Raw genomic sequence first — 48,727 nt, forward strand, 5'->3', positions numbered from 1 at the left:
GCCCCGGCCCGGCTGCCCGCGGCCCGCGCACCGCCGGTGAAGAGCCCGGCGGCGCCGGCGAGGGCGAGCAGCAGCCCGCCCGGGAACCAGGCGCCCTGCAGCAGCGCGCCCGCGACGCCGACCACCGCGCCGAGCAGGAACAGCCCCAGGTAGGCGGCGGCCCGCCCGCCGGAGGGCGGCCTCAGCGGCTGCGCCAGCAGGGGTCCCTCCGCCCGGCCGCGCCCCGACCCGCTCATGAACCCTCCGCCATCCCGCCGGCCGTGCCGGCCTCCTGCGGCCCGTCCGCTTCCTCGACGCCGGCGAACAGGTCGCTCTCCATGCCGTCGGCGTCCGGGACGCCCCGCCCGCGCACCAATTCGTAGTACTCGGTGGTGAAGACCGGCTGGGCGAGCCCGTTGGACAGCGCGAAGTACTCTCCGGCGACCTCGATCTGGGTGGCGTGGGCGCGCATCGCGGCGGCCTTGGCGGCGGCGTACGCGCTCCCGTCGACGGCGGCGGTGACGCGTCCGTCGTCCACCACGCCCGGCACGTCGTCCACGTCGGCCGTCCTGGCGAACGGCAGGCCCGGCAGCTCCTGGCGGAGCCGGGCGAAGGCGGCCCCGGCGACGGAGCGCGGCACGCGGTTCCAGTACACCTTGGCGATCCGCCAGGCCGCGCCCAGGTCGGGCCGTACGGCGGGGTCGGCTGCCAGGTCGGCGGCGCGCATGGCGATGCGGTGGGCCTGGATGTGGTCGGGGTGGCCGTAGCCGCCGTTGTCGTCGTAGGTGACGAGGACCTGGGGGCGCACCTCGCGGATCACGGCGACCAGGTGCCCGGCGGCGTCGTCCACGTCGGCCTGCCACAGACAGCCGGGGTCGTCGTTGTCGGGCAGCCCCATCATCCCGGAGTCCTGGTACCGCCCGGCGCCGCCGAGCAGCCGGTGGTCGGTGACGCCCAGCTCCCGCATGGCGGCGGCGAGCTCCTGCCGCCGGTGGGCGCCGAGCGCGGACCCGCCCAGATACCGCAGCTCCTCGGGGATGACCTCGCCCCGCTCACCGAGCGTGCAGGTCACCAGGGTCACCAGGGCACCCTCGGCCGCGTACCGGGCCATGGTCGCGCCGTTGTTGATCGACTCGTCGTCGGGGTGCGCGTGCACCAGCAGCAGCCGCCGCGCGGGCAGTTCCGTCATGGCTCCACCCTACGAGGCGACGGGGCGCTTCCTCGCCGGCGCACACCGGACGGAACCGGGACCGAGCGAGGCCGAGATGTCGGCGATTTCCCGGTTCACGTCGCTCAGCGTGGCCGATCGGGCCTACCGTGATGGGTGATCGGATGGTTGCGTACGGTGACCGTCCAGGACTTGTCCGGTGCCGTCCGGCCTGTCCGGGCGGTCGGGCACGGAGGGGCGCGCATGTCGGTGGACGGTGAGGCGGTACGGCTGCGGACGGAGGCGGACGAGCCGGGCTGGGAGGTGGACCCGGACGACGACTGGGGCATCGCCGTGGTGGCGACGGTGGGCCGGCAGCTGAAACTGCGGCGCGAGGCGGCGGGCCTGCGGGCCGCGGAGTTCGGGCTCGCGGTGGGGTACGGGGAGGACCTGGTCTACAAGATCGAAAGCGGTCGGCGGATCCCGCGCCCCGAGTACCTGGACAGGGCGGACGAAGTCCTGGGGGCGGGCGGGCTGCTCGCCGCGATGAAGGAGGACGTACGCCGGGTCCGGTACCCGAAGAAGGTACGGGACCTGGCGAAGCTGGAGGCGCGAGCGGTCGAGCTCGGCATGTACGTCTGTCACAGCATCAGCGGCCTGTTGCAGACCCCGGACCACGCCAGGGCGGCCTTCGAGTCACGGCAACCGCCGTACTCCGCGGATGAGGTGGAGCGCATGGTGGCCGCCCGAGTGGCCCGGCAGTCCGTCTTCGACAGGACCCCGGCACCGTCGCTGGGTTTCGTGCTGGAAGAGGCACCCCTGCGACGCCCACTCGGAGGCACAATGGTGTGGCGACAGCAGCTCGAACACCTGCTTGAAGTTGGGCGGTTGCGCCACGTCACTCTGCAGGTGATGCCGACGCACTGCGAGGTGCACCCGGGCCTGGACGGCAAGATCGAGCTGTTGAAGTTCGAGGACGGCACGGCACTGGGCCGCGCCGAAGGCGCCTTCAACAGCCGGCCGACCTCCGACCCGAGGCAGCTCCGAGTCCTCGAGCTGCGCTATGGCACGATCCGGGCGCAGGCGCTCCCGCCGAGGGAGTCGTTGTCCTTCATCGAACAACTGCTGGGAGAGAAATGAACTCCGTCGGAGAGATCTCCGAACTGGCCTGGTTCAAGAGCAGCTACAGCGACGGCAACGAGGGCGACTCCTGCGTCGAGCTCGCCCTCACCCCCGTCACGGTCCACGTCCGCGATTCCAAACACGCGGACGGCCCCCGCCTCGCGCTCGCGCCGGAGGCGTGGGCCGCGTTCGTGCCGTACGCCGCCGCGAACTGACCCGCATTCGGGGCGTGCGACGGCCGGAGCGGGTCCGGGTACCAGCGGCCGTGCGGAACTCGTGGGCGTGCCCGCTCAGAACTTGATGCTGCCGATCATCCCCGCGATGTTGGTCGTCAGCTCGTTGATGGTGGGGGCGACCGTGGACGAGGCGAGGTAGAAGCCGAGCAGCATGCACACGATCGCGTGACCGGCCTTCAGGCCCGACTTCTTGATCAGCAGGAAGACGATGATCGCCAGCAGCACCACCGCCGAAATCGAGAGTGCCACGGCGGCTCACCTCCAAAGATCCCAGGACGCGGGGGTGTCGGGGGTTCGGACTATGGGGGCAGACAAATCCACACGACGGGCAGCAGGTTCATACCCACTATGCGCTAACGATCATAACTATCCGCACGCGCGCATCGGTCGGCGCACAGCCGCACAAGGGGGCGCATGGCCAATATGGTCATGGCATGACGACCGAGCCTGTCTCCTTCCCCCGACGGCATGCGCGCACCCAGCGGTTCACCCTCGGCGCGCCGCGTGCGTTCACCGTGGCTCCCGACGCCTCGCGCGTCGTGTTCCTGCGCTCCTCCTCCGGCACCGACCGGGCCAACTCCCTGTGGGTGCTGGACCTCGCGGACGGCACCGAGCGACCGGCCGCCGACCCGCGCGCCCTTCTCGGGGGCGCCGAGGAGCGCCTCTCGCCCGCGGAGCGGGCGCGCCGTGAGCGCAGTCGCGAGGGCGGTGCCGGAATCGTCGGCTACGCCACCGACACCGCGGTCCAGCTCGCCTCTTTCGCCTTGTCGGGGCGGCTGTTCACGGCGGAGCTGCAGGCCGGCACGGCGCGCGAACTGGCCGTGCCGGGGCCGGTGATCGACCCGCGCCCGGCCCCCGACGGCCGGCACATCGCCTACGTCGCCGGCGGCGCGCTGCGCGTGGTGGGCGCCGAGGGCGACGGCGACCGGGCGCTCGCCGAGCCCGAGTCGGACGACGTCGTCTACGGGCTGGCGGAGTTCGTCGCGGCGGAGGAGATGGACCGCTCACGGGGCTTCTGGTGGGCCCCGGAGTCGAACCGGCTGCTGGTGGCGCGCGTGGACGACACGCCGGTCGGGCGGTGGTGGATCTCCGATCCGGCGCATCCGGGGCGGGAGCCGCAGCGGGTCGCCTATCCGGCGGCGGGCACCCCCAACGCGGACGTACGGCTGTTCGTCCTGGGCCTGGACGGGACCCGCACGGAGGTCGTCTGGGACCGCGCCCGCTACCCGTATCTGGCGCGTGTGCACTGGTCAGCGGCGGGTGCCCCGCTGCTGCTCGTGCAGGCGCGGGACCAGCGCAGCCAGCTGTACCTGGCCGTGGACCCGGACACCGGGGCCACCCGGATGGTCCACGCGGACGAAGATCCAACTTGGCTGGATCTTTTCCCCGGGGTGCCCTGCTGGTCCCCCTCCGGGCAGCTGGTGCGGATCGCCGACGAGGGCGGCGCGCGGGTCCTGGCGGTCGGTGAACGGCCGCTGACCGGGCCGCAGTTGCATGTGCGCGCCGTGCTGGACGTCTCGGCCGACGACGTGCTCGTCTCCGCCTCGGCCGGCGAGGAGGCCGCCGAGCCGGAGACCGGGGAGGTGCACGTCTACCGGGTCAACGAGCTCGGCATGGAGCGGGTGAGCCAGGAGCCCGGCGTGCACTCGGCGGTGCGCGCCGGGGACGTGACCGTGCTCGTCTCCGCGACGCTCGGCCGGCCGGGCGCGCGGGTCCAGGTGCTGCACGGCGGAAAACAGACGGCCACCGTCCCCTCGTACGCCGAAGATCCCGGTTTGTCCCCGCGGGTGACGCTCACCCAGGGGGGCGCACGCCGAATCCCGTGCGCCGTGCTTATGCCTACGGACTACCACGGTGACACTCCCCTCCCCGTGCTCATGGACCCCTACGGCGGCCCGCACGGCCAGCGGGTGGTCGCCGCGCACAACGCGCATCTGACCTCGCAGTGGTTCGCCGACCAGGGCTTCGCCGTGATCGTGGCCGACGGGCGCGGCACGCCGGGACGCTCGCCGGCCTGGGAGAAGGCGATCCGGGACGAGCTGGCGGCCGTGGTACTCCAGGACCAGGTCGACGCGCTGCACGCGCTCGCGCGGGAGTTCCCGCTCGACCTCGGCCGGGTGGCGATCCGGGGCTGGTCCTTCGGCGGCTACCTGGCGGCGCTGGCCGTGCTGCGCCGTCCGGACGTCTTCCACGCGGCCGTGGTCGGCGCGCCGGTCACCGATCTGCGGCTGTACGACACGCACTACCAGGAGCGCTATCTGGGCCTGCCGGACGAGCAGCCGGAGGTCTACCGCCGCAACTCGCTGATCGACGACGCCGGACTGGTCGACCCGGCCGGACCGCACCGCCCCATGATGATCATCCACGGGCTGGCGGACGACAACGTGGTGGTCGCCCACTCCCTGCGGCTGTCCTCCGCGCTGCTGGCCGCGGGCCGGCCCCACGAGGTGCTGCCGCTGTCCGGGGTGACCCATATGACCCCGCAGGAGAACGTCGCGGAGAACCTGCTGCGGCTGCAGCTGGACTTCCTCCGGCGCTCCCTGCCATAACATCGCAAAAGCACGCCAATCGCGTTAACACGCAGGCAACTTCGCGGAAGCGGTTCCGATATACGGACGCGCGACGCTGAACAGCGTACGGCCGTGCGGGTGCCGTGGACGGGCCGGGGTGCGAGTCACCCCGGCCCGTTGCCCTGCTCCCCCGCCGGTACGACCCGCTTCTCCTCCGCGAAGAGGCACGCCGAGGGGTGCGCCGCCGGCCCGGTGGCGTACCGGAACTCCGCGGGCACCGCCAGCGCCGGCACCTCCAGCGCGCAGCGTTCGCGTGCCTTGAAGCAGCGGGTGCGGAAGCGGCACCCGGAGGGGATGTCCGCCGGGGACGGCACGTCGCCGGAGAGGATGATCCGCTCCCGGCGCTCCCGCGCGTCGGGGTCGGGCACCGGCACCGCGGACAGCAGGGCCTGGGTGTAGGGGTGCGTGGGGTGGTCGTAGATCTCGGTGTCGGTGCCGGTCTCCACGATCCGCCCGAGGTACATGACCGCGACCCGGTCGGAGATGTGCCGCACCACCGACAGGTCGTGCGCGATGAAGACGTAGCTCAGCTCGAACTCGGCCTGCAGCCGCTCCATGAGGTTGACGACCTGCGCCTGCACCGACACGTCCAGCGCGGACACCGGCTCGTCGGCGACGATGACCTCCGGGCGCAGCGCCAGCCCGCGGGCGATGCCGATGCGCTGGCGCTGGCCGCCGGAGAACTGGTGCGGGTAGCGGTTGACGTACTCCGGGTTGAGGCCGACCACGTCCAGCAACTCCCGCACCCTGCGCCGCCGGTCGCCCTTCGGGGCCGCCTCCGGGTGGATCTCGAACGGCTCACCCACGATGTCGCCCACCGTCATGCGCGGGTTGAGCGAGGTGTACGGGTCCTGGAACACCATCTGGATGTTGCGCCGCACCGCCTTCAGCGCCCGCCCGGACAGCCGGGTGACGTCCTCGCCCCGGTAACGGATCGTGCCCGCCGTGGGCCGCTCCAGGTGGCACAGCAGCCTGGCCACCGTGGACTTGCCGCAGCCCGACTCGCCCACGATGCCCAGCGTCTCGCCCCGGCCCAGGACGAAGTCGACCCCGTCGACGGCCTTCACCGAGCCGATCTGCTTCCTGAACAGCACTCCCCGGGTGAGGGGGTAGTGCTTGACCAGCCCCTCGACCTCGAGGACCGGCTCCGCCGCCGGCGCCGTCCCGCCGCCGGGCGCCCGCTCAGCCATCCAGGCACTCCCTCCAGAAGTGGCAGGCGGATCCGCGGTGTTCGTCCACCTCGTACAGCGGCGGTTCGTCGGTGCGGCACACGTCGCGCGCCATCGGGCAGCGGGGGTGGAAGGCGCAGCCCGGGGGGATGCGCAGCAGGCTGGGCGGCAGGCCCTTGATGGCGTACAGCTCCCGGCCCTTGAGGTCCAGGCGCGGCACGGAGTCCAGCAGGCCGCGCGTGTAGGGGTGGGCGGGGGCCTTGTAGAGGTCGTGGACCGGCGCCGACTCCACGATCCGGCCGGCGTACATCACCGCGATCCGGTCGGCGACGTCGGCGACCACGCCCAGGTCGTGGGTGATGAGCACGAGCCCCATGCGGTACTCGCGGCGCAGCTCGGCCAGCAGGTCCATCACCTGGGCCTGCACGGTGACGTCGAGCGCGGTGGTCGGCTCGTCGGCGATGATCAGCGCCGGTTCCAGCGCCAGCGCCATGGCGATCATGACGCGCTGGCGCATGCCGCCGGAGAACTGGTGGGGGTAGTCGCGCACCCGCTGGGCGGCGGCCGGGATGCGCACCCGGTCCATCAGCTCCACCGCCCTGGCCCGGGCGTCCTTGCGGGACGTTCCGCGGTGCACGGTGAACATCTCGCCGAGCTGGTCGCCCACGCTCAGCACGGGGTTGAGGGCGGACAGCGCGTCCTGGAAGATCATCGCCATCCGGGCGCCGCGGATCCGCCGCCGCTCCTCCTCCTTCAGCGTCAGCAGGTCCTGCCCCTGGAAGAGGACCTGCCCGCCGGTGATCCGGCCGGGCGGGGTGTCGAGGATGCCCATGACCGCCTGCGCGGTGACGGACTTGCCGGAGCCGGACTCCCCCAGCACGGCGAGCGTCTCCGCCTCCTGCACCCGGTAGGAGACCCCGTTGACGGCGCGGGCGGTCCCCTCCCGGGTGCGGAACTCCACGTGCAGGTCGCGCACTTCGAGCAGCATGCCGCCGTCACCTCAGCTTCGGGTCGAGGGCGTCGCGCACCGCGTCGCCGAGCATGATGAAGGCCAGGACCGTGATCGCGAGGGCACCGGCGGGCCACAGCAGGGCGTGCGGGGCGTTGCGGACGTAGGGCGAGGCGGCGGAGATGTCGATGCCCCAGGACACGCTCGGCGGCTTCAGCCCTACGCCGAGGTAGGACAGGGTCGCCTCCAGCGCGATGTAGGTGCCCAGCGCGATGGTCGCCACCACGATGACCGGGGCGACCGCGTTGGGCGCGATGTGCCGCAGCAGGATGCGGGCGGGGGACGCGCCGAGCGCGCGGGCCGCCTGGACGTAGTCGTGCTGTTTGGCGGTGATGACGGAGCCGCGGGCGATGCGGGAGATCTGCGGCCAGCCGAGCAGCACCATGAACCCGACGACCGGCCACACGGTGTTGCTGGTGACCACCGACAGCAGCACCAGCCCGCCGAGGACGACGGGGATGGCGAAGAAGATGTCGGTGGTCCGGGAGAGCACCGCGTCCCAGGCGCCGCCGAAGAACCCGGCCAGCCCGCCGAGCACCGACCCGAGGAGCGCCACCCCGAGCGTGGCGCACACGCCCACCGTGACGGAGGCGCGGGCGCCGTAGACGGTGCGGGTGTAGACGTCGCAGCCCTGGCCGTCGAAGCCGAAGGGGTGGCCGGGCGCCGGGCCGTCCTGGGCGCGGGCGAGATCGCAGGTGAGCGGGTTGCCGGAGGCGATCAGGGACGGCCGTACGGCGATGACCACCAGGAAGAGGATCACCAGGGCCGAGAGCACGAAGACCGGGTTGCGGCGCAGGTCCCGCCAGGCGTCGGACCACAGGCTGCGCGGCCGGCCGGCCCCCGGGCCGGTGTCCTGCGTGCCGCCGGGGGCCCCGGGGCCGCCCGGGGCTCCGGGCGCCCGCTCCAGGGCCGTCGCCTCGCTCGCCGCCAGGTCCATCCCGCCGCCCATGCCGGTGCCCGCGACGGCGCGCTCGGGCTCGTAGGGCTGCTGCTCAGGCATAGCGGATCCTCGGGTCGAGCACGGCGTACAGCAGGTCCACGAGCAGGTTGGCGAGCAGGAAGACCAGGACCAGGACGGTGACGAAACCGACCACCGTCTGTGTGTTCTGGCGCAGGATGCCCTGGTAGAGCTGGTAGCCGACGCCGTGGATGTTGAAGATCCGCTCGGTGACGATGGCCCCGCCCATCAGGGCGCCGATGTCGGTGCCGATGAAGGTGACCACGGGGATGAGCGAGTTGCGCAGCAGGTGCCGGGTGATGACGCGGCGCCGGGGCAGGCCCTTGGCGACGGCGGTGCGCACATAGTCGCTGCGCCGGTTCTCGGCGAGGGAGGTGCGGGTCAGGCGGGTGACGTAGGCGAGGGAGACGGAGGCGAGGACCAGGCCCGGCACGATCAGCTCGCCGAAGGCCGCCGCCGGGGACACCGAGGGCCTGATCCACCCCCACTGGACGCCGAGGAGCAGCTGGAGCAGCAGCCCGGTGACGAAGGTGGGCACGGAGATGACGACCAGGGTGAGCACGAGCACCGCGGTGTCGACGGGCCGGCCGCGGCTGAGCCCGGTCACCACGCCCAGCGCGATCCCGACGACGATCTCGAAGAGCACGGCGACGATCGTCAGCCGGACGGTGACGGGGAAGGCGCTCGCCATCAGCTCGGTGACGGGCTGTCCGTTGAACGCCGTCCCGAAGTCGCCGGTGAAGACGTTGCCCATGTAGGTCAGGTATTGCTGCCAGACCGGCTTGTCGAGGCCGAACTCCCGCTTGAGCTGGGCGGCGGTCGCGGTGTCGCACTGGCGTTCCCCGCACAGTCCCGCCACGGGGTCGCCCATGACGTTCACCATCAGGAAGATCAGCAGGGTCGCCCCGATGAACACCGGGACCATCTGGAGCAGCCGGCGCACGACATAGCGGCCCATGGCGGCTCAGCCCACCCTGATCTCGTCGTAGACCGGGACGCTGAACGGGTTGAGCGCCACATGGGAGAGGCGGGCCGAGTAGCCCGCGCTGCCGTTCTGGTACCACAGCGGGATGGCGGCCATGTGGTCCCTGACCACCTCCTCGGCCCGCTGGAAGAGCGCGACGGCCCTGCGGGGGTCGGTCTCGGCGTTGGCCTGGTCGACGAGGTGGTCGAACCGCGGGTCGGACCACTTGCCGTCGTTGGAGGAGGCGTTCGTGTAGTACAGCGGCTGGAGGAAGTTCTGGATGAGCGGGTAGTCCATCTGCCAGCCGGCCCGGAACGGCCCGGACATCCTGTGCCGGGAGATCCGGTTGCGGAAGTCGGCGAAGGTGCCGACCGGGTCGCCCACGCACGCCTTGTCGTCGCCGAGGGCGTTGTTGATGGAGTTGCACACGGCGTCCACCCACTGCTTGTGCGAACCGGTGTCGGCGTTGTACGTGATCCTGACCTGGCCGCCGGGCAGCCCGCCGCCCTCCTGGATCAGCCGCTTGGCCCGGGCGGGGTCGTAGGAGCAGGCGCTGCCGCACAGCCCGGGCTTGTAGCCGCCGTCCGTGCCGAGCACGGGGGAGGTCCAGTCGGTGGCCGGGGTGCGGGTGCCGCGGAAGATGGTCTCGGTGATCTGCCGCCGGTTGATGGCCATGGACAGCCCGGTGCGGACCTTCTCCGCGCCCGGGGTGTTCCACTTCTTGTCGTAGTACGGGAAGGCGAGGGTCTGCAGGATGCCGGCCGGGGTGTTGATGTAGCGGCCGTTCAGGTCCGTCTCGACGTTCTTCAGCTGGCTCGCGGGGATGTCGTCGACCAGGTCGAGATTGCCGGCCAGCACATCGGTGTAGGCGGTGTTGCTGTCCGTGTAGACCACCAGGCCGACCCCGTCGTTGCGGGCCTTGTCGGGTCCGGGGTAGCCGTCCCATCGGCGCAGGGACATCTGGGAGCCCTTGGTGTACGACTGGACGGCGTACGGGCCGTTGCCGACCGGCTTGGCCACCCAGGCCGCGTGATCGGTGAAGAAGGCGGAGGGCAGGGGGGCGAAGGCGGCGTAGCCGAGGGTGTCGGGGAAGGTGGAGAACTTCTGGTTGAGGCGGACGGTGAAGGTGCGCGGGCCGGTGACCCTCAGCCCGGAGAGGGTGTCGGCGGTCTGCGCGCCGCTCGCGGGGTGGACCTTGTCGTAGCCCTCGATGTAGCCGAAGAAGTACGCGTTCTTCTGGTTGTTGCGCAGGCTCGCGCCGTAGTTCCAGGCGTCCACGAAGGACTTGGCGGTGACCGGCTCGCCGTTGCTGAACGTCCAGCCGTCCTTGACGGTGATGGTGAAGGTGCGCGAGTCGGTGGTCTCGATGCTCTGGGCGAGCATGTTCGTGGCCTTGCCGGTCCTCGGGTCGTACCGCTTCAGCCCCCGGAAGATCATGTCGAGCACCTTGCCGCCCTGCACCTCGTTGGTGTTGGCCGGCTCGAGCGGGTTCTGCGGGTCGCCCCAGGAGGAGCTGAGCACGGCCCCCGACCCGCCGCTGCCCGCGCCGCCCCCGCAGGCGGTGGCCGCGAGCGCCCCCGCCACCGCGCAGGCGGCCCAGGTCGCGCGCGTGGCTGGACGCATGCGGGGGCCTCCTCGGGAGCCGGCGGGACGTGGGGGCGCGACGGCCAAGCTGCCGAGATGTCATCACACCATCCGCTTGTCCCATGGTCGCCGCACCGGGGAGGGCGGGGGCGTCAGCCGGACGGAGGGCACGACGGGCGGGACGACGGGAGGACGGGAAGGGCCCCGAACGGCCGATTCCCGGCCCCCTTGACGGGGAGCCGGGAATCGGTGGTGCGGGCGGGCGCGGGACCGCCGGGGATCGTCACGCCGCGTGGACGACGTCCTTCTCCTCGGCGAAGTGGCACGCCGACTCGTGGGCGGCCGGGGAGTCCGTGCCCTTGAAGCGCTCCGGAATGGCGAGCAGCGGGACCTCCTCGGCGCACTTGTCCTGCGCCTTCCAGCAGCGGGTGCGGAAGCGGCAGCCCGAGGGCGGGTTGGCCGGGGACGGCACATCGCCGGTGAGGATGATCCGCTCGCGGTGCTCGCGGGCGTCCGGGTCCGGCACCGGGACCGCCGACAGCAGCGCCTGGGTGTAGGGATGCGTCGGGTGGTCGTAGATCTGCTCGTCCGAGCCGATCTCGGCCATCTTGCCGAGGTACATCACGCCCACGCGGTCGGAGATGTGCCGGACGATGGACAGGTCGTGCGCGATGAAGATGTAGGACAGGTTGAACTCGTCCTGCAGCCGCTCCATCAGGTTGATGACCTGCGCCTGGACCGACACGTCCAGCGCGGACACCGGCTCGTCGCAGATGATGATCTCCGGGTTGAGCGCGAGGCCGCGGGCGATGCCGATGCGCTGGCGCTGACCGCCGGAGAACTGGTGCGGGTAGCGGTTGATGTACTCGGGGTTGAGACCCACGACGTCCAGCAGCTCCTGGACCTTGCGCCGCCGGTCGCCCTTCGGGGCCGCCTCCGGGTGGATCTCGAAGGGCTCCCCGATGATGTCGCCCACCGTCATACGCGGGTTGAGCGAGGTGTACGGGTCCTGGAACACCATCTGGATGTTCCGGCGGACCGCCTTCAGCGCCCGCCCGGACAGCCGGGTGATGTCCTGGCCCTTGTAGAAGATCTCGCCCGCGGTCGCCCGCTCCAGGTTCATCAGGAGCTTGGCCACCGTGGACTTGCCGCAGCCGGACTCGCCCACGATGCCGAGGGTCTCGCCCTGGTACAGGTCGAAGGACACGCCGTCGACGGCCTTGACCGCGCCGATCTGCTTCTTGAACAGGATGCCCTGGGTCAGCGGGAAGTGCTTCTTCAGGTCACGCACCTGGAGAATCGGCTCGCCCCGCTGGACGGGCGCCTCGATCGCGGCGACCGCCTCCTCCTCGGAGTGGACGTCGGCGACCTCCACCTCGGAGACGTTCGGCGTGGCGTCCTGCGGCTCGTCGTTCTTGCTGAGCTCAGCCATGGATCGTCTCCTTCCAGAAGTGGCACGCCGAGGCGCGGCCCGGCAGCTCGCCGCCGTCGCGCTCGGTGACCGGCAGCAGGTCCGGGACCTGCGTACGGCAGATGTCCTGGGCCTTGGGGCAGCGCGGGTTGAAGGCGCAGCCGGTCGGAACCCGCAGCAGGTTGGGCGGCAGACCCTTGATCGCGTACAGCTCCTGGCCCTTCTGGTCCAGGCGCGGGATGGAGTCCAGCAGACCCCGCGTGTACGGGTGCGCCGGGCGCTTGTACAGCTCGTGCACCGGCGCCTGCTCGACGATCCGGCCCGCGTACATCACCGCGATCTTGTCGGCGACGTCGGCGACCACGCCGAGGTCGTGGGTGATCAGGATCAGGCCCATGTTGTACTCGCGCTGCAGCTCCGCGAGCAGGTCCATGACCTGGGCCTGGACCGTCACGTCGAGGGCCGTGGTCGGCTCGTCGGCGATGATCAGGTCCGGCTCCAGGGCCAGCGCCATGGCGATCATGATGCGCTGGCGCATACCGCCGGAGAACTGGTGCGGGTAGTCGTTGACACGGGCGGCGGCCGCCGGGATCTTGACCTTGTCCATCAGCTCGATGGCCTTGGCCTTGGCGTCCTTCTTGGACAGGCCCTGGTGGACGCGGAACATCTCGCCGAGCTGGTAGCCGACGGTCAGCACGGGGTTCAGCGAGCTGAGCGCGTCCTGGAAGATCATGGCGATGCGCCGGCCGCGGATCTTGCGGCGGTCCTCGCCGGACATGGTGAGCATGTCCTGTCCGCGGAAGCGGATCTCCCCGTGGGGGATCCTCGCCGGCGGCATGTCGAGGATGCCCATGATGGCCTGGGCGGTGACGGACTTGCCGGAGCCGGACTCGCCGAGCACGGCGAGGGTCTCGCCCGCGTTCACGCTGTAGTTGACGCCGTTGACGGCCTTGACGACTCCGTCGCGGGTGTGGAACTCCACGTGCAGGTCACGCACGTCGAGCAGCGGCCCGCCGTCCGCCCCGCCGTCGCGGGGCGACGGCACAGGGACGACTTCTTCGATGGTGGTCACGTACGCCTCCCTCAGCGCGTCTTCGGGTCGAGGGCGTTGCGGACCGCCTCACCGAGCATGATGAACGCCAGCACCGTGATGCTGAGCATGATCGACGGGTAGAGCATGATCCACTTCGCTACCCGGATGGAGTTGCCTCCGTCGGAGATGTCGTTGCCCCACGACGCGCCGTTCAGGCCGAGGCCCAGGAAGGACAGCGTGGCCTCGGCGCCGATGTAGACACCGAGCGAGATGGTGGCGACGACGATCACCGGCGCCACCGCGTTGGGCAGCACATGGCGCATGAGGATGCGCCCGGTTCCGGCGCCCAGCGCCCTGGCGGCCTGCACGTAGTCCGTCGACTTCACGGTGATGACCGCGCCGCGCATCACACGGGCCGTCTGCGTCCAGCCGAGGAAGGCCAGGGCGGCGATGATGACCGGGATGGTGCGGTCGGTGAAGGAGTTCAGCATCACCATCGTGCCGAGCAGGAACGGGATGCCGAAGAACATGTCCGTCACCCGGGACAGGATCGCGTCGAGCCAGCCGCCGAAGTAACCGGCCAGCATGCCGATCAGACCGCCGACGACGGTCACCACGAGGGTGGTTCCGGCACCGACCAGCAGCGAGGCGCGGGTGCCGTAGATGGCACGGGCGTACACGCTGCGGCCCTGGGCGTCGTAGCCCAGCCAGTCGGCCGAGAACACATGGCCGTAGTTCGGGTGCTGCAGGTAGTGGCCGGCCAGGTCCTTGTTGTTCGGGTCCGCGCCCGTGAACAGGCTGGGCCAGAAGGCCATCACCAGCAGCAGCAGGATCAGCACCGCGGAGACGAGGAACACCCAGTTGGTGCGCAGGTCCTGCCAGGCGTCGCCCCACAGGCTGCGGGTCTTCTCCGGCTTGGGTTCGGGCAGTGCGGCGCCCGCGGCGCCGGCGGCGGCGGCCGTCGCCGCCTCGTCGGCGGAGGTGGTCAGCTCAGGCATAACGGATCCTCGGGTCCAGAACCGCGTAGAGCAGGTCGACGATCAGGCTGGCGAAGAGGTACACGAGCACGAGGATGGTGACCAGCCCGACCAGCGTGGTGCCCTCCCGTCGCACGATCGCCTGGTAGATCGTTCCGCCCACGCCGTGGATGTTGAAGATGCCCTCGGTCACGATCGCGCCGCCCATCAGGGCACCGAGGTCGGTGCCGAGGAAGGTGACGACCGGGATGAGGGAGTTGCGCAGCAGGTGCACGCTGATCACCCGGCGGCGGGGCAGGCCCTTGGCGATGGCCGTGCGCATGAAGTCCGCCCGCATGTTCTCCGCCACCGAGGTACGGGTCAGCCGGGCCACGTAGGCGAGTGAGGCGCTGGCCAGCACGATGGCCGGCAACAGCAGCTGGCTGAAGTCGGTGTCGTCGTTGACCGAGGGCTGCAGCAGGTTCAGCTGGAAGGCGAACACCGTCTGGAGGATGTAGCCGAGCACGAAGACCGGCACCGAGATCAGCAGCAGCGTCACGAAGAGGATGATCGTGTCGGCGGCCTTGCCGGCGCGCATGCCGGAGACGACGCCGAGCACGATGCCGAGCACGGCCTCGATGGCGAACGCGAAGCCGGCGAGGCGGAGCGTCACCGGGAAGGCCTCGCCCAGGATGTCGGTGACCGGGCGGCCGCTCGCGATCTGCGTCCCGAAGTCGAGATGCAGGATCATGCCCTTCATGTAGTTCCAGTACTGGACCAGGACGGGCTGGTCGAGGCCGTACTGGTGGCGCAGCGAGCGAAGGACGGCGGGGTCCGCGCCCTTGTCACCGAAGAGCCCGCGCACCGGGTCGCCGGGCAGGGCGTAGACCATCAGGAAAATCAGCAGGGTTGTCCCGATGAAGACCGGGATCATCTGGAGCAGTCGTCGTGCGACATAGCGCCCCATGGTGCCTCCATGTCAGTCACAGCGGCGGGCCCTTTTCGCCGTGTACGAGCGGAATCCGGATGGATTCCGTGCGTACGCGGTGAAAAGGGCCCCCCGGCCGAGCGGCCGACACCGTGCCGCACCTTTCGGTGAAGGTGCGGCACGGCACGCGCTGTTCGTCGTCAGCGGTTACTTCTTGACCTGAACGCCGGTCAGGATCGGGTCGCCGTCCTGGGCGTACTTGACGCCGGTGACCTTCTCCGAGTAGCCCGCGTTGACCTTGTAGTACCAGAGCGGGATGCTCGGCATGTAGTTCGGCAGCTCCTTCTCGACCTGCTGGTAGAGCTTCTCCGACTCCTCCAGCGTCTTGGCGCCGTCCGCCTTGGCGATCAGCTTGTCGATCTCCTTGCTGGAGAAGCCGCCCTGGTTGCCGTCGGACTTGGTGCCGTACAGGTCGCGGATGAAGTTGGAGATGAACGGGTAGTCCAGCACCCAGCCCGAGCGGTACAGCGACTTGACCTGCTTGTTGTCACGGGCGTTGGTGTCCGACTGGAAGTCGGGCTTGGAGTCGCCGGTGCACGCCACGCCGGTGGCCTTGGTGATGGAGCCGCAGACCGCCTCCACCCACTCCTTGTGACCGCCGTCCGCGTTGTACTGGATGGTGATCTTGTTGCCCGGGACGCCGCCGCCGTCCTTGATGAGCTGCTTGGCCTTGGCCGGGTCGTACTTGGTGATGTCACCGACGGCGTTCGGCGTGTAGCCGAGGACGCCCTTGGCGACCCAGCCGGTGGCCGGCTCACGGGTGCCCTGGAGGACGGTCTTGGTGATGGTGTCGCGGTCGATCGCCATCGACAGGCCCTGCAGGACCTTGGGGTCGATGTCCTTCCACTGCTTGGTGTAGAAGGCCACGGCGATGGTCTGGATCGCGGAGTAGGACTGGTCCACCGCGCGGTCGCCCAGGTCCTGCTTGTAGACCGGCAGGTCACGCGGGGCGACCTGGCGCATCACGTCGAGGTTGCCGGACTTCAGGTCCTGGTAGGCCGTCTCGAGCTTGGAGTAGTTCTTGAAGATCACTCCGCCGTTCTTGGCGGCGTTCGGACCCTTGTAGTCGTCGTTCTTGGCGACCTCGATCTGCTTGTCGTGCTGCCAGCTGACGAACTTGTACGGGCCGTTGCCGATCGGGTGCTCGCCGGCGGCCTTCGGGTCCTTGTAGAAGGACTCGGGCAGCGGGTCGAAGACCTCGTAGCCGAGCTTGTACACGAAGTACGGGATCGGCTTGGACAGCGTGATGGTGAAGGTGCTGTCGTCGACGACCTTCAGGCCGGACATCTTGTCGGTCTTGGGCTTGCCCTTGGCCGGGGCGACGTCGTCGTAGCCCTTGATGTCGGAGAACCAGAAGCTGTTGGTCTGCTTGTTCGCCGGGTTCGCGGCCCAGTTCCACGCCTTGACGTAGGACTCGGCGGTGACCGGGGTCCCGTCGTGGAACTTCCAGCCCTGCTTCAGCTTGACCGTGAAGGTCTTGTTGTCGGTGGTGTCGACCGACTCGGCGTTGACGTTGACGATCTTGCCGCTGCTGTCGTAGTCGACGAGCCCGGAGAACAGCGACTTGATGACGATGCTGCCGTTGGACTCCATGGTGTTCGCCGGCTGCAGCGGGTGCTGGGGCTCACCCACCTCGACGGAGAACTTGCCGTTCGGGTCGACCGCGCCCTTGCTGTCGCTGCCCTTGTCCCCGCCACCGCCACAGGCCGTCGCGCCCAGCGCCACTACCGCGGCTATCGCAACCCACTTGGCGCTCTTGGCACCACGCATGGGGCTCCTCCTCATGAGTCCATTGGTTCACCGCATGGAGGGGCACCGGACACATCACCGTCGCCGGTGCCTGAAATGGTCAGGTGCCCCCGCGCTCGTGAGTCGGCGCCGCAGCGCGTGACCCGTTTTCCCGAGCTCTACGCGCCTAACTATCTGCCATACGAACCGGGCCGAACCACACCTGCAAGGTCTCGGTTCGATCACACCTGCCGCATACTTCTTCCAAAATCCGGACAAAGGGTTTGGTGAAAGATCCCTGCGAAACGGACTTGTTACACAACTATCGGGCAGGGGTGTCCGGATAGCGGACAGCGGGCCGCTGAAAAAGGGTTGCGCGAACGGGCGGAATGAGCTCCAGGGAGCTGTGTCGACGCCCCACCCCGGGACAGACCGGTGCGAACGACCCGGTAAGCCGCGGATTTCAGCCACTCTAACAACGGCGCGCTCTCCCGCGACCGGGCGTGAGGGAGCCGATTCCGGTTCTAGGGAAAACCCTGTACGGGGCCGACGCCCGGAAAAGACGGCGGCCCGCCCGGCGCGCGGTGCGCTGCCGGACGGGCCCCCTCGCGCTGTGTCAGGCGTGCTTGGCGCGGCTGGCCGCGCGGGCGCGCTCGCGCTGGTCGAGGACGACCTTGCGGATGCGCACGGCCTCCGGGGTCACCTCCACGCACTCGTCGTCGCGGCAGAACTCCAGGGACTGCTCCAGGGAGAGCTTGCGCGGCGGGACGATCGACTCGGTCACGTCGGCCGTGGACGACCGCATGTTGGTGAGCTTCTTCTCCTTGGTGATGTTGACGTCCATGTCGTCGGAGCGGGAGTTCTCGCCGACGATCATGCCCTCGTACACCTCGGTGCCCGGCTCGACGAACAGCACGCCGCGCTCCTGGAGGTTGGTCATCGCGAAGGCGGTGACGGCGCCGGAGCGGTCGGCGACCAGGGAGCCGTTGTTACGGGTCTGGAGGGTGCCGAACCAGGGCTCGAAGCCCTCGTGGATCGAGTGGCCGATGCCCGTGCCGCGGGTCTGGGTGAGGAACTCGGTGCGGAAGCCGATCAGCCCGCGGGAGGGCACGACGAACTCCATGCGGACCCAGCCGGAGCCGTGGTTGGACATGTTGTCCATCCGGCCCTTGCGCACGCCCATGAGCTGCGTGACGGCGCCCATGTGCTCCTCGGGCACGTCGATGGTCATGCGCTCGACCGGCTCGTAGACCTTGCCGTCGACCTCCTTGGTGACCACCTGCGGCTTGCCGACGGTCAGCTCGTAGCCCTCGCGGCGCATGGTCTCCACGAGGATGGCCAGCGCCAGCTCACCGCGGCCCTGGACCTCCCAGGCGTCCGGGCGCTCGGTGTCCAGCACACGCAGCGAGACGTTGCCGATCAGCTCGCGGTCGAGGCGGTCCTTGACCTGGCGGGCGGTGACCTTGCGGTCCTTGACGGCCGCCTTGGCGTCCGCGCCCTTGCCGGTGCCGCCCCGGCCGACCAGCGGGGAGGTGTTGGTGCCGATGGTCATGGAGATCGCCGGCTCGTCGACGGTGATCAGCGGCAGCGGGATCGGGTTCTCCGGGTCCGCCAGGGTCTCGCCGATCATGATGTCCGGGATGCCGGCGACGGCGCAGATGTCACCGGGGCCGGCCTTCTCGGCGGGCTTGCGGGTGAGCGCCTCGGTCATCATCAGCTCGGAGATGCGCACGTTCTGCACCGTGCCGTCGCGCTTGATCCACGCGACCGTCTGGCCCTTGCGCAGCTCGCCCTGCTCGACGCGCAGCAGCGCGATACGGCCGAGGAAGTTGTCCGCGTCCAGGTTGGTCACGTGCGCCTGGAGCGGGGCCTCCGCGTCGTAGGTGGGGGCCGGGATGTGCTCCAGGATCGTGGAGAAGAACGGCTCCAGGCTGGTGGAGTCGGCCGGGACCGTGCCGTTCTCCGGCTTGGTGAGGGAGGCGATGCCGTCGCGGCCGCAGGCGTAGACGATCGGGAACTCGATCTGCTCCTCGTCGGCGTCCAGGTCGAGGAAGAGGTCGTACGTCTCGTTGACGACCTCGTCGATCCGGGCGTCGGGCCGGTCCGTCTTGTTGATGCACAGGATGACGGGCAGACGCGCCTGCAGCGCCTTGCGCAGCACGAAGCGGGTCTGCGGGAGCGGGCCCTCGGAGGCGTCGACGAGCAGCACCACACCGTCCACCATCGACAGGCCGCGCTCGACCTCGCCGCCGAAGTCGGCGTGGCCGGGGGTGTCGATGATGTTGATCGTGATCGGGTCCCCGCCGTCCTTGGGGTGGTACTTCACCGCCGTGTTCTTGGCGAGGATCGTGATCCCCTTCTCACGCTCCAGGTCGTTGGAGTCCATGACGCGGTCGTCGACCTGGTCGAGCTGGTGGGCGGCGAAGGCGCCGGCCTGCTTGAGCATTCCGTCGACGATGGTCGTCTTGCCGTGGTCGACGTGGGCGACGATGGCGACATTGCGGATGTCGTGACGCGTTGCAGTCACAGCCATATTGAGGCGTACTCCCGGAGTGTGCGGACGGCACGCGCGTACATCGGTGTTACGCGGGCCCTGCCGGGCTGAACACGCCACGGCCTCACCCCATGGTACGGGTGCGCTGCGACTGGGGCTTGCGGGGCTGCGTCGGCGCAGGTCGGGGGCGGTCGGCGCCGGGTCAGGACTTCTTCAGGTAGCCCATGTCCTCGTAGACCGGGGTCTGGAAGCCGAAGGAGCCGACGTTCGCCAGGTTCTTGCGGACGGCGGTCAGCTGGGGCCGCTGGTAGAGGGGGATGGAACCGGCCGTGGCCCAGATCCGGGAGTCCGCCTTGCGGATCAGCCCGCGGGCCTCGTCCTCGTCCAGCGTGGTGAGGGCCTGGTCGAAGAGCTGGTCGATCTGGTCGGTGCCGACGCGGGTGTAGTTCTGCTGGACGTTCAGGGAGCCGTCGGCGGCCGGGACCGGCTTGGCGTAGATGGGGCGGGCGTCGGTGGCCGGGTAGGGCGAGGTGGGCCAGGAGTACAGCGCGAGGTCGTACTGGCCGGAGGCGATGTGGTCGCGGAAGTAGCTCTCGCCGGGGACCGTGCTGATCTCGGTGCCGATGCCGACCGTGTCGAGCATCGCCGTGATCCGGTCGGCCACCTTGCGCAGGGTGTCGGAGCCGGGCCCGGAGGGCAGGACGAAGCGCAGCGTGAGCGGCTTGCCGTCCTTGGCCAGCGGCCCGGCCACGCTGCCGGCCGGCGCGGCGGTGCCCTTGGGCGCGTAGGCGCCGGGGGCGCCGCCCTGGTCGGGGCGGCCCCCGGTGTACTGCCTGCCGTCCTGGGCGAGCTGCCGGGCGCCGTCGTCGGCGGTGCTGCCCTCCGCGCTCTCCTCCCGGCCCGGCAGCTGCCGGTTCTTCTGCTCCTCGTCTTCGCCGCTCTTGTCGTCCTCGCCGCTCTTGTCGTCCTGGCCGCCGGACTCCTTGTTGTCCTCCACGGTGTCGTCCCGGCCGACGATGTAGGTGCCGTCGTCGTCCCCGTCGGCGCCGTCCGGTGTGCGGCCGGCGCCGTCGCCGGGTCCCCGGCCCTCGGCGCCGGCCGCCTTGTCGCCCTTCTTCCGGTCCTTGACCGGGCCGGGCACCCAGCCGGCCTCCGCGAGCAGGGCGCGGGCCTGCGCGGCGTCCTGGCCGCCGAGGGCGTCGCTGCCGTCGGCGTAGGCGTCCTGCCCGGACAGGGCGAGGTGGCTGCCGACCGGGACGGCGGGCAGGCCGAGCGGCTTGAGGACGAGCGCGGCCAGTTCCTTGCGGTCGATGGCGTGCGCCACGGCGTGCCGGACCCGCTCGTCGGCGAGGGGGCCGTCGGCGCCGTTGAGCGCGAGCTGGGTGTAGGCGGGCTCCAGGGACTTGCGCAGGGCGAAGTCGCGCAGCGCCTCCTGCTGCTCGAGGTACGCGGTGATCGACTGCCGGTCCTTCTTCACGGCGCGGCGCTCGCGGCGGGCGGCCTTCTCGTCGGAGCCGTGGATGACGGCCCAGGAGCGCAGCGCCCTGGCGGCGGTGCGGCCGCCGGCCGGGCCCTGGAAGGGCAGACCGCCGGGGGTGCCGGCGGCGAGGGTGATCCGCTCGGCGTCGGAGGGGTCGACGTCGGCCACGTCCACCGTGCCGTCGGCGAGGGCGGCGGCCCGCTTGTCGCGGGGCACCTCGTGCAGCACGATCTCGGACAGCTTGGCCGGATGTCCCCACCAGCGGGGATTGCGGGTGAGGACGACGTCCTTGGCCTTGGTGTCGATCTTCTTCACGGCGAACGGGCCCGCGCTGACCTTGAGCTTCTTGCGGGCCGCGTCGTTGAAGGCGTCGGCGGTGCCGGTGACGTCCTTGGGGTACAGCGGCGAGAACAGCGACCGCCAGTCGGCGTAGGGCCGGGCGAAGGTGACCTTGACCTCGAGGTCGTTGGCGCCGCGCTCGACCTTCTCGATGCGGTCGTAGCCGGCGTTGCGGGCGGTCCAGTAGGCGGAGTCCTTGCCGGACAGGGCGCGCCACTGGGCGGCGAAGTCGGCGGCGCCCACCTCGCGGCCGTCGCTCCAGACGGCCTGCTGGTTGAGCCGGTAGACGACGACCTGCCGGGGCTCGGTCTCCACCACGCGGGCGGACTCCAGGTAGTCGGCGTCACGCTGCGGCCGGCCCCTCGCGTCCAGCCGGAACATGGCGGGCAGCACCGCCTGGGCGATGCGGGTGGTGCCAGGGTCGGCGTCCGCCTGGTAGGCGTTCAGCGTCTGCGGCATGGCGTCCACGGCCCAGCGCAGCGTGCCCCCGTCGGCGATCCGGTCGCGGGCGGCGGGGGCGATGTCCTGGCCGGCCAGCGGCTTGCTGCCCTCGTCGTCGGAGCCGCAGCCGGCGAGGAGCGGCACCGCGAAGACGCCCGCGGTCAGGAAGGCCACCGAGCGCCTGACCGCGCGCGGGCCGACACCGTCGTACGACATCTGTGCTACCTCCGAGGAGCCGCTCCCGCCGAGGACACAAGTGGGGTTTGTCCACCTTTGGCGGTATTTTGGTGCTGATCAGATCTGCAGATCCACGGCCCCACTGAAGAGGAAAGGGTTCGCCGTCCGGGGACGACACGACGGCACGGGCCCGGAAGGTCACCCGTCCGGCGCAATGCGGACCCCGGCGCACACCGAGCGCGTGCGGGCGCGTGCGGGAGGTGCGCGATCCGCCAATCGCTGCACATCCCTTCCCACCGACAGGTGTGACGCGCAACACTCGCAGGCGCATGAACGTTGCCGCCTAGGGCCGCACGGCCCGTGGAAGTGAGGTCACGTCATGTCCGTGCACGACGACCTGACGTCGGTACAGCGCTCCGTCGACGCAGTGCTGCGGTCGGTGGCCCGGCTCGAGCAGCAGCTCGGCAGCCGCCTGGAGGTGCGCCGGGTGCGCGCCGACGCCGACCATCTGCGCGAGAGCGTCGCGCTGCTGCGCGAGGCCTCCGAGGGCCCCGCCGCGGCTCAGCGCCCCGCGCTCGTCACCATCTCCGACGCGCCCTACGACATCTCCCTGTGGACGGACTCGGACGACGAGGGTCTCGGCGCCCGCGACCGCCACGCCCCGTGACCCCCGACCCGACCGGAGCCTTGAGTTGGCCACAGGTACGGAACCTCCCGACACCCAACCCCATCCGCGCGGCGGCGGCGTCCACTCCCCGGCGCGCGCCGCGATCGCCGCACCGCATCTGCGGACCGACCGCTGGTGGCTGGCGCCCGCCGCCACCGCGGCCGGGCTGTTCGCCTTCGTCGTGTACTCGACCTGGCGGGCCTTCGCCAACGCGGACTACTACGCGGCCCCCTACGTCTCGCCGTTCTACTCGCCCTGTCTGGCGGAGAACTGCCGGCCCATGCACGCCGGCCCCAACGCCGCCCTGTTCGGCAGCTGGTGGGCGATCTCCCCGGCGATCATCATCCTGATCTTCCCGCTGGGCTTCCGCCTGACCTGCTACTACTACCGCAAGGCGTACTACCGCGGCTTCTGGGCCTCCCCGCCGGCCTGCGCGGTCGCCGAGCCGCACCGCTCGTACACCGGCGAGACCCGCTTCCCGCTGATCCTGCAGAACATCCACCGGTACTTCTTCTACGCGGCGATCCCGGTGGCCGGCGTGCTGACCTACGACACGGTGCTGTCCTTCCGGGACGAGCACTACCGCTGGGGCCACATGGGCCTGGGCACCCTGGTCTTCCTGGCCAACATCGTGCTGATCTGGGCGTACACCATCTCCTGCCACTCGTGCCGGCACATCGTCGGGGGGCAGCTCAAGCACTTCTCCCGGCACCCCGTGCGCTACCGGGCCTGGCGCCTGGTCAGCCGGCTCAACGCCCGGCACATGCTGCTGGCCTGGTCCTCGCTGGTGAGCGTGGCGCTCGCGGACTTCTACGTCTACCTGGTCGCCTCCGGGGTCTTCGATGATCCGCGCTTCTTCTAGTGACCGTCGTGACCGTTATGACCGTTTGTGACCGTTGTGACTCTTCAGTGAGTGGGGCCGTGTGATGTCCGTGGTGGACCGGCAGGAGTGGGACGTCGTGGTGGTCGGCGCGGGCGGCGCCGGACTGCGGGCCGCGATCGAGGCGCGCGAGCGCGGGGCGCGTACGGCGGTGATCTGCAAGTCGCTGTTCGGCAAGGCGCACACCGTGATGGCCGAGGGCGGCATCGCGGCGGCGATGGGCAACGTCAACGCGCACGACAACTGGCAGGTGCACTTCCGCGACACGCTGCGCGGCGGCAAGTTCCTCAACCAGTGGCGGATGGCCGAGCTGCACGCGCGGGAGGCGCCGGACCGGGTGTGGGAGCTGGAGACCTGGGGCGCGCTGTTCGACCGGACCGCCGACGGGCGGATCTCGCAGCGCAACTTCGGCGGGCACGAGTACCCGCGGCTGGCGCACGTCGGCGACCGCACGGGCCTGGAGCTGATCCGCACCCTCCAGCAGAAGATCGTCTCGCTCCAGCAGGAGGACCACCGCGAGACCGGCGACTACGAGTCGCGGCTGAAGGTCTTCCAGGAGTGCACGGTGACCCGGGTGCTCAAGGACGGCGAGCGGGTCGGCGGGGTCTTCGCCTACGAGCGCGAGTCCGGCCGCTTCTTCGTCCTCCAGGCCCCCGCGGTGGTCATCGCCACCGGCGGCATCGGCAAGTCCTTCAAGGTGACGTCGAACTCCTGGGAGTACACCGGCGACGGGCACGCCCTCGCGCTGCTCGCCGGGGCCCCGCTGCTGAACATGGAGTTCGTGCAGTTCCACCCGACCGGCATGGTCTGGCCGCCGTCGGTGAAGGGCATCCTCGTCACCGAGTCGGTGCGCGGCGACGGCGGGGTGCTGCGCAACTCCGAGGGCAAGCGGTTCATGTTCGACTACGTCCCCGACGTCTTCAAGGAGAAGTACGCCGAGTCGGAGGAGGAGGCGGACCGCTGGTACGAGGACCCGGACCACAACCGGCGCCCGCCCGAGCTGCTCCCCCGCGACGAGGTGGCCCGCGCCATCAACGCGGAGGTGAAGGCGGGCCGCGGCTCCCCGCACGGCGGGGTCTTCCTGGACGTGTCCACCCGGATGCCCGCGGAGACCATCCGGCGCCGGCTGCCCTCGATGTACCACCAGTTCAAGGAACTGGCCGACGTCGACATCACCGCCGAGCCGATGGAGGTCGGCCCGACCTGCCACTACGTGATGGGCGGCATCGCGGTGGACTCCGACACGGCGGCGGCGCGCGGGGTGCCGGGGCTGTACGCGGCCGGAGAGGTGGCCGGCGGCATGCACGGCTCCAACCGGCTCGGCGGCAACTCGCTGTCCGACCTGCTGGTGTTCGGCCGCCGCGCCGGACTGCACGCCGCCGGGTACGCGCAGCAGTCGGCGTACGAGCGGCCCCGCCTCGACGACGCCCAGGTGGACGCGGCGGCGGCGGAGGCGCTGCGGCCGTTCTCGGCGGAGGAGGCGGCGGTGGACGAGGAGGCGGCGGGCCGGCCGCCGGAGAACCCGTACACCCTGCACCAGGAGCTCCAGCAGACCATGAACGACCTGGTCGGCATCATCCGCCGGCAGGGCGAGATGGAGCAGGCGCTGAAGAAGCTCGGCGAGCTGCGGGTACGGGCGCGGCGGGCCGGCGTCGAGGGGCACCGGCAGTTCAACCCGGGCTGGCACCTGGCCCTGGACCTGCGGAACATGCTGCTGGTCAGCGAGTGCGTGGCGCGGGCCGCGCTGGAGCGCACGGAGTCGCGCGGCGGGCACACCCGGGAGGACCACCCGTCGATGGACCGCGCCTGGCGCCCGGTCAACCTGCTGTGCCGGCTCACCGACCCGACCGGCGGCCTGGCCGCCACCGACCCGGTGCGCGGGCAGATCACGCTGACCCGGGAGACCACCGAACCCATCCGCCCGGACCTGCTCTCCCTCTTCGAGAAGGAGGAGCTGGTCAAGTACCTCGCCGAAGAGGAGCTGTACGAGTGAGCAGCTACAAGGCCCGCTTCAAGGTGTGGCGGGGCGACGCGGAAGGCGGCGGCCTGAAGGACTTCGAGGTCGAGGTCAACGACGGCGAGGTGGTCCTCGACATCATCCACCGCCTCCAGGCCACCCAGGCGCCCGATCTCGCCGTGCGCTGGAACTGCAAGGCGGGCAAGTGCGGTTCGTGCTCCGCCGAGATCAACGGGCAGCCGCGGCTGATGTGCATGACGCGGATGTCGGTGTTCGACCGCGAGGAGACGGTCACCGTCACCCCGCTGCGCGCCTTCCCGGTGATCCGGGACCTGGTGACGGACGTCGGCTTCAACTACGCCAAGGCGCGCGAGGTGCCCGCCTTCGTGCCGCCGGCCGGTCTGGGACCGGGCGAGTACCGGATGTTCCAGCAGGACGTGGACCGGCCGCAGGAGTTCCGCAAGTGCATCGAGTGCTTCCTGTGCCAGGACGTGTGCCATGTGGTGCGCGACCACGAGGAGAACAAGGCGGCGTACGCCGGGCCCCGCTTCCTGATGCGCATCGCCGAGCTGGACATGCACCCCCTGGACGGGGCCGAGGAGACCGGCCTGGACCGCAAGCGCACGGCCCAGGACGACCACGGCCTCGGCTACTGCAACATCACCAAGTGCTGCACGGAGGTCTGCCCCGAGGGCATCCGCATCACGGACAACGCGCTGATCCCGCTCAAGGAGCGCGCCGTCGACCGCAAGTACGACCCGCTGGTGTGGCTGGGCTCGAAGATCAGAAGACGGTCCGCGCGATAGTCCGCGACGTCCGTCGACACGGCCGCGCCCGGCCCTCGAGCGGGCCGGGCGCGGGGCGCGTCACTACGCGGGGACACGTACCTCCTCGGCGGGGAGGGAAGCACCGTGCCCCTCGACGCCTCGGGCGATGAGGTAGTAGAGCCCCCCGGAGACGAGGAGTCCGACGATGAACGCGAGGTCGGCGCCGCCGAGGGCCTTCGTCACCGGGCCCGTGTAGAAGCTGAGGGTGACGAAGGGGATCATGGACACGAAGCCGCCGAAGTACGCGGTCAGTCCGCGCCAGGCCCAGTGGCCGTAGCCGCCGTGCGGATCGGTGATGTCGGCGATGGCATAGCGGCCACGCCGGACCACGTAGAAGTCCACGAGATTGACGGCGGTCCACGGCACCAGCAGGTAGCACATGACGGCGATGAAGGTGTGGAAGCTGTTCATGTAGGCGGCGGGCATGCTCAGGGCGATGCCCAGTCCCACCGCGCCCACCGCGCACACGCCGACGACGCGGAGCCACAGGGTGGGGTTCACGCGCTTGATGCCGTCCAGGACCGTGGTGGCGCTGAGCATCGCTCCGTAGGCGTTGACGCCGGAGGTGCCGATCAGTGCGGGCAGGGTGGCCAGGACCGCCACCGCGCCGAAGCCGGGGAAGACGGTGTCGCCGACCAGGTGCAGCTGGCGCAGCGCGTCCGGCGCCGGGACGTAGGAGGCGAGGATCGCGCCGAGGCTGCCGAGCCAGGCGGCACCGGTGAATCCGCCGAGGAACGTCCAGCCGATCAGCTTGCCGTCCGGGATGTTCTCGGGGAGGTAGCGGGAGTAGTCCGAGACGTAGATGCCGTAGCTGATCTGGTAGCCGCCCGCCGCGGCGAACTGGGCGAGGAAGGCGGCGCCGGAGAATCCGGTGGCGACGGGAGCGGCGTCGCCCATCGGGTAGTGCAGGACGGCCGCGACGGTGACGACCGCGAAGACCGTCATGGTGAGGTAGCTGAACCAGCGCTGCACGGTGTGCAGGAGGTCGTGCCCGACGACGGCGATCACGACCGCCACCACCGCGAGGACGACGTACCAGATCTTCTGGCCCGGCAGGAACATCGACAGCGCGTCGCCGGCCAGCACCATCTGGAAGACGTTGTAGCCGATGTAGATGAACACGGCCATGGCCAGCGGGAAGATCGCTCCGCGCGAACCGAACTGGGCGCGCGACTGGATCATCTGGGGGAGGCCGAGGCGGGGGCCCTGGTTGGCGTGCAGCGCCATGAACAGTGTGCCGAACGCCATACCGGAGATGACGGCGAACAGCGACCAGCCCATGCCCAGCCCCATGGACGGGCCGAGGAAACCGATCAGCATGGACGGCAGCATGAAGCCGCCGGTCAGCCAGAACGGGCCCTGGTGCCACGCCTTGCCGTGGCGCTCAGTGGAGGGGACGTGGTCGATCGACCGTCTCTCCACACCGTCCATCAAGGCACCCGAGGGGTTGTGTGCCATAACGGTTTCCTCCTGCTTTGTGCATGATGCTAAAGGGGTCCTTGGTCCAGCGGGGTGTGTGATGCTCCACGGCAGGGGCGCCGCGAGCGGTGCGGCGCCCTGTCGGTTCGAGTGGGTCAGCCGGCCCGGCGGAGGCTCGGGCGGACCGACTCGGCGCCCTGGTGTGCGGCGACGTTGACCCGCTCCTGCCAGCGCTTGGACCGTCCGGCCGCCCAGACCAGGGCGGAGCGGACGTCGGCGACGGGGCGCGGCCAGCGGGTGCCGACGCGGCCGTACAGCCGGGAGTAGCGCTGGGTCGCGTCCGTGACCGGACGCTGGCGCGCCTCCCAGGCGAGCAGCCCGCTGGGCACGTCGGTCCGGCCCTCCAGCATCAGGGCCAGGCCGTAGCCGTTGGTCATGGCCAGGCAGGCGGCCTGTCCGAGGTTGGGCGACATGGCGCTGGCGGCGTCGCCGACGAGGGCGACGTGCCCGTTGACCCAGCGGTGGCAGCGGACGTCGGAGAACGAGGCCCAGCGGGAGACGTCCGGGATGCGGTCGAAGATGCTCCGCAGGTGCGGGAACGACTCGGTCCAGGACTCCTTGTTGAACGGCCGCTCGCGTCCGAGGAGGTCGCTGGAGGGGCAGCAGGTGTAGATGTAGACCTGCTCGGGGGTGACGGGGACGACGCCCACGCGCCGGCCGCCGTTCCAGTACTCCAGGGCGTTGTCGACGGGGTCGTGCGGCAGCCTGGGGATGAGGCTGCGCATGCAGCCGTCCTCCAGGTCGCGGACGACGAGGTTCAGACCGACCGAGTTGCGCACGGGCGAGCCGACGCCGTCCGCGCCGACGACGAGGTCGGCCTTGAGGACCTCGCCGTTCTCCAGGATCAGCTCGCCCTCGGGGTTGGCGCCCGCGACCAGCGAGTCGGTGACGATCTCGACCCCGGCCCTGGTGGCCGCGTTGGCGAGCGCCCGGTGCAGGTCGGGCCGCACCACGGTGAACAGGCGGGTGTCGCCGCCCTTCATCCAGTCGTCCTGGAGACGGCGTTGCCGCTCGTCGTAGAGCCGCCAGCTGTCGATGCGCTCGGCGCGGTGGACGGCTTCGTCGAAGGCGCCGATCTCCTCGAGGACGCGCAGGGCGTTCTCCCACATGAAGATGCCGGCGCCGATCTCGCGCAGCTCACGGCCGCGCTCGTGCAGGCGCACGCTCCAGCCGCGCTGGGCCAGGGCGGTCGCCGTGGTCAGGCCGGCGAGGCCGCCTCCGGCGATTTCGGCGTGACGGGTGGGCGATGACATGGGGCCTCCATGCAGAAGTGACGAGAGCGGGTGTCCAGGCGCGGTGGCCGGTACGGCGGTGCCGTGGGAGATCACCGGGCGAGCGGTGGCGGAAAGGCCGCACATTTCGCGGTGCCCGAACGGAATCAGTCATCGGTTGCCCTGTCAAGGGCTCAATTCGTCTTACGTAGCGGATCTACGGGTCGAATTAGTCATTGACATGCGGCGGAGCGCCCGATTACGTTCCCGCTTCAACGAAAGCCCCCGTCGGGCGGACCATCGAGGAGGCGTACATGAGCGAGGGCACCGCGGACCTCGTCCTGATCTCGGACAAGCTGATCCGGATGGCCGAGGGCGAGCCGGTGGGCCCCGGCTTCGTCGCCGTACGGGACGGGGTCGTCGTCGCCACCGGCCCCAAGGAGGACGCCGGCGCCCACACCGGCCCCGGCACCCGGGTGCACGACGTCGGCAACCGTCCCGTCATGCCGGGCTTCGTCGACGTGCACGCCCATATGGAGGTCGCCGCCCGTACGCACTACCAGACCGTCGACTGCCGGGCACCGCGCTGCGGCTCCGTCGCCGACGTCCTCGCCACCCTCCGCGCACACCTCGACGAGGCGGTCGACGGCTGGCTGGTCGGCCAGGCCAACCTCTTCTTCGACCAGAAGCTCACCGACAAGCGCCTGCCGACCCGCGCCGAGCTCGACTCGGTCAGCACGGAGGTGGCCATCGCCGTACGCGCCGGGGGCCACATCACCGTCCTCAACAGCCGCGGCCTGGAGCTGGCCGGCATCGACCGCGACTACCGCGAGGCCGAATACAGCATCACCGGACTGCCCACGGTCCTGCGGGACGACTCCGGGGAACCCACCGGCGTCGTCAAGGAGATGGACAACCTGCTGCCGCTCCCCCGGCTCTCCGGCGACGCGCTGCACCACGCCATCGAGCGCGGGGTGCGCGAGCTGTTCACGGCCCACGGAGTGACCACCATCGGCGAGATCTCCGAATCGGTGGACGGACTGCGGGCCATGGACCGCCTGCACCAGGACGGCGAGCTGGGCGCCCGATTGCGCATCTATCTCTGGGCCCCCGGCACGGTATCCCTGGACGAGGCGTGCACCCACCGCGAGTGGCTGGACCTCAAGGCTCCCGAGGAGCTGCTGCGCGTCCACGGCGTCAAGATGTTCGCCGACGGCGGCTACTCCGCCGCCAGCGCCGCCGTCAAGCAGCCCTACGTCAACGACGACCACGCCGGCCACCACCACTGCGGCGAAGTGGCCCTGAGCCCCGATCAGATCGGTGAGGCGCTGCGCCGTACCGCGGAGGCCGGCCTCCAGCTCGCCGTCCACGCCAACGGCGACCGCGCCCAGGAAGAGGTCTGCGAGGCCGTCGCCGCCGCGGGCGGCGCCCCCGCCGGAGTCCCCGCTCCCCGCGTCGAGCACGCCGGCAACTTCCTTCCGGACCCGGCGGCGACCGCACTGTGGCGCAAGGCGGGCATCATCCCCGTCCCGCAGCCGGTCTTCCTCTACACCTTCGGCGACTTCTTCCCCGCCTACCTCGGCGACTACGGCCGGCTGGGCCGCTTCCCGTTCCGGCGCCTGCTGGACGAGGGCTGGCCGATCACCGGCAGCTCGGACGTCTGGATCGGCTCCGAGGAGCGCGCGACGAACCCGTTCTTCAGCATCTGGTGCACCCTGCGCCGCCGGTCGTTCCTGGGCGAGATCCTCGACGCCGACCAGGAGATCACCCTCGCCGAGGCGCTGCGCATGCACACCATCAACGCCGCCCGGGCCCTCGGCGAGGGCGACAGCTACGGCTCTCTGGAGGCGGGCAAGCACGCGGACGTCATCGTCCTGGACCGCGACCCCTTCGCCTGCTCGACGGACGAACTGCTCGACGTCCGCGTCGACGAGGTGTATCTCGCCGGGCGCCTCGTCCACGAAGCCGCGCCGATACGATGACTGCCATGCGCGGCCCCTCCCACCTCGTCTCCAGCTTTCTCGACGGCTCGCTGCCGCTGCCCGACCAGGACGAGGTGGACTCGCGGCTCACCGAACTCGACCGCCGGCTCATCCGCCTCCTCCAGGCGGACGGACGCCGGTCCTTCGCCGGCATGGCCCGCGACCTGGGCGTACCGGAGAAGACGGTCCGCCGCAAGGTCAACCAGCTCCTCGACGAGAACGTCATCCAGATCACGGCGGTCGCCGACCCCGGCCTCCTCGGCTTTCCGGTGATGGCCCTGGTCGGCCTCGGCTTCGACGGCGGACAGGCCGTCAAACCGCTGATGAACTCCCTCGCGGAGCTGCCCGCCGTCGACTACGCCGTCATCACCACGGGCCGTTACGACGCGCTCGTGGAGGTGCTGTGCCGTGACACGGCGGAACTGCTGACCGTCGTCCACGACACCCTGACCCGGACACCGGGCGTCGGATCGGCCGAGGTCTTCCCCTACCTCCAGCTCCACTACCAGGAACCGGCCTGGGACGTCGCCCAGGACAAGGCGGCGCCGGAGCGGACGGAGGAAGGCGACAGCACGCAGGCCGCATCGCTCGACGCCACCGACCGGCAGATCATCGGGGAACTCAGCCTGGACGGCCGGCTGCCCTTCCAGGGCATCGCGGAGACGGTGGGCATCTCCGAGTCCCAGGTCCGCAAGCGCGTCACCCGCATGCTCGGCGACCGCGTCCTGCGCATCACCGCCATCGCCAACCCGCGCAGCCTCGGCTTCGAGACGCAGGTCTGGGTGGCCATCCGCAGCCGCCCGGGCCAAGGCGTCGAAGCCCTCGCCCAGCTCCTCACCAAGATCCCGTCCATCACCTATGTCGTGGCCTGCGCCGGCCGCTTCGACATCTTCGCCGAGGCCGTCTGCCGCGACGCCCAGGACGTCATGCGACTGATCGACTCCGAGATCAGAACCCTGCCGGGCGTGGAACGGACCGAACTGCTCATGTGCCTGGACCTGTACTACCGGGCCGTGCGTCCCGCGGAACGGCGGACGTGAGGCGGGGTCACCGCGCGCCCCGTCTCCTTCGCGCCTGAGCGCCGATGGAGGTGCGGGTGGTCACGTCCGTCCTGTCGGTGACGTCGGTCCCGTCGGTCACGTCGGTCACGTCCGTCACGTCCGTCCCATCGGTTCCGTCCCTCCCGCCGGTCCCGTCCGTCAGTCCGTGCGTACCCAGTCCTCCCGGTAGGCCGTCCAGTCGTCCTCCGTCGCGGCGAAGTCGACGTACAGGGCGACGCCGAAGCGGGCGCGGTGCGCGTCGGTGCGGGACAGGCCGAGGCGCACCCCGCGGACGGCGGCGGGGACCGTCTCGGCGTGCGCCCAGTGGCCGAAGCGGTTCTCGTGGTAGAAGGGCAGGCCCATCAGCAGGTGGGTGGTGGGCGGGGTGGTCTCCAGGGCGAGGGAGGTCTGCTGGGCGACGTAGCCGCCGTACAGGCTCCGCAGCGGCTGCATGGTGTCGTACGACATCACGGCGATCTGGTCGACGCGCCGGGCCACCTGGCCGAAGTAGGCCTGCGACCACCACTTGGGGTGGTTGGTGAGGGTGCCCCACACGGTGTGGAAGGCCGGCAGCGGGTCGATCTGGTGGGCGGCGACCGACAGCGGGACGTGGTGTGCGCGGGTGACCTCGCGCAGGTCGTCCAGGAGGGCGAGGTAGTTCCCGTCGCCGGAGTGCAGCGGCTCCAGGTCGAAGTGGGCGCCGTCGAAGCCGGCGGCCAGGATCTCGCGGGTGGACCTCACCACGTTCGCCCGGGTCCGCGCGCGCTCCAGGCGCAGTCCGTCGGGGCTCTCGGTGGCCAGCTTGTCGCCCAGCCAGGCCTGGACGCGGGTGCCGGGCACGGCGCGGTGCACGGCGGCGATCGTCCGGCGGGCGTGCGCGTAGGCCGACGCGGGCAGGGTGCCGTCGTGCTCGAGCGGGCCCGCGTGCACGTACAGGTCGCGGATGCCGGTGCCGCGCAGCCGCCGGGCGAGCGCCGCGACGTCGGCGTCCGTCTTCCGGCCGTCCACCCAGGCGTGGCCGAGCCACATGGCGTCCTGGTTCCTGGTGTGCGTGCCGGCCGCGGGGTCGCCCGTGTAGTTCACCCGCAGGGCGGTCTCGGCGGCGAGGAGCGGCACGAGCAGCGCGAGCACGACGGCCAGCACCCCCCGCCGGACCATCCGAAGCCCCCGCCGCTTCCCCTCCCGGCCCGGGCCGGACCTGCCTCCGGCGGACGGGTCCGGGCGCGGGTCGGGGTCCGGGTCCGGGCGTGGGTCGGGGTCCGGGGCCGGGCGTGGGTCGGGGTCCGGGTTCGAGTCGGGGCGTGCCTCGGGATCCGGGTCCGGGCGTGGGGCCGGCGTGGGGGCCGCGTGGGGTTCCGGGTCGGGCGCCGGGTTCGCCTCCGGGGCCGGGCGCGGGTCCGGATCCACGTCGGCTCCGGGCTCCTCGCGCGGACCGGCGTCCGCCTGCGGCTCCCGGCCCCGGCCCGGGGCCGGCGTGGGGGCCGCGTGGGGTTCCGGGTTCGGGCCGGCGGGCGGAGCCGGCTCGTGGTCGTCCGCGTGCATGTGTGCCCCTTCCGCGTGCGGTCGCTCGGCGGGAGGGACGATCAAGGGCGGTGCCGCGGTTGCGGTCAGAACAGGCTGAGCAGGGCCTCCGCCGGGTCCGTGAGGCCGTTCTGGCCGTCGGGCAGGGGGAGTTCGAACCACACCGTCTTGCCGCGCGGGGTGCGCCGGGAGCCCCAGGCGGCGCTGAGCAGGCCGACGAGCTGGAGCCCGCGCCCGCCCTCGTCCGTGTCGCGGGCGCGCCGGCGGCGCGGCTGGACGAGGCCCGAGTCCCACACCTCGCACACCAGGGTCCGGTCGAGCAGCAGCCGGAGTCTTATCTCGCCCTCGCCGTAGCGCAGGGCGTTGGTGACCAGTTCGCTGACGAGGAGTTCGGAGGTGTCGACCAGCGGCTCCATGTTCCAGGCGAGCAGCTGGGAGCGGGCGTACTCGCGGGCCCGTCCGACGCTGCGCGGCTCGCGCGGCAGGGTCCAGTCGCCGACGGAGTCGGCGGGCAGGCCCTGCACACGGGCCATCAGCAGCGCGATGTCGTCCTCGCCGTGGTGGCTGCCGAGGGTGTTGAGGACGTGGTCGCAGACGTCCTCCAGGGGGCGGCCCGGGTCGGTGAGGGCGCCCACGAACGCCTGCAATCCCTCGTCCAGGGGGTGGTCGCGGGACTCGACCAGGCCGTCGGTGTAGAGCGCGAGCAGGGCGCCCTCGGGGAGCTCGACCTCGACCTCCTCGAAGGGCTCGCCGCCGACGCCGAGCGGCATGCCCGGGGGCACGTCCAGCATGAGGGCGGGCTCACCGGGTTCGACCAGGACCGGCGGCAGATGGCCGGCGTTGGCGAAGGTGCACCGCCGGGTGACCGAGTCGTAGACGGCGTAGACGCAGGTGGCCAGGTACACCTCGGAGAGATCGGCCTCGCGGGGGCGGCGGGCGGCGCGCGTCGCCTGCTGGACGCCCCCGGGCGCGCCGAGGCCGCGGGCGATCTCGTCCAACTGGGAGAGCACTTCCGCCGGTTCCAGGTCCAGCAGGGCCAGGGTGCGTACGGCGGTGCGCAGTTCGCCCATGGCGACGGCGGCGCGCAGGCCGCGGCCCATCACGTCGCCGACGACCAGCGCGGTGCGGTGGCCGGGGAGTTCGATGACGTCGAACCAGTCGCCGCCGACCTCGCTGGGCCGCCCGGTGGCCGCGTTGCCGGGCAGGTAGCGGCAGGCGATGTCGAGTCCGGACGCCTCCGGGTCGCCGGGCGGGAGCAGGGACCGCTGGAGGATCAGGGCGCGTTCGTGCTCGCGCCGGTACAGGCGGGCGTTGTCGATGCACACGGCGGCGCGGGCGGCGAGTTCGACGGCGAGGTCCCGGTCGCGCTCGCCGAACGGCTCGCTGCCCTTGGTCCGCGCGAACTGCGCGAGCCCCACGACCGTGTCGTGGGCGACCATCGGCACGGCCAGCGTGGACTGCACCAGGCCCCCCTCCTCGCCGGCCACGGTCTGCGGGCGGGCGGTGCGCAGGGCGTCCGCGCAGGGCGAGTTGAAGGGGTAGTGGTGGACGGCGCCGAGCCCCACGGGGGCGCCGGCGCCGCTGAACGGCGCGTCGGAGACCGCGCTGGCGAAGGCGACCCGCCGCAGTTCGGCGCTGCCGTCGGCCAGTCCGGGCGGGGTCTCGTCGCCGGCCAGCAGGCCCTGGTAGAGGTCGACGGTGGCGAGGTCGCAGAAGCCGGGCACCACCACGTCGAGGAGTTCGCGGGCGGTGGTCTCCAGGTCCAGCGAGTTGCCGATGCGGGCGCCGGCCTCGTTGAGCAGGGCGAGATTGCGCCGCGCGGCGGCGGCCTCGCGGGCGGCGGCGCGGCGGGCGGTGATGTCGGTGCCGAGCCAGGCGATGCCGATGGGCCGGCCGCTGCCGCTGTTCACCCGGTAGAGGTTGACGGACCAGTGGCGGCGTTCGTCGGAGCCCGGCACGAAGCCGGTGATGTGCATGTCGGTGATCGACTCGCCGGTGTCCAGGACGCGGCGCAGGGTCGCGGCGACCCGTTCCGCCTCGCCGCGCGGCAGATAGTCGTGCACCCCCTTGCCGCGGTGGTCGTCCGGGGTGCCGCCGAAGATGGAGGCGAACCGCTCGTTGGCGCGGCGGATCCTCAGGTCGGTGTCGATGAGCAGGAAACCGAACGGGGATTGTCCGAAAATGGCCTGCGATGCGGCCAGATCGGTTTCGATGCGGCGCAGGGTGCGGACGTCGACGACGGTGCAGACGGCGGCCTTCTCGCCCTCCGCGGTCCGCGTCGGCATGACGTACACCTCGGCGAGTCCCTCGTCGGCGAGCGGCCGTTCGCCCTCCGCGTCCCGCTCGTCGTCGGGGACCCGGAAGGGGACCACGCCGGTCCACTCCCGCCCGTCGAGGATCTCGGCCATCTTGCGCTGGCCGCGCTCGCGCAGGTCGGGGTCGACGAAGGCCTCGATGGGGTCCATGCCGACCGCGCGGGAGGCGGGGATGCCGAACAGCCGCTCGGCGCGCAGGCTCCACTGGTCGACGTGGCCGTCGGCGCCGATGGAGAAGGAGGCGACCTTGATGTAGTCGTACATGGAACCGGGCGGACTGCTCTGCCACATCGCGTCCGTGGGCGCCCCCTGCGCGGCACCGCCGCCCGCGGACCCCGTCCTCGCGCCGTCCGACGGGTCCTCGGACTCCGTGGCCTTCGCTGGTATCTCGCTCACGCGAACCGTCCCCTCCAGCTCACCGCGTCCGGCACCGGTCACCGGGGGCGGCTGCCCGCAGTATCCAGCACTACGGCGCCGCGCAACACGGTGTTCACGATCACAGGACCATCCCGATGCTTTTCGGTCCGGCCTGCGACAACACAACCTGTCTTCTAACCAGGCAACACCCCGTCGAATCCCGCCGGGGGACAACCGTCACCGGCTCGTTCCGGACACTCGACAGCGCACGGGGCCGTGTACAGGCGGATTCAGCGCGGCACCGCGAGTTCGAACCACACCGTCTTGCCGGACGAGTCGGGCCGCGTGCCCCAGCGGCGGGCGGTGGAGGCGACCAGCTGCAGACCCCGGCCGCGCTCGTCGTCGGGGCGGGCGGGGCGTTCGCGGGGCGGGTCCGGGAGCGGGTCGGAGACCTCGACCAGCAGGACCTCGGGCAACGCCGGCGTGCGGATCAGGCGTACGCCGATGGGACCGGTGGCGTATCGCAGGGAGTTGGTGACCAGCTCGCTCACGAGCAGGGCGGCGGTGTCGCCGAGCGCGTCGAGGTTCCACTGGCGCAACTGGTTCCGGACCGCGGAGCGGGCGGCGCGCACCGCCTCGGGGTCCGCGGGAAAACGCCACTCGGCGCAGTCGCCTTCGGTGTCGAACACGCCGATCACTTCCCAGGCCAGCGAGCCCACCCATGTCCGGTTTCATGGGGTTAATGGGCACATACCCGATATCCGGGGGGCGGTACCGCGCCATGGAGCCGGTACATCCCGTGACGGCGCACTGTGGCACGAACGGCGCACGAAGCGCCAGAGAACCGTCGTTCCGCGCACGGCCGCACGCGTCCCGCGCACCGGCCCCCGGCGTCCGCCCCGCCTGCCGCGCGCACTGCGACCCGCGCCGCCGCGCGCGTCCGGCGTGCCCCGTCTATGCGCCGGGCGCGCTCCCGGGCGCCGCCGTCCCGAGGTGGGCGAGGGTCCGGTGCACGGCCGGCACGTCCTGGTCGAGCCAGGGGACGTCCCAGACGCGGTCCGGGGTCAGCCAGCGCAGTTCGTCGTGGTCCTCGAGGGGTGCGGGGGCGGCGGAGCCGGGGCGCAGCCGGGCGGTCCACACCTGGAGTTCGTACGGCGGGCGCAGGGGCCAGCTGCCCGGGACCCGCTCGACGGCCTCGGCGTCCACGCCGAGTTCCTCGCGCAACTCGCGGACGAGGGCGGCCTCGGGGCGCTCGCCGGGCTCCACCTTGCCGCCCGGCAGCTCCCAGCGGCCGGCCAGCTCCGGGGGCGCGCTGCGGCGCGCGGCGAGCAGGCGGCCGTCGTCGAGCAGGGCGGCGCCCACCACCACGATCCGTTCGCTCATGCGCCGGAGCCTACGGGACCGGGGCGGGACGCCGGAGGGGGAGGCCGACCCGCGGTGCCGGGCGGGACGCCGGACCGGGGCAGCCGGAGCCAGGTCGCCGGGGGCCGGGGCAGCCGGGCCGAAGTCGCCGGGCCGGGGCGGGACGCCGGACCGGGGCAGCCGGGGGCCGGGGCGGGGCAGCCGGGGGCCGGGGCGGGGCAGCCGGGGGCCGGGGCGGGGCAGCCGGGGGCCGGGGCGGGGCAGCCGGGGCCAGGTCGCCGGGCCGGACAGCCCGGCGGAAGTCGCCGGGCCTGGGGCACCGGGCCGGCGGCACCGGCCGTGTGCCCGCTCAGTCGTCGTCGCCCACCGCGGTGCCGTTCTGGCCGATGCGTTCGACCCAGTAGAGCTGCTTGTGGCCGCGGCTGTCGAGGCTGTCGGCGATCTTCTGCGCCTCGGCGCGGGTGGCGTACCGGCCGACGCGGTAGCGGTTGCCGTTGTCGTCCTGCCGGACGACGAGCCAGGGAAGAGTGATCGTGCTGTCGTTCATCGCGCCCCACTGCCCCTTCCCGCCCCTGGCCGCCGTTCGCGTCCGGTCCCCGCGCCGGAACCCGCCGCCGGGGAAACCGCAGTCCGCATATGCCCGAGCCTACGCCCAACCTTCACTCAGCGAATACGGCTTTTCACAAAGAGGTAGGCAACCGGCCAGTACGCAGGGGGCGCACGCAGACGAACGCGCCGTGTGTGGGCATGGCCGCGTCCGCTCAGCGGGGCAGGGAGGACGACGGGGGCAACCTGCGGAAACGGCCGGAATTCAGCGCCCGGCCACGCCCGGCCGGGTCGCCGGCCGGGCGTGCGGCGGTGCGGAGGGGGCCGGGGGCGCACACCACCCGGGCGTCACCACCCCCGTGGCGGCCGCGGCCCCGTCACTTCACCGGCAGGTGGTACGCGACCCGGAAGCGGTCGGCGGGGATCACCACGTCGGCCGTCTCGACCGGACGGCCGGAGGCGTAGAAGGTGCGCTGGACGACCAGGACGACGTGCCCGGGCACACCGCCCAGGGCCAGCAGCTCCTCGGCGAGGCCGGGCCGGGCGCCGACCTCCTCGGTGACGTTGTCGACGACCACGTCGATGGCGCGCATGCGCTCCACGACCCCCATGCCGCCGAGCGGGCCCTCCTCGGGGAGCATGACCGGCGTGCGGCCGGTGACCGCGAGGGGCTCCCAGGAGGTGGAGAGCATCATGGCGTCCCCGCCCTCGCGGAACACGTACTTGGTGCACATCACGCGGTCGCCGGGCTGGATGGCGAGCCGCTCGGCGATCGCGCCGCTCGCCTCGGTCTGGCGGCTGCCCGACTCCCAGGTGCCGCGCGCGCCGGCGTCCGCCTGCTCCTGGCGGAAGGGCGTGGCCCCGCCGGCCGGGCGGTAGCCGGACCGGGCGACCCGGCGCGGGACGGGACGCTCGCGGACGTACGTCCCCGAGCCCGAGCGGCCCTCGACCAGACCCTCGGCCATCAGGACCTTGCGGGCCTCCAGGGCGACGGTGTCCGAGACGCCGTACTCCTCGCGGATCCTGGCCTGGGAGGGCAAGCGGGTGTGCGGGGGCAGCAGACCGTCGACGATCTTCTTGCGGAGATCACCCGCGACGCGCAGGTAGGCCGGCTGCTCACCGAAAGTCACTGGCCGCTCCCATCAGGCTGTACAGACAGCAACAGCGTGGCAACCGTCGGTTGTACTTGCAAGCAAAGGCCAGAGAATCACTCGATGTGATGACTCGCGTTTGGGACCGCCCTGCCCAGCGGTTTCTCCCCACTATGACGCCCGTCACACCTGTCGTCCGCCCGCCCCCGCACGGGCCCGGCCCCTGCCCCCCGGCCCCGGCGGCCGGCGGCCCGCCCCAGAGCCTCGCGTCCCGTGACCGGCGGTCCGGCACCGGGCGTGACCGGCGGCGCGCCCCGGACGCCGCGCGCCGGACGTCGTGCGCGGGACCCCTCGCGTACGCCCCCTTGCGCACGCCCCCTTGCGCCGGGCCGGGGACGCGGCCGGTACGGTGCCGGCCGACGAGGCACCGCCGGGACAGGCACCGCCGGGACAGGCACCGCCGGGAGAGGCACCGGTGTGACGGGGGCTCAGGCCACCGGGTGCGTCCGGGAGTCGCGCGCGGACCGCCCGGCGTGCGGCGCTTAACCTGCGCACATGACACCTCTGCCGGACCGCTACTGCCCCATCGACGGCGTGCGTATCCCCGGTGACTCGCTCGCCTGGTGCTGCCCGTCCTGTCACGGCCCCCTCGACCTCGACTTCGCGCCCACGCCGGCGCCGCTGAAGTCCCTCACCGGACGCGTGAACTCCCTGTGGCGGTACGCGGAGACGCTGCCGCTGTCGTCGCCCACCGTCTCCCTCGGCGAGGGCCGCACCCCGCTGGTGGAGCTGACGGAGGGGGTCTCGGCGAAGCTGGACTACCTGATGCCGACGCTGTCGTTCAAGGACCGCGGGGCGGTGCTGCTCGCCGAGCTCGCGCTGCGGGCCGGGCCGCGCCGGGTGGTCGTGGACAGCAGCGGCAACGCGGGCACCTCGATCGCCGCGTACTGCGCCCGCGCACGGCTGCCCTGCACGGTGTTCGTGCCGTTCGGCACCTCCGCGAAGAAGCTGGAGCAGATCGAGGCGCACGGCGCCCGCGTGGAGGTGGTCGACGGCGACCGGGAGGCCGCGGGCCGGGCCGCGCGCCGGGCGGCCGACGAGCCGGAGACGTTCTACGCCTCGCACGTCTACAACCCGTTCTTCCTGCACGGCACCAAGACCTACGTCCACGAGCTGTGGGAGGACCTCGGCGGGCGCCTTCCGGACGTGCTCGTGCTGCCGGTGGGCAACGGCACGCTGCTGCTGGGCGCCGCGCTGGCGGTGGCCGAGCTGTACGGATCCGGCCTGCTGGACCGGCGCCCGGCGCTGTGGGCGGTGCAGGCGGCGGCCGTCGCCCCGCTCGCCCGGGCCTGGGAGGAGGGCGCCGAGGACCTGACCGGGACGGCCACCGTCTCCCCCACCCACGCCGAGGGCATCGCCATCGCGCGCCCGCCCAGGGCCCGTCAGATCCTGCGCGCGGTACGGGACTCGGGCGGCACCTTCCTGACCGTCACCGAGGACGGGATCCGCCACGCCCAGCTGGACCTGGCCTCGCGCGGGCTGTACGTCGAGTCGACGGGCGTGGCCTGCTGGGCGGCGGTGCGCGGGGGCGCCCTGGGCGGCCGGTCGGCGGTGGTGCCGCTGTGCGGCTCCGGACTGAAGTCGGGGCTCGCCCGGCCGTAGGGACCGCCGCGCGACCGGCCGCGTCAGGCCGGGGCGGGCTCCGGGCCGTCGGCCAGCAGGTCGCGGGTGCAGTCGCGGATCAGGGTGTGGAAGGAGAAGCGGGCGGGGGTGTCCTCGCGGATGAGGTTGTTCTCGACCAGCACGTCGAAGTACCGCTCCACGTCCCCGGCCGGCAGGCCCGTGACGGCGGCGGCGTGGTCGACGTCGTACGACACGGAGGGGTGGCGGCTGATCAGCCGGCTGAACCGGCGCTGGGAGGGGTTCAGGTGCTGGTAGGACGTGCGCAGCACGGACATCAGGTCCCGGTCGGCGGTCCGCAGGCAGCTCGCCCGCCGCGGGGTGCCCGCCAGCCGGTCGACGAGGTCCGCGACCGCCCACGCGGGGCGGGAGCGCAGCCGGGTCGCGGCGATCCGGATGGCCAGCGGCAGATGGCCGCACAGTTCGACGGCCCTGGCCACCTGCGCGGGCTCGCGGGCGGCGCGCTGCTCGCCGGCGACACGGGTGAAGAGCGCGGCGGCGTCCGCGGGCGGCAGCACGTCCAGCCACAGCGGCAGCGCGCCGTCCAGCGCGCTGAGCTTGCGCCGGCTGGTCACCAGGACCAGCGCTCCGCCGGTGCCCGGCAGCAGCGGGGCGACCTGCGCGGTGTCCGCCGCGTCGTCCAGGACCACCAGGCAGCGCTCGCCCGCGAGCCGGGAGCGCCACAGCGCGCTGCGCTCCTCCAGGGTGCGCGGGATCGCCTCCCAGGGCAGGCCGCTCGCCTGGAGCAGGGTGGCCAGCGCCTGCTCGGGCGGCAGCGGCGGCCGGTCGGCGCTGTAGCCGTGCAGGCCGATGAAGTACTGCCCGTCCGGGTAGTGCCGGGCGACGCGGTGGGCCACCCGCACGGCGAGCGTCGTCTTGCCGACCCCGCCCATGCCGTCGATCGCGATCATCAGGGGCGAGGCGTCGGCGTCCGGCTCCTGTCCGGCCAGGGCCAGCAGCGAGTCCACCTCGGCGGTGCGGCCGGTGAAGTCGGTCAGGTCGTGCGGCAGGTAGTGGCGGTGGTTGCCGGGGGTGCGCGCCGGCGGGGGCGGTGCGTCCGCCGGGGGTGCGGCGCCGTCCGCGGGCGGGGTGTGCGCGCGGCGTGCGCCGGGGCCGGCCTGGGCGGGGCCGCGGGCCGCGGGCGAGTCGGCGAGGATCTCCGCGTGCAGGGCGCGCAGATGGCGGCTGGGTTCCAGGCCGAGTTCCTCGGCGAGGAAGCGCCGGCCCTCTTCGTAGACCGCGAGGGCGTCGGCCTGGCGTCCGCTGCGGAACAGGGCGAGCATCAGGCTGCCGCGCAGCGAGTCCCGCAGCGGGTAGTCGGCGAGCAGGGCGTGCAGTTCGCCGACCAGGGAGCTGGTCTCGCCGGCCCGCAGGCGCAGCGACATGAGGTCCTCCAGGGCGGTGAGGCGCTGCTCGTTGAGCTTCACCGCGGCGGAGGTGACCGAGGGGCAGTGGATGCCCGCGAAGGCGTCGCCGCGCCAGAGGTCCACCGCCGACTGCAGGACGCGCAGCGCCTCGGCGCAGCGGCCCTCCCGCTCGGCCGTCCCGGCGGCGCGCACGCGCCGGACGAAGCGGTGGGCGTCGACGGCGTCGTCCGGGACCATCAGCCGGTATCCGACGTCCATCGTGACCAGGCTGGTGCCGTCCGCCGCGGACAGGACGCGGCGCAGGTCGCGGATGGCGTTGTGGACCTGGGGGCGCGCCGAGGGCGGCGGGTCCTCCCACAGCTCGTCCACCAGCACGTCCATCGGGACCACCCGGTTGGCGTGGAGGAGCAGCAGTGCCAGGAGCTTCTGCTGGCGCATGCCCCGGACGCGGACCGGTTCCCCCGACTCGCGTATCTCCAGTGAACCCAGGACCAGGAATTCCATTTCTTCGTCCCCCGATGTGCGTGGTCGTTCAGCACGGTTCCGGCGGGGTGGTCACTTTCCCCAGGTGACGTCGTCGGTGCTGTCGCCGGCGGTGATGCCGATGCGGTTGGCCGGCTCGGCCTCGACGGCTCCCGGAATGCGCTCGACATCGTTCCAGACGGCCGCCGAAAGGGTCATTCCACCGGCGGCGAGAACAACAGAGGCGACGATCTTGGAGACACGGGTGGCCAGCACGGAATTTCTCCTTCGGCAAGGTGGTCGTTTCCCGGGGAATTCCCCGGGACCGGCGGCGGCTGCTCTCGTTTCCGCCGATGCCCCTACTCTGCTCGGCCGGCGGGCCGGGAGGGAACGGAAAAGGGCTGGACGGAACCTGCACTGTCCTAAGGCGTCCACCGCGACCTGCGGCGACGCACCGGCCTCAGGAGTCCCACCAGGGTCCGGGAACCAGGACCGCCTCGGCCGTGACGACCCGGAATCCGCGCAGGGCGGGGTGGCCGGCGACGGCCCGCTCGGTGAGCCGCGCGGCGCTCTCCTCGGCGGCGGCGAGACGGTCGGCGAGCAGGAAAAGCCCCAGCGTGACGTCCCCTTGGGCGCCCGGGTGGACGGTGACGTGCTCGAGGCCGTCCGCTTTCCCGGCGCAGGACGTGATGATCGTGGCCAGGTCGGGCCGCACGGCGGTGCCGCCGGGACCCTTCAGGCGCACGTGGATGAGATACATGCCCTCATTCTTCGGGGTGTGAATTGAGTGCGGGAGCGACGCGCGTTGGACGGTTTATGCCATGGCACAAAGCGTCACGCGCCGGATCCCGCCGGGCGGCCATAAATTGACGCGGATGCGGGGGCGGGCGCCGGCCGGCGCGGCGGGCCGAAACCGAACCCCAGAAGATTCAACAGGCAACGACCGTCCGGTCGGTACCCGAGCCGGTGACCCCCGCGCGAGCGGCATAGGCGTTCCCGCGTCCGTCCGCCCCGCCCGTGCGCGCCCCGAGTTGAATTATCGTCAACTTGGCCGGAACCGGCCTCGGTGTCGCCACAGGGGCCACAGGAGTTCAACGTCAGTAAGCTCAGGGGCACTAAGTTTCGAACTCGGTGAGTTTGATGCTGGCCAGGGGGATCACAGATGCTGGACGTTCTGGGACTCGATGCCGTTGCCGAAGCCATCTACCGGGGGATGCTGACCAACCCCGGTGACGGTGTGACCGCGTTGGCGGCACGGCTGGGTCTGACGGAGGAACAGGTGCGAAGAGGGCTGGACCGGCTCAGCGAGCTGGCCCTGATACAGCCCTCCGCGAGAGAAGGGAGCGGCACGGCCGCGGACGGCATAGGGTTCCGGGCGATCGGCCCGGAGACCGCGATGGAGGTGCTGCTCGCCCGGCAGCAAGCGGAACTGGCGGCCCAGCAGATGCGGGTGGAGGCCTCCCGGGCGGCGGCGGCCCAGCTGATCGCGGAGTGCTCGGCGCTGCGCCCGCGCGCCCTCGACCACGCCTCCGAGCAGCTGATCGGACCGGACGCGATCCGGGAGCGGCTGGCCGAACTGGCCAGGGCCGCGCAGACCGAGGTGACCACGTTCGCGCCGGGCGGCGCGCACTCGGCCGAGGACCTGGCGGCCAGCCGGGAGCCCAACGCCGACCTGCTGGGCCGCGGGGTCCGGATGCGGACCGTCTACCTCGACAGCGTGCGCAACCACGCGCCCACGCTGGAGCACGTCAGCTGGCTGCACCAGCACGGCGGGCAGGTCCGCACGGTGCCCGACCTGCCCATCCGCATGATCATCTTCGACCGGAGCCAGGCGGTGCTCCCCATCGACACCTCCGACGCCCGGGCCGGCGGCGTGGTGCTGCGCGGCGCCGGGACGGTGGCGGCGCTGTGCGCGCTCTTCGAGAGCGTGTGGCAGACGGCGGTCCCGCTGGGCACCGTCCCCAAGTGCGACGCGAAGGACATGCCCCCGCAGGAGCGCGCGGTACTGAAGATGCTCGCCCAGGGCTACACCGACGAGGCCATCGCCAAGCGGCTCGGCGTCTCGCCGCGCACGGCCCGGCGGATCGCCGCCAACCTGATGGAGCGCCTGGACGCCCGCAGCCGCTTCGAGGCCGGCGTCCACGCCGTCCAGGACGGCTGGCTGCCCTCGTCACGGTGACGGGGGGCGGTGCGGGTGCCGCGGGCGGCACGGGCGGGTGGGCGACACGGGCGGGTGGGCGGCACGGGCGGCACGGGCGGCGCGGGCGCCCCGCGCGATCCCCGGTCGCCGGGGCCCTACCGCCGCCCGTGGCCGTGCCGCGCCGTGCGCCGTTTCGTGCGCCGGTGCGTGCGCCGGTGCGTGCGCCGCGCCGTCACTCCCCCTCCTCGTCCCCGTCCCGGCGGGCTTCCCGGCGGTCCGCCGCGAGCAGCGCCAGGGCGGGGAGCAGCGTGAGGGCGTAGACCCCTAGGAGCCAGCCGAAGGAGTGCGCGAAGGCGCCGGGCACCAGCCCGTGCCGCTGCCGGGCCGCCGTCTCCAGCACCACCGTCACCGCGGCCAGGGCCACGGCGCCGCCGATCCGCTGGATCAGGTTGAGCTGGGAGGAGGCGTCCGGGATGGACTGCGGCCGGATCGACTGGAACGCCCTGGTCATGGCCGGGACGATGGTCAGCCCGGTGCCCAGCCCGCGCACCGCCAGGCTCGCGCACAGCAGCGTGTAGGAAGTGCCGTCGGACAGCCGGGTCAGCGGCACGGTGGCCAGCATGGTGAGCGAGATGCCGACGACGACCGTCCCGCCCCCGCCCAACCGCTTCATCAGCACCCGGCACAGCCAGGCCGCCGAGACCACGCCGATGCCGCCCGTGGACATCAGCAGACCCGTCCTGACGGCGCTCTCACCGCGCGCGGACTCGAAGTACAGCGGGATCAGCATCATCGGCGAGTACAGGACGAAGCCCAGGCAGAAGATGTTCAAGGCGGCCGTGCGGTAGACGCGGTGGCTGAACAGCCGCAGGTCCAGCAGCGGGAAGCGGGCGCGCAGCTGGCGCACCACGAACACCGCGCCGCTCGCCGCCGCGACCACGAGCGGCACCAGCAGCGACGCCCGCGCGTGCAGCCCGGCGCCGGAGAAGGCGTGGATCGCCAGGACGGTGCTGACCGTGCAGGCCGCGGAGGAGACGAGCCCGGTCACGTCCAGCGGCTTGGCCTCCCGGCCGGCCGGGCGGTCACCGCGGACGAACCGCACGGTGACGGCCAGCAGCGCGGCGCACAGGGGTACGTTGACGGCGTACACCGCCCACCAGCCGCCGGCCTCGACCAGGAGCCCGCCGACCGTCGGGCCCAGCAGCGGGCTGATCAGCATCACGCTGCCGTTCAGCGCCTGCACGCGGCCCAGCTGCTCGCGCGGTACGCCGCTGGTGAGCAGGATCGTGGACACCGGCGTGAGCACGCCGGCCGCCGCCCCGGACACCCCGCGCGCCACGACGAGTTCGGGCAGGCTCTGGCTGAGCGCGCAGGCCGCCGAGCCGAGCGCGAACAGCGTGGTCGCGCCGGCGAAGACCCGTTTGACGCCGAAGCGGGTGGCGAGCCAGCCGGTGGCCGGCATCAGCGCCGCCAGGGCGATCAGATAGGTCGTCACCACCCACTGGACCTGGCTGATGGCGCCGAAGCGGGCGGTGGTGTCCTCCAGGGACACGTTGACGATGGTGGTGTCGAGCAGCGCGAGGAAGCCGCCGGTGATGGCCGCGGCGATGGTCACGGCGGTGGGGCCGGAGGGCCCGGCGGGTGCGGCGGCGGGGGGCGAGGGCTCGGGACGAGCCTCCTCGCCGGTGTGCCGGTCGGTCAGGGACATGGGGCGCATCCTTGGGAGGTCGACGGGGGGAGGCGGGTGGAGACAGGTGGAGACAGGTGGAGACAGGTGGTTCAGTCCGCCGTGGTGAGCGCCTGTGCGATGCCGTCGAGGACCCGCCCGGCCGCCTCACGGGCGCCGGCGCGGTCGCGGCAGGACAGGGTCAGTTCGGTCTCGTCGCCCGTGCGGCAGGCGCTCAGGAACATCTCGGCGTAGGGCACGAGCATCGGCAGCGTGGCGAACCCGGTGGGACGGAAGTCGTCCGTGCGCAGTTCGTCGGTGTCGATCCGGCCGTGGTCGGTGATGATCGCCGTACAGGGGAAGCGGGTGCCGTCCAGTTCGCGTGCCTCGCGCAGGGTGTTGGCGAAGGGGTTCTGGCGCAGGAAGTCCCGGCTGAGGGCGGCCACTTCGCGCTTGGCGAGCAGGGCGCGCACGATCCGGCCGTGCAGGGCCCGCCAGTCGTCGTCCCGGCTGAGGTCGAGCACCAGCTGGGAGGTCAGGTTGGCGGTGGAGCGCACCGCGGGGTCGTGCCGGCGCAGGTCCACGGGGACGATCAGCCGGCCGGTGTCGCCGGCCAGGTGGCGGGAGAGCGCGGCGGCCACCCGGGCGGTGACCGCGGACGGGCAGGCCGGCACCCGGCGCCGCAGCCACAGCGGACGGCCGGCGGCGGCCGGCCCGTGACCGAGGACGGCGGGCAGGCCGGGGATGCGGGCCGGCGGCTCGGCGGGGGCCACCGGCCCGGCCGCCGTGCGGAAGTGGGTGTCGTCGGCGGTCGAGTCCGCGCCCAGCGGCTCCTCGCCGCGCAGTGCCCGGAACACGTCGGCGATCCACTGCCGCAGTCCGCGGCCGTCGGTGACGATGTGGCTGGCCCGCACCACGAGCCGGGTCACCGGCCCCGTCGCGAGGCCGACCTCGCAGACCGGTCCGGTCACGACGTCGAGGTCGCGGTGGAAGAACGGGGCGTCGAAGCCGTCGTCCGCCGCCGTGTCCGGCAGCTCGACGACCGGCGGGAGGGGGCCGTCGGCGCGCCAGGCCGCGGCCCTGCGGCGCACCGCGAGACCGGGGGCGGCGAGCGTGGCGGTCCGCACCGCCTGCCGCAGGGCGGCCGGGTCGATACGGCCCTCGCCCTCGACGACCATCTGGATCAGCTGCGGGGTGCCGGTCGCCGCCGCGTTGAGATAGCCGCGCTCGATCTGCGAGATACGGCGGGTGTAGGTCCCCCGCGTCCTTGTCGCTGTCGCTGTCATGCCGCCTCCAGGGTCAGGGCGTCGGTGGGGGTGGCCGGGGCGGCGCGGCCGGGCCGCCACCACCAGCGCACGGGCGCCGGCCGGCCGGTGACGAGGGCGAGGTGCAGGTCGGGGGCGAGGCGGGCCGAACGGACGTGGTACGGCGGGACGTTGGTGGCCCGCCAGCCCGGCCGCCAGGCCGGCAGCCGGACTCCTGCGAAGGTCTCCTTGGTCACGTGCGAGGCCTTGATGAGCGCCTCGCACTCGGTGAAGTCGCGGATGGTGGCGGGCGCGGCCAGGCCGAGCAGCTCGCCGAGCCACCGCATGGCGGCCGGCCGGTCCCGCTCGTCCTGGAGGTCTACACCGACCGGGCCCGCCGCGCCGAGCGCGACGGCGCTGTACCGCCCGCAGTGCGCCACCGAGACGGACAGCCCCAACTCCGGCAGGCTCCACCGCTTGTCGGCGTCCCGGGCGAGGTCCCCGGCCGTGACGTCGAGACCGTGCACGACCCGCACCGCGTCGATGATCAGCGACCGGCCCGAGCGGCTCAGACGGTTCCCCATACGGTCACGGGGCAGACCCGTGTGCCGGGTGACCAGACAGTCGATGACCGGCAGCGGCCCGGGTACGGCGCTCCCGACGACGGGGCCGCCGGGGGCCCGGTCACCGGGGGCGGGACAACCGGCTCGATCGCCGCGAACGGGATGACCTGCTCGTTCCCCGAGGACGGGATGACCTGCTCGATCGCCGAGGACGGGAGCGCTGGAGGCCCGATCGCCGTGGGCCCGAACGCGGGCAGCCGACCCGCCGGAGGTCCGGTCACCGCGGGTTCGGTCGCCGGTGGCGCCGGGGATCCGGTCACCGAGTGCCGGACCACCGGCTCGATCGCCGCAGGCCCGAGCGCCGGCGGCGGGCCCGTCGGAGAGCCGGTCACGGCGGGCCCGATCGCCGGTGGCGCCGGGGATCCGGTCACCGAGTGCCGGACCACCGGCTCGATCGCCGCAGGCCCGAGCGTCGGTGCCGGGCACTTCGGAGGGCCGAGTGCCGTGCGCCCGAGCCTCGGCGACGGGACCGCCGAGAGCCCGGTCACCGCGGGTGGGACCACCGAGGGCCCGGTCACCGCCATT

General features: G+C 72.1%; 40 protein-coding genes and 1 pseudogene (1 of these 41 cut by a window edge). 12 read left to right on the forward strand and 29 right to left on the reverse strand.

The window, feature by feature from the left end:
• Together ACI2LW_RS00770 and mshB are read right to left on the reverse strand one after the other, a co-directional pair.
• On the reverse strand, nt 1-236 hold the 5' portion of the coding sequence (locus ACI2LW_RS00770) for a DUF6113 family protein (RefSeq protein WP_404728945.1). 193 nt of this gene lie to the left of the window's left edge; 236 of the gene's 429 nt are visible here — the first part of the coding sequence; its start codon is at nt 234-236; its stop codon lies beyond the left edge, outside the window.
• Nucleotides 233-1,168 (reverse strand): N-acetyl-1-D-myo-inositol-2-amino-2-deoxy-alpha-D-glucopyranoside deacetylase, encoded by a 936-nt coding sequence (mshB, locus tag ACI2LW_RS00775; RefSeq protein ID WP_404728946.1) that lies wholly within the window; start codon nt 1,166-1,168, stop codon nt 233-235. Before mshB ends, ACI2LW_RS00770 begins: the two co-directional genes overlap by 4 nt.
• A 222-nt stretch (nt 1,169-1,390) precedes the next feature.
• Here mshB and ACI2LW_RS00780 point away from each other — a divergent pair, with 222 nt between their 5' ends.
• Both ACI2LW_RS00780 and ACI2LW_RS00785 read left to right on the forward strand, forming a co-directional pair.
• The gene (locus ACI2LW_RS00780; RefSeq protein WP_404728947.1) at nt 1,391-2,266 is read left to right on the forward strand and encodes a helix-turn-helix domain-containing protein; all 876 of its coding nucleotides are present in this window, start codon (nt 1,391-1,393) and stop codon (nt 2,264-2,266) included.
• Nucleotides 2,263-2,463, forward strand: coding sequence for a DUF397 domain-containing protein (locus ACI2LW_RS00785; protein ID WP_404728948.1), 201 nt, complete (start codon nt 2,263-2,265; stop codon nt 2,461-2,463). Before ACI2LW_RS00780 ends, ACI2LW_RS00785 begins: the two co-directional genes overlap by 4 nt.
• A gap of 75 nt (nt 2,464-2,538) precedes the next feature.
• On the opposite strand, the gene ACI2LW_RS00790 is transcribed toward ACI2LW_RS00785, so the two are convergent.
• Nucleotides 2,539-2,733: a hypothetical protein gene (locus tag ACI2LW_RS00790; RefSeq protein WP_030842840.1), complete on the reverse strand. Its 195-nt coding sequence runs from the start codon at nt 2,731-2,733 to the stop codon at nt 2,539-2,541.
• Nucleotides 2,734-2,918: 185 nt separating this feature from the next.
• Between ACI2LW_RS00790 and ACI2LW_RS00795 the strand changes: the two genes are divergently transcribed.
• Entirely contained in the window at nt 2,919-5,033 is a 2,115-nt protein-coding gene (locus tag ACI2LW_RS00795) for a prolyl oligopeptidase family serine peptidase (RefSeq protein WP_404728949.1), read from the forward strand.
• Nucleotides 5,034-5,158: 125 nt separating this feature from the next.
• Here the strand turns inward: ACI2LW_RS00795 and ACI2LW_RS00800 are convergent, their stop codons facing one another.
• From ACI2LW_RS00800 to ACI2LW_RS00855, 12 genes are all read right to left on the reverse strand, one after another.
• On the reverse strand, nt 5,159-6,244 hold the full coding sequence (locus ACI2LW_RS00800; RefSeq protein ID WP_404728950.1) for an ABC transporter ATP-binding protein: 1,086 nt from the start codon (nt 6,242-6,244) through the stop codon (nt 5,159-5,161).
• Nucleotides 6,237-7,211, reverse strand: a complete 975-nt coding sequence (locus ACI2LW_RS00805) for an ABC transporter ATP-binding protein (protein ID WP_404728951.1) — start codon at nt 7,209-7,211, stop codon at nt 6,237-6,239. Before ACI2LW_RS00805 ends, ACI2LW_RS00800 begins: the two co-directional genes overlap by 8 nt.
• Nucleotides 7,212-7,218: 7 nt before the next feature.
• Nucleotides 7,219-8,232 carry an ABC transporter permease gene (locus ACI2LW_RS00810; protein WP_404728952.1) on the reverse strand — a complete coding sequence of 338 codons (1,014 nt, stop codon included), beginning with the start codon at nt 8,230-8,232 and terminating at the stop codon, nt 7,219-7,221.
• Nucleotides 8,225-9,148, reverse strand: a complete 924-nt coding sequence (locus ACI2LW_RS00815; RefSeq protein WP_404728953.1) for an ABC transporter permease — start codon at nt 9,146-9,148, stop codon at nt 8,225-8,227. Before ACI2LW_RS00815 ends, ACI2LW_RS00810 begins: the two co-directional genes overlap by 8 nt.
• A 6-nt stretch (nt 9,149-9,154) precedes the next feature.
• Nucleotides 9,155-10,777 carry an ABC transporter substrate-binding protein gene (locus tag ACI2LW_RS00820; RefSeq protein WP_404728954.1) on the reverse strand — a complete coding sequence of 541 codons (1,623 nt, stop codon included), beginning with the start codon at nt 10,775-10,777 and terminating at the stop codon, nt 9,155-9,157.
• Between the two features lie 244 nt (nt 10,778-11,021).
• Entirely contained in the window at nt 11,022-12,170 is a 1,149-nt protein-coding gene (locus ACI2LW_RS00825) for an ABC transporter ATP-binding protein (protein ID WP_404728955.1), read from the reverse strand.
• Entirely contained in the window at nt 12,163-13,221 is a 1,059-nt protein-coding gene (locus ACI2LW_RS00830) for an ABC transporter ATP-binding protein (RefSeq protein WP_404728956.1), read from the reverse strand. The genes ACI2LW_RS00825 and ACI2LW_RS00830 overlap by 8 nt, the downstream gene beginning before the upstream one ends.
• An 11-nt stretch (nt 13,222-13,232) precedes the next feature.
• A complete protein-coding gene (locus ACI2LW_RS00835) occupies nt 13,233-14,180 on the reverse strand; it encodes an ABC transporter permease (protein WP_404728957.1) in 948 nt (315 codons plus the stop codon).
• Nucleotides 14,173-15,105: an ABC transporter permease gene (locus tag ACI2LW_RS00840; RefSeq protein ID WP_404728958.1), complete on the reverse strand. Its 933-nt coding sequence runs from the start codon at nt 15,103-15,105 to the stop codon at nt 14,173-14,175. Before ACI2LW_RS00840 ends, ACI2LW_RS00835 begins: the two co-directional genes overlap by 8 nt.
• Before the next feature lie 168 nt (nt 15,106-15,273).
• Nucleotides 15,274-16,896, reverse strand: coding sequence for an ABC transporter substrate-binding protein (locus ACI2LW_RS00845; protein WP_404728959.1), 1,623 nt, complete (start codon nt 16,894-16,896; stop codon nt 15,274-15,276).
• 574 nt (nt 16,897-17,470) lie between these two features.
• Nucleotides 17,471-19,387, reverse strand: coding sequence for a translational GTPase TypA (gene typA, locus ACI2LW_RS00850; protein ID WP_404728960.1), 1,917 nt, complete (start codon nt 19,385-19,387; stop codon nt 17,471-17,473).
• 163 nt (nt 19,388-19,550) lie between these two features.
• The gene (locus ACI2LW_RS00855; RefSeq protein ID WP_404728961.1) at nt 19,551-21,824 is read right to left on the reverse strand and encodes an ABC transporter family substrate-binding protein; all 2,274 of its coding nucleotides are present in this window, start codon (nt 21,822-21,824) and stop codon (nt 19,551-19,553) included.
• 340 nt (nt 21,825-22,164) lie between these two features.
• Between ACI2LW_RS00855 and ACI2LW_RS00860 the strand changes: the two genes are divergently transcribed.
• The 4 genes from ACI2LW_RS00860 to ACI2LW_RS00875 all read left to right on the forward strand — a co-directional run bounded on the left by ACI2LW_RS00860 (nt 22,165) and on the right by ACI2LW_RS00875 (nt 26,095).
• Complete coding sequence (locus tag ACI2LW_RS00860; RefSeq protein WP_404728962.1) at nt 22,165-22,452, forward strand: hypothetical protein; 288 nt, start codon at nt 22,165-22,167, stop codon at nt 22,450-22,452.
• 25 nt (nt 22,453-22,477) lie between these two features.
• Nucleotides 22,478-23,314, forward strand: a complete 837-nt coding sequence (locus ACI2LW_RS00865; RefSeq protein WP_404728963.1) for a hypothetical protein — start codon at nt 22,478-22,480, stop codon at nt 23,312-23,314.
• Nucleotides 23,315-23,378: 64 nt separating this feature from the next.
• On the forward strand, nt 23,379-25,325 hold the full coding sequence (locus tag ACI2LW_RS00870) for a fumarate reductase/succinate dehydrogenase flavoprotein subunit (RefSeq protein ID WP_404728964.1): 1,947 nt from the start codon (nt 23,379-23,381) through the stop codon (nt 25,323-25,325).
• On the forward strand, nt 25,322-26,095 hold the full coding sequence (locus ACI2LW_RS00875) for a succinate dehydrogenase/fumarate reductase iron-sulfur subunit (protein WP_404728965.1): 774 nt from the start codon (nt 25,322-25,324) through the stop codon (nt 26,093-26,095). The genes ACI2LW_RS00870 and ACI2LW_RS00875 overlap by 4 nt, the downstream gene beginning before the upstream one ends.
• Nucleotides 26,096-26,158: 63 nt before the next feature.
• On the opposite strand, the gene ACI2LW_RS00880 is transcribed toward ACI2LW_RS00875, so the two are convergent.
• Nucleotides 26,159-27,574 (reverse strand): purine-cytosine permease family protein, encoded by a 1,416-nt coding sequence (locus ACI2LW_RS00880; RefSeq protein WP_404728966.1) that lies wholly within the window; start codon nt 27,572-27,574, stop codon nt 26,159-26,161.
• 116 nt (nt 27,575-27,690) lie between these two features.
• Nucleotides 27,691-28,848, reverse strand: a complete 1,158-nt coding sequence (locus tag ACI2LW_RS00885) for an FAD-dependent oxidoreductase (RefSeq protein WP_404728967.1) — start codon at nt 28,846-28,848, stop codon at nt 27,691-27,693.
• Nucleotides 28,849-29,120: 272 nt separating this feature from the next.
• On the opposite strand from ACI2LW_RS00885, the gene ACI2LW_RS00890 reads away from it, so the two are divergent.
• The gene (locus ACI2LW_RS00890) at nt 29,121-30,788 is read left to right on the forward strand and encodes an amidohydrolase (protein WP_404728968.1); all 1,668 of its coding nucleotides are present in this window, start codon (nt 29,121-29,123) and stop codon (nt 30,786-30,788) included.
• Between the two features lie 5 nt (nt 30,789-30,793).
• On the forward strand, nt 30,794-31,828 hold the full coding sequence (locus tag ACI2LW_RS00895) for an Lrp/AsnC family transcriptional regulator (RefSeq protein ID WP_404728969.1): 1,035 nt from the start codon (nt 30,794-30,796) through the stop codon (nt 31,826-31,828).
• A gap of 159 nt (nt 31,829-31,987) precedes the next feature.
• Here the strand turns inward: ACI2LW_RS00895 and ACI2LW_RS00900 are convergent, their stop codons facing one another.
• From ACI2LW_RS00900 to ACI2LW_RS00925, 6 genes are all read right to left on the reverse strand, one after another.
• On the reverse strand, nt 31,988-33,235 hold the full coding sequence (locus ACI2LW_RS00900) for a hypothetical protein (protein WP_404729484.1): 1,248 nt from the start codon (nt 33,233-33,235) through the stop codon (nt 31,988-31,990).
• Between the two features lie 200 nt (nt 33,236-33,435).
• A complete protein-coding gene (locus tag ACI2LW_RS00905; protein ID WP_404728970.1) occupies nt 33,436-36,060 on the reverse strand; it encodes a SpoIIE family protein phosphatase in 2,625 nt (874 codons plus the stop codon).
• Between the two features lie 251 nt (nt 36,061-36,311).
• Nucleotides 36,312-36,740 carry an ATP-binding protein gene (locus ACI2LW_RS00910; protein WP_404728971.1) on the reverse strand — a complete coding sequence of 143 codons (429 nt, stop codon included), beginning with the start codon at nt 36,738-36,740 and terminating at the stop codon, nt 36,312-36,314.
• Nucleotides 36,741-36,975: 235 nt separating this feature from the next.
• Entirely contained in the window at nt 36,976-37,404 is a 429-nt protein-coding gene (locus ACI2LW_RS00915; RefSeq protein ID WP_404728972.1) for a (deoxy)nucleoside triphosphate pyrophosphohydrolase, read from the reverse strand.
• Nucleotides 37,405-37,732: 328 nt separating this feature from the next.
• On the reverse strand, nt 37,733-37,930 hold the full coding sequence (locus ACI2LW_RS00920) for an SPOR domain-containing protein (RefSeq protein WP_404728973.1): 198 nt from the start codon (nt 37,928-37,930) through the stop codon (nt 37,733-37,735).
• 376 nt (nt 37,931-38,306) lie between these two features.
• The gene (locus ACI2LW_RS00925; RefSeq protein WP_404728974.1) at nt 38,307-39,059 is read right to left on the reverse strand and encodes a GntR family transcriptional regulator; all 753 of its coding nucleotides are present in this window, start codon (nt 39,057-39,059) and stop codon (nt 38,307-38,309) included.
• A 516-nt stretch (nt 39,060-39,575) separates the two neighbouring features.
• Between ACI2LW_RS00925 and ACI2LW_RS00930 the strand changes: the two genes are divergently transcribed.
• Nucleotides 39,576-40,682, forward strand: coding sequence for a pyridoxal-phosphate dependent enzyme (locus ACI2LW_RS00930; protein WP_404728975.1), 1,107 nt, complete (start codon nt 39,576-39,578; stop codon nt 40,680-40,682).
• 23 nt (nt 40,683-40,705) lie between these two features.
• On the opposite strand, the gene ACI2LW_RS00935 is transcribed toward ACI2LW_RS00930, so the two are convergent.
• From ACI2LW_RS00935 to ACI2LW_RS00945, 3 genes are all read right to left on the reverse strand, one after another.
• On the reverse strand, nt 40,706-42,571 hold the full coding sequence (locus tag ACI2LW_RS00935; protein ID WP_404728976.1) for a BTAD domain-containing putative transcriptional regulator: 1,866 nt from the start codon (nt 42,569-42,571) through the stop codon (nt 40,706-40,708).
• A 51-nt stretch (nt 42,572-42,622) separates the two neighbouring features.
• A complete protein-coding gene (locus ACI2LW_RS00940; RefSeq protein WP_404728977.1) occupies nt 42,623-42,805 on the reverse strand; it encodes a hypothetical protein in 183 nt (60 codons plus the stop codon).
• Nucleotides 42,806-42,989: 184 nt separating this feature from the next.
• Nucleotides 42,990-43,289 (reverse strand): hypothetical protein, encoded by a 300-nt coding sequence (locus tag ACI2LW_RS00945; RefSeq protein WP_404728978.1) that lies wholly within the window; start codon nt 43,287-43,289, stop codon nt 42,990-42,992.
• A gap of 402 nt (nt 43,290-43,691) precedes the next feature.
• Between ACI2LW_RS00945 and ACI2LW_RS00950 the strand changes: the two genes are divergently transcribed.
• A complete protein-coding gene (locus ACI2LW_RS00950; RefSeq protein WP_404728979.1) occupies nt 43,692-44,708 on the forward strand; it encodes a LuxR C-terminal-related transcriptional regulator in 1,017 nt (338 codons plus the stop codon).
• 193 nt (nt 44,709-44,901) lie between these two features.
• Here the strand turns inward: ACI2LW_RS00950 and ACI2LW_RS00955 are convergent, their stop codons facing one another.
• The 3 genes from ACI2LW_RS00955 to ACI2LW_RS00965 all read right to left on the reverse strand — a co-directional run bounded on the left by ACI2LW_RS00955 (nt 44,902) and on the right by ACI2LW_RS00965 (nt 48,163).
• On the reverse strand, nt 44,902-46,377 hold the full coding sequence (locus ACI2LW_RS00955; RefSeq protein WP_404728980.1) for a DHA2 family efflux MFS transporter permease subunit: 1,476 nt from the start codon (nt 46,375-46,377) through the stop codon (nt 44,902-44,904).
• Between the two features lie 71 nt (nt 46,378-46,448).
• Nucleotides 46,449-47,621 carry a hypothetical protein gene (locus tag ACI2LW_RS00960; RefSeq protein ID WP_404728981.1) on the reverse strand — a complete coding sequence of 391 codons (1,173 nt, stop codon included), beginning with the start codon at nt 47,619-47,621 and terminating at the stop codon, nt 46,449-46,451.
• The gene (locus ACI2LW_RS00965; protein ID WP_404728982.1) at nt 47,618-48,163 is read right to left on the reverse strand and encodes a hypothetical protein; all 546 of its coding nucleotides are present in this window, start codon (nt 48,161-48,163) and stop codon (nt 47,618-47,620) included. Before ACI2LW_RS00965 ends, ACI2LW_RS00960 begins: the two co-directional genes overlap by 4 nt.
• Nucleotides 48,164-48,304: 141 nt before the next feature.
• On the opposite strand from ACI2LW_RS00965, the pseudogene ACI2LW_RS00970 reads away from it, so the two are divergent.
• Nucleotides 48,305-48,727: pseudogene (locus ACI2LW_RS00970) on the forward strand (hypothetical protein); the annotation flags it as partial.

The sequence above is a fragment of the Streptomyces sp. NPDC004065 genome (assembly GCF_044903565.1).
GTDB lineage: Bacteria > Actinomycetota > Actinomycetes > Streptomycetales > Streptomycetaceae > Streptomyces.

Excerpts from the sequence above, each read along its gene's own strand:
- mshB (WP_404728946.1), bottom strand. The coding sequence starts at position 1,168 with ATGACGGAACTGCCCGCGCGGCGGCTGCTGCTGGTGCACGCGCACCCC.
- ACI2LW_RS00780 (WP_404728947.1), top strand. The coding sequence starts at position 1,391 with ATGTCGGTGGACGGTGAGGCGGTACGGCTGCGGACGGAGGCGGACGAG.
- ACI2LW_RS00785 (WP_404728948.1), top strand. The coding sequence starts at position 2,263 with ATGAACTCCGTCGGAGAGATCTCCGAACTGGCCTGGTTCAAGAGCAGC.
- ACI2LW_RS00795 (WP_404728949.1), top strand. The coding sequence starts at position 2,919 with ATGACGACCGAGCCTGTCTCCTTCCCCCGACGGCATGCGCGCACCCAG.
- ACI2LW_RS00800 (WP_404728950.1), bottom strand. The coding sequence starts at position 6,244 with ATGGCTGAGCGGGCGCCCGGCGGCGGGACGGCGCCGGCGGCGGAGCCG.
- ACI2LW_RS00805 (WP_404728951.1), bottom strand. The coding sequence starts at position 7,211 with ATGCTGCTCGAAGTGCGCGACCTGCACGTGGAGTTCCGCACCCGGGAG.
- ACI2LW_RS00810 (WP_404728952.1), bottom strand. The coding sequence starts at position 8,232 with ATGCCTGAGCAGCAGCCCTACGAGCCCGAGCGCGCCGTCGCGGGCACC.
- ACI2LW_RS00815 (WP_404728953.1), bottom strand. The coding sequence starts at position 9,148 with ATGGGCCGCTATGTCGTGCGCCGGCTGCTCCAGATGGTCCCGGTGTTC.
- ACI2LW_RS00820 (WP_404728954.1), bottom strand. The coding sequence starts at position 10,777 with ATGCGTCCAGCCACGCGCGCGACCTGGGCCGCCTGCGCGGTGGCGGGG.
- ACI2LW_RS00825 (WP_404728955.1), bottom strand. The coding sequence starts at position 12,170 with ATGGCTGAGCTCAGCAAGAACGACGAGCCGCAGGACGCCACGCCGAAC.
- ACI2LW_RS00835 (WP_404728957.1), bottom strand. The coding sequence starts at position 14,180 with ATGCCTGAGCTGACCACCTCCGCCGACGAGGCGGCGACGGCCGCCGCC.
- ACI2LW_RS00840 (WP_404728958.1), bottom strand. The coding sequence starts at position 15,105 with ATGGGGCGCTATGTCGCACGACGACTGCTCCAGATGATCCCGGTCTTC.
- ACI2LW_RS00845 (WP_404728959.1), bottom strand. The coding sequence starts at position 16,896 with ATGCGTGGTGCCAAGAGCGCCAAGTGGGTTGCGATAGCCGCGGTAGTG.
- typA (WP_404728960.1), bottom strand. The coding sequence starts at position 19,387 with ATGGCTGTGACTGCAACGCGTCACGACATCCGCAATGTCGCCATCGTC.
- ACI2LW_RS00855 (WP_404728961.1), bottom strand. The coding sequence starts at position 21,824 with ATGTCGTACGACGGTGTCGGCCCGCGCGCGGTCAGGCGCTCGGTGGCC.
- ACI2LW_RS00860 (WP_404728962.1), top strand. The coding sequence starts at position 22,165 with ATGTCCGTGCACGACGACCTGACGTCGGTACAGCGCTCCGTCGACGCA.
- ACI2LW_RS00870 (WP_404728964.1), top strand. The coding sequence starts at position 23,379 with ATGTCCGTGGTGGACCGGCAGGAGTGGGACGTCGTGGTGGTCGGCGCG.
- ACI2LW_RS00880 (WP_404728966.1), bottom strand. The coding sequence starts at position 27,574 with ATGGCACACAACCCCTCGGGTGCCTTGATGGACGGTGTGGAGAGACGG.
- ACI2LW_RS00885 (WP_404728967.1), bottom strand. The coding sequence starts at position 28,848 with ATGTCATCGCCCACCCGTCACGCCGAAATCGCCGGAGGCGGCCTCGCC.
- ACI2LW_RS00890 (WP_404728968.1), top strand. The coding sequence starts at position 29,121 with ATGAGCGAGGGCACCGCGGACCTCGTCCTGATCTCGGACAAGCTGATC.
- ACI2LW_RS00895 (WP_404728969.1), top strand. The coding sequence starts at position 30,794 with ATGCGCGGCCCCTCCCACCTCGTCTCCAGCTTTCTCGACGGCTCGCTG.
- ACI2LW_RS00915 (WP_404728972.1), bottom strand. The coding sequence starts at position 37,404 with ATGAGCGAACGGATCGTGGTGGTGGGCGCCGCCCTGCTCGACGACGGC.
- ACI2LW_RS00920 (WP_404728973.1), bottom strand. The coding sequence starts at position 37,930 with ATGAACGACAGCACGATCACTCTTCCCTGGCTCGTCGTCCGGCAGGAC.
- ACI2LW_RS00930 (WP_404728975.1), top strand. The coding sequence starts at position 39,576 with ATGACACCTCTGCCGGACCGCTACTGCCCCATCGACGGCGTGCGTATC.
- ACI2LW_RS00935 (WP_404728976.1), bottom strand. The coding sequence starts at position 42,571 with ATGGAATTCCTGGTCCTGGGTTCACTGGAGATACGCGAGTCGGGGGAA.
- ACI2LW_RS00945 (WP_404728978.1), bottom strand. The coding sequence starts at position 43,289 with ATGTATCTCATCCACGTGCGCCTGAAGGGTCCCGGCGGCACCGCCGTG.
- ACI2LW_RS00950 (WP_404728979.1), top strand. The coding sequence starts at position 43,692 with ATGCTGGACGTTCTGGGACTCGATGCCGTTGCCGAAGCCATCTACCGG.
- ACI2LW_RS00955 (WP_404728980.1), bottom strand. The coding sequence starts at position 46,377 with ATGTCCCTGACCGACCGGCACACCGGCGAGGAGGCTCGTCCCGAGCCC.
- ACI2LW_RS00960 (WP_404728981.1), bottom strand. The coding sequence starts at position 47,621 with ATGACAGCGACAGCGACAAGGACGCGGGGGACCTACACCCGCCGTATC.
- ACI2LW_RS00965 (WP_404728982.1), bottom strand. The coding sequence starts at position 48,163 with ATGGGGAACCGTCTGAGCCGCTCGGGCCGGTCGCTGATCATCGACGCG.